The sequence below is a fragment of the Sutcliffiella horikoshii genome (assembly GCF_020524325.1).
GTDB classification, from domain to species: Bacteria; Bacillota; Bacilli; order Bacillales; family Bacillaceae_I; genus Sutcliffiella_A; species Sutcliffiella_A horikoshii_D.
Window position 1 is genome coordinate 1 of sequence record NZ_JAIVKY010000016.1, and the last position, 55,449, is coordinate 55,449.

At 42.4% G+C, this 55,449-nt stretch carries 70 protein-coding genes, 1 rRNA gene and 2 other annotated features (1 of these 73 only partly in view); of the genes, 70 read left to right on the plus strand and 1 reads right to left on the minus strand.

Annotated features, from left to right (window positions below; genetic code table 11):
- The 32 genes from rrf to tuf form a co-directional block, all read left to right on the plus strand.
- Positions 1–111: ribosomal RNA gene (gene rrf, locus LC091_RS19055) — 5S ribosomal RNA — on the plus strand; the annotation flags it as partial.
- Positions 112–539: 428 nt separating this feature from the next.
- On the plus strand, positions 540–1,001 hold the full coding sequence (locus LC091_RS19060) for a CtsR family transcriptional regulator (RefSeq protein WP_010191446.1): 462 nt from the start codon (positions 540–542) through the stop codon (positions 999–1,001).
- 11 nt (positions 1,002–1,012) lie between these two features.
- Positions 1,013–1,561, plus strand: coding sequence for a UvrB/UvrC motif-containing protein (locus LC091_RS19065; RefSeq protein ID WP_226683644.1), 549 nt, complete (start codon positions 1,013–1,015; stop codon positions 1,559–1,561).
- Positions 1,562–2,626, plus strand: coding sequence for a protein arginine kinase (locus LC091_RS19070; RefSeq protein ID WP_226683646.1), 1,065 nt, complete (start codon positions 1,562–1,564; stop codon positions 2,624–2,626). It abuts the gene before it with no gap.
- 22 nt (positions 2,627–2,648) lie between these two features.
- Positions 2,649–5,087, plus strand: a complete 2,439-nt coding sequence (clpC, locus tag LC091_RS19075) for an ATP-dependent protease ATP-binding subunit ClpC (RefSeq protein ID WP_226683648.1) — start codon at positions 2,649–2,651, stop codon at positions 5,085–5,087.
- A gap of 198 nt (positions 5,088–5,285) precedes the next feature.
- On the plus strand, positions 5,286–6,662 hold the full coding sequence (gene radA / locus LC091_RS19080) for a DNA repair protein RadA (RefSeq protein ID WP_226683649.1): 1,377 nt from the start codon (positions 5,286–5,288) through the stop codon (positions 6,660–6,662).
- A 2-nt stretch (positions 6,663–6,664) separates the two neighbouring features.
- Positions 6,665–7,738 carry a DNA integrity scanning diadenylate cyclase DisA gene (gene disA, locus LC091_RS19085; RefSeq protein ID WP_226683651.1) on the plus strand — a complete coding sequence of 358 codons (1,074 nt, stop codon included), beginning with the start codon at positions 6,665–6,667 and terminating at the stop codon, positions 7,736–7,738.
- A 107-nt stretch (positions 7,739–7,845) separates the two neighbouring features.
- Complete coding sequence (locus tag LC091_RS19090) at positions 7,846–8,937, plus strand: PIN/TRAM domain-containing protein (RefSeq protein ID WP_226683652.1); 1,092 nt, start codon at positions 7,846–7,848, stop codon at positions 8,935–8,937.
- Positions 8,938–9,193: 256 nt separating this feature from the next.
- The gene (gene ispD, locus LC091_RS19095; protein ID WP_226683653.1) at positions 9,194–9,871 is read left to right on the plus strand and encodes a 2-C-methyl-D-erythritol 4-phosphate cytidylyltransferase; all 678 of its coding nucleotides are present in this window, start codon (positions 9,194–9,196) and stop codon (positions 9,869–9,871) included.
- A gap of 206 nt (positions 9,872–10,077) precedes the next feature.
- Positions 10,078–10,554 carry a 2-C-methyl-D-erythritol 2,4-cyclodiphosphate synthase gene (gene ispF / locus LC091_RS19100; RefSeq protein ID WP_226683654.1) on the plus strand — a complete coding sequence of 159 codons (477 nt, stop codon included), beginning with the start codon at positions 10,078–10,080 and terminating at the stop codon, positions 10,552–10,554.
- 330 nt (positions 10,555–10,884) lie between these two features.
- Positions 10,885–12,336 carry a glutamate--tRNA ligase gene (gene gltX / locus LC091_RS19105; RefSeq protein WP_226683656.1) on the plus strand — a complete coding sequence of 484 codons (1,452 nt, stop codon included), beginning with the start codon at positions 10,885–10,887 and terminating at the stop codon, positions 12,334–12,336.
- Positions 12,337–12,393: 57 nt separating this feature from the next.
- Positions 12,394–12,631 (plus strand) — a binding site (T-box leader).
- Positions 12,632–12,877: 246 nt separating this feature from the next.
- A complete protein-coding gene (gene cysE, locus LC091_RS19110; RefSeq protein WP_226683658.1) occupies positions 12,878–13,543 on the plus strand; it encodes a serine O-acetyltransferase in 666 nt (221 codons plus the stop codon).
- Positions 13,524–14,924: a cysteine--tRNA ligase gene (gene cysS / locus LC091_RS19115; protein WP_226683659.1), complete on the plus strand. Its 1,401-nt coding sequence runs from the start codon at positions 13,524–13,526 to the stop codon at positions 14,922–14,924. The genes cysE and cysS overlap by 20 nt, the downstream gene beginning before the upstream one ends.
- 8 nt (positions 14,925–14,932) lie before the next feature.
- Entirely contained in the window at positions 14,933–15,343 is a 411-nt protein-coding gene (locus LC091_RS19120) for a Mini-ribonuclease 3 (protein WP_226683697.1), read from the plus strand.
- Positions 15,344–15,345: 2 nt separating this feature from the next.
- Complete coding sequence (rlmB, locus tag LC091_RS19125; RefSeq protein ID WP_226683661.1) at positions 15,346–16,089, plus strand: 23S rRNA (guanosine(2251)-2'-O)-methyltransferase RlmB; 744 nt, start codon at positions 15,346–15,348, stop codon at positions 16,087–16,089.
- Positions 16,090–16,095: 6 nt separating this feature from the next.
- On the plus strand, positions 16,096–16,605 hold the full coding sequence (locus tag LC091_RS19130; protein WP_226683663.1) for an NYN domain-containing protein: 510 nt from the start codon (positions 16,096–16,098) through the stop codon (positions 16,603–16,605).
- Positions 16,606–16,673: 68 nt separating this feature from the next.
- Entirely contained in the window at positions 16,674–17,324 is a 651-nt protein-coding gene (sigH, locus tag LC091_RS19135; protein WP_010191463.1) for an RNA polymerase sporulation sigma factor SigH, read from the plus strand.
- Positions 17,325–17,436: 112 nt separating this feature from the next.
- On the plus strand, positions 17,437–17,586 hold the full coding sequence (gene rpmG / locus LC091_RS19140; RefSeq protein WP_226683664.1) for a 50S ribosomal protein L33: 150 nt from the start codon (positions 17,437–17,439) through the stop codon (positions 17,584–17,586).
- 29 nt (positions 17,587–17,615) lie between these two features.
- The gene (gene secE / locus LC091_RS19145) at positions 17,616–17,798 is read left to right on the plus strand and encodes a preprotein translocase subunit SecE (RefSeq protein ID WP_226683665.1); all 183 of its coding nucleotides are present in this window, start codon (positions 17,616–17,618) and stop codon (positions 17,796–17,798) included.
- 462 nt (positions 17,799–18,260) lie between these two features.
- Positions 18,261–18,794, plus strand: coding sequence for a transcription termination/antitermination protein NusG (gene nusG / locus LC091_RS19150; RefSeq protein ID WP_226683667.1), 534 nt, complete (start codon positions 18,261–18,263; stop codon positions 18,792–18,794).
- A gap of 172 nt (positions 18,795–18,966) precedes the next feature.
- The gene (rplK, locus tag LC091_RS19155) at positions 18,967–19,392 is read left to right on the plus strand and encodes a 50S ribosomal protein L11 (protein WP_148990097.1); all 426 of its coding nucleotides are present in this window, start codon (positions 18,967–18,969) and stop codon (positions 19,390–19,392) included.
- Positions 19,393–19,509: 117 nt separating this feature from the next.
- Positions 19,510–20,214 carry a 50S ribosomal protein L1 gene (gene rplA / locus LC091_RS19160; RefSeq protein WP_148990098.1) on the plus strand — a complete coding sequence of 235 codons (705 nt, stop codon included), beginning with the start codon at positions 19,510–19,512 and terminating at the stop codon, positions 20,212–20,214.
- A gap of 48 nt (positions 20,215–20,262) precedes the next feature.
- Positions 20,263–20,408 (plus strand) — a sequence feature (ribosomal protein L10 leader region).
- A gap of 40 nt (positions 20,409–20,448) precedes the next feature.
- A complete protein-coding gene (gene rplJ, locus LC091_RS19165; protein WP_010191469.1) occupies positions 20,449–20,949 on the plus strand; it encodes a 50S ribosomal protein L10 in 501 nt (166 codons plus the stop codon).
- 64 nt (positions 20,950–21,013) lie between these two features.
- Positions 21,014–21,376, plus strand: coding sequence for a 50S ribosomal protein L7/L12 (gene rplL, locus LC091_RS19170; RefSeq protein ID WP_060666612.1), 363 nt, complete (start codon positions 21,014–21,016; stop codon positions 21,374–21,376).
- 167 nt (positions 21,377–21,543) lie between these two features.
- Positions 21,544–22,146, plus strand: coding sequence for a class I SAM-dependent methyltransferase (locus tag LC091_RS19175; RefSeq protein ID WP_226683669.1), 603 nt, complete (start codon positions 21,544–21,546; stop codon positions 22,144–22,146).
- 288 nt (positions 22,147–22,434) lie between these two features.
- The gene (rpoB, locus tag LC091_RS19180) at positions 22,435–25,992 is read left to right on the plus strand and encodes a DNA-directed RNA polymerase subunit beta (protein WP_060666610.1); all 3,558 of its coding nucleotides are present in this window, start codon (positions 22,435–22,437) and stop codon (positions 25,990–25,992) included.
- A gap of 66 nt (positions 25,993–26,058) precedes the next feature.
- The gene (gene rpoC / locus LC091_RS19185) at positions 26,059–29,655 is read left to right on the plus strand and encodes a DNA-directed RNA polymerase subunit beta' (RefSeq protein WP_226683671.1); all 3,597 of its coding nucleotides are present in this window, start codon (positions 26,059–26,061) and stop codon (positions 29,653–29,655) included.
- Between the two features lie 127 nt (positions 29,656–29,782).
- Complete coding sequence (locus LC091_RS19190; protein WP_010191478.1) at positions 29,783–30,031, plus strand: 50S ribosomal protein L7ae-like protein; 249 nt, start codon at positions 29,783–29,785, stop codon at positions 30,029–30,031.
- Between the two features lie 102 nt (positions 30,032–30,133).
- A complete protein-coding gene (gene rpsL / locus LC091_RS19195; RefSeq protein ID WP_010191479.1) occupies positions 30,134–30,556 on the plus strand; it encodes a 30S ribosomal protein S12 in 423 nt (140 codons plus the stop codon).
- A gap of 49 nt (positions 30,557–30,605) precedes the next feature.
- Entirely contained in the window at positions 30,606–31,076 is a 471-nt protein-coding gene (gene rpsG / locus LC091_RS19200) for a 30S ribosomal protein S7 (protein ID WP_010191480.1), read from the plus strand.
- Positions 31,077–31,165: 89 nt separating this feature from the next.
- Positions 31,166–33,244 carry an elongation factor G gene (fusA, locus tag LC091_RS19205; protein WP_226683672.1) on the plus strand — a complete coding sequence of 693 codons (2,079 nt, stop codon included), beginning with the start codon at positions 31,166–31,168 and terminating at the stop codon, positions 33,242–33,244.
- 111 nt (positions 33,245–33,355) lie between these two features.
- Entirely contained in the window at positions 33,356–34,546 is a 1,191-nt protein-coding gene (tuf, locus tag LC091_RS19210) for an elongation factor Tu (protein WP_168864270.1), read from the plus strand.
- Between the two features lie 225 nt (positions 34,547–34,771).
- Here the strand turns inward: tuf and LC091_RS20465 are convergent, their stop codons facing one another.
- Positions 34,772–34,900: a hypothetical protein gene (locus LC091_RS20465; RefSeq protein ID WP_264179393.1), complete on the minus strand. Its 129-nt coding sequence runs from the start codon at positions 34,898–34,900 to the stop codon at positions 34,772–34,774.
- 268 nt (positions 34,901–35,168) lie between these two features.
- On the opposite strand from LC091_RS20465, the gene rpsJ reads away from it, so the two are divergent.
- From rpsJ to LC091_RS19400, 38 genes are all read left to right on the plus strand, one after another.
- Positions 35,169–35,477: a 30S ribosomal protein S10 gene (rpsJ, locus tag LC091_RS19215; RefSeq protein ID WP_010191483.1), complete on the plus strand. Its 309-nt coding sequence runs from the start codon at positions 35,169–35,171 to the stop codon at positions 35,475–35,477.
- A gap of 37 nt (positions 35,478–35,514) precedes the next feature.
- Positions 35,515–36,135, plus strand: a complete 621-nt coding sequence (gene rplC, locus LC091_RS19220) for a 50S ribosomal protein L3 (RefSeq protein ID WP_168864269.1) — start codon at positions 35,515–35,517, stop codon at positions 36,133–36,135.
- A 25-nt stretch (positions 36,136–36,160) separates the two neighbouring features.
- Entirely contained in the window at positions 36,161–36,784 is a 624-nt protein-coding gene (gene rplD / locus LC091_RS19225) for a 50S ribosomal protein L4 (protein ID WP_226683673.1), read from the plus strand.
- The gene (gene rplW / locus LC091_RS19230; protein ID WP_010191491.1) at positions 36,784–37,071 is read left to right on the plus strand and encodes a 50S ribosomal protein L23; all 288 of its coding nucleotides are present in this window, start codon (positions 36,784–36,786) and stop codon (positions 37,069–37,071) included. Before rplD ends, rplW begins: the two co-directional genes overlap by 1 nt.
- Positions 37,072–37,109: 38 nt before the next feature.
- A complete protein-coding gene (gene rplB / locus LC091_RS19235; RefSeq protein ID WP_148990122.1) occupies positions 37,110–37,940 on the plus strand; it encodes a 50S ribosomal protein L2 in 831 nt (276 codons plus the stop codon).
- Between the two features lie 57 nt (positions 37,941–37,997).
- Positions 37,998–38,276: a 30S ribosomal protein S19 gene (gene rpsS, locus LC091_RS19240; protein WP_088016682.1), complete on the plus strand. Its 279-nt coding sequence runs from the start codon at positions 37,998–38,000 to the stop codon at positions 38,274–38,276.
- Positions 38,277–38,295: 19 nt separating this feature from the next.
- On the plus strand, positions 38,296–38,637 hold the full coding sequence (rplV, locus tag LC091_RS19245) for a 50S ribosomal protein L22 (RefSeq protein ID WP_226683675.1): 342 nt from the start codon (positions 38,296–38,298) through the stop codon (positions 38,635–38,637).
- A gap of 3 nt (positions 38,638–38,640) precedes the next feature.
- The gene (rpsC, locus tag LC091_RS19250) at positions 38,641–39,297 is read left to right on the plus strand and encodes a 30S ribosomal protein S3 (protein WP_060666603.1); all 657 of its coding nucleotides are present in this window, start codon (positions 38,641–38,643) and stop codon (positions 39,295–39,297) included.
- Between the two features lie 2 nt (positions 39,298–39,299).
- Complete coding sequence (gene rplP, locus LC091_RS19255) at positions 39,300–39,734, plus strand: 50S ribosomal protein L16 (RefSeq protein ID WP_010191498.1); 435 nt, start codon at positions 39,300–39,302, stop codon at positions 39,732–39,734.
- On the plus strand, positions 39,724–39,924 hold the full coding sequence (gene rpmC, locus LC091_RS19260) for a 50S ribosomal protein L29 (RefSeq protein WP_010191499.1): 201 nt from the start codon (positions 39,724–39,726) through the stop codon (positions 39,922–39,924). The genes rplP and rpmC overlap by 11 nt, the downstream gene beginning before the upstream one ends.
- Before the next feature lie 20 nt (positions 39,925–39,944).
- Positions 39,945–40,208, plus strand: coding sequence for a 30S ribosomal protein S17 (gene rpsQ / locus LC091_RS19265; RefSeq protein ID WP_060666602.1), 264 nt, complete (start codon positions 39,945–39,947; stop codon positions 40,206–40,208).
- 42 nt (positions 40,209–40,250) lie between these two features.
- Positions 40,251–40,619, plus strand: a complete 369-nt coding sequence (gene rplN, locus LC091_RS19270) for a 50S ribosomal protein L14 (RefSeq protein ID WP_010191501.1) — start codon at positions 40,251–40,253, stop codon at positions 40,617–40,619.
- 37 nt (positions 40,620–40,656) lie between these two features.
- Entirely contained in the window at positions 40,657–40,968 is a 312-nt protein-coding gene (gene rplX, locus LC091_RS19275; RefSeq protein ID WP_010191502.1) for a 50S ribosomal protein L24, read from the plus strand.
- A 26-nt stretch (positions 40,969–40,994) separates the two neighbouring features.
- Complete coding sequence (gene rplE / locus LC091_RS19280; protein ID WP_226683677.1) at positions 40,995–41,534, plus strand: 50S ribosomal protein L5; 540 nt, start codon at positions 40,995–40,997, stop codon at positions 41,532–41,534.
- Positions 41,535–41,564: 30 nt separating this feature from the next.
- Positions 41,565–41,750, plus strand: coding sequence for a type Z 30S ribosomal protein S14 (locus LC091_RS19285; protein WP_060666600.1), 186 nt, complete (start codon positions 41,565–41,567; stop codon positions 41,748–41,750).
- Between the two features lie 30 nt (positions 41,751–41,780).
- Complete coding sequence (gene rpsH / locus LC091_RS19290) at positions 41,781–42,179, plus strand: 30S ribosomal protein S8 (RefSeq protein WP_010191507.1); 399 nt, start codon at positions 41,781–41,783, stop codon at positions 42,177–42,179.
- Between the two features lie 31 nt (positions 42,180–42,210).
- On the plus strand, positions 42,211–42,747 hold the full coding sequence (gene rplF / locus LC091_RS19295) for a 50S ribosomal protein L6 (RefSeq protein WP_010191508.1): 537 nt from the start codon (positions 42,211–42,213) through the stop codon (positions 42,745–42,747).
- 35 nt (positions 42,748–42,782) lie between these two features.
- On the plus strand, positions 42,783–43,142 hold the full coding sequence (gene rplR / locus LC091_RS19300; RefSeq protein ID WP_060666598.1) for a 50S ribosomal protein L18: 360 nt from the start codon (positions 42,783–42,785) through the stop codon (positions 43,140–43,142).
- A gap of 20 nt (positions 43,143–43,162) precedes the next feature.
- Positions 43,163–43,663, plus strand: a complete 501-nt coding sequence (gene rpsE / locus LC091_RS19305; protein WP_060666597.1) for a 30S ribosomal protein S5 — start codon at positions 43,163–43,165, stop codon at positions 43,661–43,663.
- A 13-nt stretch (positions 43,664–43,676) separates the two neighbouring features.
- Positions 43,677–43,859 carry a 50S ribosomal protein L30 gene (gene rpmD, locus LC091_RS19310; RefSeq protein WP_226683679.1) on the plus strand — a complete coding sequence of 61 codons (183 nt, stop codon included), beginning with the start codon at positions 43,677–43,679 and terminating at the stop codon, positions 43,857–43,859.
- Positions 43,860–43,893: 34 nt separating this feature from the next.
- Positions 43,894–44,334 (plus strand): 50S ribosomal protein L15, encoded by a 441-nt coding sequence (gene rplO / locus LC091_RS19315; RefSeq protein WP_148990105.1) that lies wholly within the window; start codon positions 43,894–43,896, stop codon positions 44,332–44,334.
- The gene (secY, locus tag LC091_RS19320) at positions 44,334–45,629 is read left to right on the plus strand and encodes a preprotein translocase subunit SecY (RefSeq protein WP_226683681.1); all 1,296 of its coding nucleotides are present in this window, start codon (positions 44,334–44,336) and stop codon (positions 45,627–45,629) included. The genes rplO and secY overlap by 1 nt, the downstream gene beginning before the upstream one ends.
- 60 nt (positions 45,630–45,689) lie before the next feature.
- Positions 45,690–46,340 carry an adenylate kinase gene (locus LC091_RS19325; RefSeq protein ID WP_226683683.1) on the plus strand — a complete coding sequence of 217 codons (651 nt, stop codon included), beginning with the start codon at positions 45,690–45,692 and terminating at the stop codon, positions 46,338–46,340.
- Entirely contained in the window at positions 46,340–47,086 is a 747-nt protein-coding gene (gene map, locus LC091_RS19330) for a type I methionyl aminopeptidase (RefSeq protein ID WP_010191515.1), read from the plus strand. The genes LC091_RS19325 and map overlap by 1 nt, the downstream gene beginning before the upstream one ends.
- 13 nt (positions 47,087–47,099) lie before the next feature.
- Positions 47,100–47,414 (plus strand): KOW domain-containing RNA-binding protein, encoded by a 315-nt coding sequence (locus tag LC091_RS19335; protein WP_319003688.1) that lies wholly within the window; start codon positions 47,100–47,102, stop codon positions 47,412–47,414.
- The gene (gene infA, locus LC091_RS19340; RefSeq protein ID WP_010191517.1) at positions 47,414–47,632 is read left to right on the plus strand and encodes a translation initiation factor IF-1; all 219 of its coding nucleotides are present in this window, start codon (positions 47,414–47,416) and stop codon (positions 47,630–47,632) included. Before LC091_RS19335 ends, infA begins: the two co-directional genes overlap by 1 nt.
- A 41-nt stretch (positions 47,633–47,673) precedes the next feature.
- On the plus strand, positions 47,674–47,787 hold the full coding sequence (gene rpmJ / locus LC091_RS19345; protein ID WP_003156543.1) for a 50S ribosomal protein L36: 114 nt from the start codon (positions 47,674–47,676) through the stop codon (positions 47,785–47,787).
- A gap of 20 nt (positions 47,788–47,807) precedes the next feature.
- Positions 47,808–48,173 carry a 30S ribosomal protein S13 gene (rpsM, locus tag LC091_RS19350; protein WP_010191536.1) on the plus strand — a complete coding sequence of 122 codons (366 nt, stop codon included), beginning with the start codon at positions 47,808–47,810 and terminating at the stop codon, positions 48,171–48,173.
- Between the two features lie 29 nt (positions 48,174–48,202).
- Positions 48,203–48,592 carry a 30S ribosomal protein S11 gene (rpsK, locus tag LC091_RS19355; RefSeq protein ID WP_010191537.1) on the plus strand — a complete coding sequence of 130 codons (390 nt, stop codon included), beginning with the start codon at positions 48,203–48,205 and terminating at the stop codon, positions 48,590–48,592.
- 172 nt (positions 48,593–48,764) lie between these two features.
- The gene (locus tag LC091_RS19360) at positions 48,765–49,709 is read left to right on the plus strand and encodes a DNA-directed RNA polymerase subunit alpha (RefSeq protein WP_148990109.1); all 945 of its coding nucleotides are present in this window, start codon (positions 48,765–48,767) and stop codon (positions 49,707–49,709) included.
- Between the two features lie 75 nt (positions 49,710–49,784).
- Positions 49,785–50,147 carry a 50S ribosomal protein L17 gene (gene rplQ / locus LC091_RS19365; protein ID WP_010191541.1) on the plus strand — a complete coding sequence of 121 codons (363 nt, stop codon included), beginning with the start codon at positions 49,785–49,787 and terminating at the stop codon, positions 50,145–50,147.
- Positions 50,148–50,772: 625 nt separating this feature from the next.
- Positions 50,773–51,606 carry an energy-coupling factor ABC transporter ATP-binding protein gene (locus tag LC091_RS19370; RefSeq protein ID WP_226683685.1) on the plus strand — a complete coding sequence of 278 codons (834 nt, stop codon included), beginning with the start codon at positions 50,773–50,775 and terminating at the stop codon, positions 51,604–51,606.
- Positions 51,582–52,457 (plus strand): energy-coupling factor ABC transporter ATP-binding protein, encoded by an 876-nt coding sequence (locus tag LC091_RS19375; protein ID WP_226683686.1) that lies wholly within the window; start codon positions 51,582–51,584, stop codon positions 52,455–52,457. Before LC091_RS19370 ends, LC091_RS19375 begins: the two co-directional genes overlap by 25 nt.
- Positions 52,441–53,244, plus strand: a complete 804-nt coding sequence (locus LC091_RS19380) for an energy-coupling factor transporter transmembrane component T family protein (RefSeq protein ID WP_226683687.1) — start codon at positions 52,441–52,443, stop codon at positions 53,242–53,244. The genes LC091_RS19375 and LC091_RS19380 overlap by 17 nt, the downstream gene beginning before the upstream one ends.
- A gap of 11 nt (positions 53,245–53,255) precedes the next feature.
- Positions 53,256–54,005: a tRNA pseudouridine(38-40) synthase TruA gene (gene truA / locus LC091_RS19385; RefSeq protein WP_319003689.1), complete on the plus strand. Its 750-nt coding sequence runs from the start codon at positions 53,256–53,258 to the stop codon at positions 54,003–54,005.
- 164 nt (positions 54,006–54,169) lie between these two features.
- Positions 54,170–54,607, plus strand: coding sequence for a 50S ribosomal protein L13 (gene rplM / locus LC091_RS19390; RefSeq protein WP_010191550.1), 438 nt, complete (start codon positions 54,170–54,172; stop codon positions 54,605–54,607).
- Positions 54,608–54,627: 20 nt separating this feature from the next.
- Positions 54,628–55,020, plus strand: coding sequence for a 30S ribosomal protein S9 (gene rpsI / locus LC091_RS19395; RefSeq protein ID WP_010191551.1), 393 nt, complete (start codon positions 54,628–54,630; stop codon positions 55,018–55,020).
- A gap of 209 nt (positions 55,021–55,229) precedes the next feature.
- Positions 55,230–55,449 carry the beginning of a hypothetical protein gene (locus LC091_RS19400; protein ID WP_226683689.1) on the plus strand. The gene runs 809 nt beyond the window's last position, so 220 of the gene's 1,029 nt are visible here — the first part of the coding sequence; it begins with the start codon at positions 55,230–55,232; its stop codon lies off the right edge, out of view.

Sequence of the window (55,449 nt, forward strand, 5' to 3'; positions counted from 1 at the left end):
AATGATGGCGAAGAGGTCACACCCGTTCCCATACCGAACACGGAAGTTAAGCTCTTCAGCGCCGATGGTAGTTGGGGGATCTCCCCCTGTGAGAGTAGGACGTTGCCAGGCAAATTTATGGGAAACCAGTGCTTAGTGCGCTGGTTTTTTTGTGTTGTTTTTGTATGTTTGTGTCGAATGACGATTATTTCGTCCGACTTAGTGGATAAATCGAAAAGTTCGCGGATAAACAAAAAGTTGGACTGTTATTTTAAAACGAGCCCCCTCAACCTCCCCGGCCCAGCCCCCCTCAAAAACCTCTTTTGAACAATTTTGACCAATTGACGTTTAAACACCTCCCAAAAGTGGAATTCTGTTTGAGAGAGACCCATTCTGAAAGAACCTACATCCAAAGACCATCCCAACATAAATAGACGCACGACAAACCAAACCACACAGAATGACAGTTTTTAGCGAAAGGTTATCTATTGAATTTTTTCAGAAGGTCTTATATATTTTACATATAGTCAAAGATAGTCAAGGTCAGATAGGAGGATAGCATGAGAAACATATCTGATGTCATTGAGCAATATTTGAAACAGGTGTTGGAGGGGAGCAGGGAGAATTCTGCTGAGATCAAACGTAGTGAGATTGCAGATAAGTTTGAATGTGTGCCCTCTCAGATTAATTATGTGATAAATACTAGATTTACGATTGAACGAGGATATTTGGTGGAGAGCAAGCGTGGGGGCGGCGGCTATATCAGGATTATTAAGATCAAGCCGCATGACCATTTGCATTTGATCGACCAGCTTATAGAACTGATAGATGTGAGAGTTTCCCAGGCAAGTGCGGAGGATGTTATCTTTCGGTTGGTGGAAGAGAAGGTGATTTCCGCTAGGGAGGCGAAAATAATGGTTAGTGTCATGGACCGCTCTGTCTTATATTTGGGCTTACCTGAGAGAGATGAGCTGCGGGCAAGGATGTTAACGGCTATGCTGACTACACTGAAGTACCGGTAGGGGGGATGAAAATGGTATGTCAAGAATGTAATGAGCGCCCAGCTGCTTTGCATTTTACAAAGATTATCAATGGTGAAAAATCCGAGATTCATATATGTGAGCAATGTGCTCAAGAAAAAGGCAGTATGTCGATGTTTACTGGTGGATCAGGTTTTTCCATCAATAACCTGATTGCAGGATTGTTGAATACAGAACACACCATACCAAATCCGAAACAGGAAGACATTGCGCCGCAGAAAATTTTACAGTGCGAACGCTGTAAGATGACGTTTCAGCAGTTTACGAAAATTGGGCGTTTTGGTTGTTCGGAATGTTATCATACCTTTTCCGACAAGATGCAGCCAATTTTAAAAAGGTTGCATAGCGGAAACACGGTGCATGCCGGGAAGATTCCGAAACGAATCGGCGGGAGCATGCATGTGAGGAAAGAGATTGATGCGCTTAGAGAAGAATTACAGGAACTTATTTTACAGGAAGAATTCGAGAGTGCGGCGAATACTAGAGATAGAATCAGAGAATTGGAAAGACAACTGAGTGAAAAAAGAGAGGGGGAGCAGTAGATGTCTCTTGAACACTTTTTAAATAATGCGGTCAGTTCCTGGATGAAACAGGAGGGACCGGATTCGGATATTGTCCTTAGCAGCAGAGTAAGGCTTGCCAGAAATCTTGAAAAGATGCAGTTTCCGACAGTGTCGAGCAATGAGGAAGCGCAGCAGATTGTGGATATAATGAAGCAGCATTTTGGAGAAAAAGAGTTTCAGAATCTTGGGGAGCTGGAGTTTCTTCTTATGGAGGAATTGAATGCTTTAGAGAAGCGAGTGTTGGTAGAAAAGCACTTAATCAGTCCACAACTGGCGGAGGATTCGGCATTTGGAGCATGTTTGTTATCACCGAATGAAGAAGTGAGCATTATGATAAATGAGGAGGATCATATCAGGATTCAATGCTTGTTTCCCGGACTGCAGTTGAATGAAGCGTTGCAGGTAGCCAATTCATTGGATGATTGGATAGAAGAAAAGATTGATTATGCGTTTGATGAAAAACGAGGATACTTAACGAGTTGCCCGACAAATGTGGGGACGGGGCTTCGTGCTTCCGTCATGATGCACTTGCCCGCACTGGTGCTGACTCAGCAGATGAACAGAATTGTTCCTGCTATTAACCAATTGGGATTAGTTGTTAGAGGAATTTATGGGGAAGGCAGCGAAGCTTTAGGTAACATCTTTCAAATTTCCAACCAAATGACACTCGGTAAGTCAGAAGAGGATATTGTTCAAGACCTTATGGGTGTGGTACAACAACTTATTTCTCAAGAGCGCTCTGCCAGAGAAGCATTAGTCAAAACTTCGAACATACAATTAGAAGATAGGGTATTTCGCTCATACGGGTTGTTGGCACACAGTCGTATTATGGAAACAAAAGAGGCGGCAAAGTGCTTGTCGAATGTGCGGCTAGGTATAGATTTAGGCTATATCACCGACATTTCTAGATCCATTTTGAATGAATTAATGATTTTAACTCAACCGGGCTTCTTGCAGCAATATGCAGGAGGGCCATTAAAGCCAAATGAAAGAGATGTTCGCAGGGCCAGCTTGATTCGGGAAAGAATGCGATTAAATAGATAAATTATTCGGGAGGCGAATGGATATGATGTTTGGTCGATTTACAGAAAGAGCGCAAAAAGTATTGGCATTGGCACAGGAAGAGGCGTTGCGCCTAAGCCATAATAATATAGGAACAGAGCATATCTTACTTGGATTGGTAAGAGAAGGGGAAGGGATTGCTGCAAAAGCATTGATCGCCCTTGGCTTGGGGCCTGAAAAAATTCAAAAAGAAGTAGAAAACTTGATTGGAAGAGGACAGGACAGTGGGCAATCAATTCCTCACTATACACCAAGGGCGAAGAAGGTAATTGAGCTTTCCATGGATGAAGCGCGTAAGCTTGGTCATTCCTATGTAGGAACAGAGCATGTATTGCTTGGCTTAATTCGTGAGGGAGAAGGGGTTGCGGCACGCGTATTGAACAACTTGGGAGTGAGCTTAAACAAGGCTCGCCAGCAAGTGTTGCAACTGCTTGGAAGTAATGAATCTTCCGGAGGACATTCAGGTGGTGCATCTGCCAATGTGAATACACCTACTCTTGATAGCTTGGCAAGGGACCTAACGGCGGTCGCGCGTGAGGGAAGCTTGGATCCTGTTATCGGACGAAGCAAGGAAATTCAGCGTGTGATTGAGGTGCTTAGCCGCAGAACGAAAAATAATCCAGTATTGATCGGGGAACCTGGTGTAGGTAAAACGGCCATTGCAGAAGGACTTGCACAGCAAATCGTGAGCAATGAAGTTCCGGAGATCCTTCGAGATAAACGCGTTATGACGCTCGACATGGGTACAGTTGTTGCCGGTACGAAATATCGCGGAGAGTTTGAAGACCGCCTGAAAAAGGTGATGGATGAGATCCGTCAAGCCGGTAACATCATCCTTTTCATCGATGAACTTCATACATTGATTGGTGCCGGTGGAGCAGAGGGTGCCATTGACGCATCCAATATCTTAAAACCGTCCTTAGCGCGTGGAGAGCTACAATGTATCGGTGCCACAACGCTAGATGAGTACCGTAAATATATCGAAAAAGATGCAGCACTTGAGCGACGCTTCCAGCCGATTACGGTGGATGAGCCGACAACAGCGGAGTCCATTCAGATTCTGACAGGACTGCGTGACCGTTATGAAGCTCACCATCGTGTATCCATCACTGATGAAGCGATCGAGCAGGCGGTTAAGCTTTCCGACCGTTACATCAGTGACCGCTTCTTGCCAGATAAAGCAATCGACTTAATTGATGAAGCGGGATCAAAAGTACGACTACGTTCTTTTACAACACCTCCGAACTTAAAAGAGTTAGAGGTAAAGCTTGAAACTGTTCGCAACGAAAAGGATGCGGCTGTTCAAAGCCAGGAATTCGAAAAAGCAGCCTCTTTAAGAGATACAGAGCAGCGTCTTCGTGAACAATTAGAAGAAACGAAGAAAACATGGAAAGAAAAGCAAGGTCAGGAGAATTCCGAGGTGACAGTAGAAGATATTGCGATGGTTGTATCTAGCTGGACCGGAATTCCGGTATCAAAACTTGCACAAACAGAAACAGATAAACTGTTAAACATGGAATCTTTATTGCACTCCCGTGTTATTGGGCAGGATGAAGCGGTTAAAGCCGTATCAAAAGCCGTTCGCCGTGCACGTGCAGGCTTGAAAGATCCAAAGCGTCCAATTGGTTCCTTCATATTCCTTGGGCCAACTGGGGTAGGTAAAACGGAACTTGCAAGAGCCCTGGCGGAATCTATCTTTGGTGACGAGGATGCGATGATTCGTATTGATATGTCTGAGTACATGGAGAAGCATTCTACTTCCCGTCTCGTTGGTTCCCCTCCAGGCTATGTTGGGTATGATGAAGGTGGCCAGTTGACGGAGAAAGTTCGCCGCAAGCCGTATTCTGTTATTCTTTTAGATGAAATTGAAAAAGCACATCCTGATGTGTTCAATATTCTATTACAAGTGTTAGAGGATGGCCGTTTGACAGATTCAAAAGGTCGTACAGTGGATTTCCGTAACACGCTTGTCATTATGACATCCAATGTTGGTGCTGACGCATTAAAGCGCAACAAATATGTCGGCTTTAATGTACAAGATGAGAACCAGAACTATAAAGACATGAAAGGGAAAGTGATGGATGAGCTGAAAAAGGCGTTCCGTCCGGAGTTCCTGAACCGAGTTGATGAAATGATTGTGTTCCACTCTTTAGAGAAGACACATTTGAAAGAAATCGTCACATTGCTATCCGAGCAGTTAACGAAGCGCCTGAAAGAACAGGATATCGATTTGGAGCTGACAGACGCTGCAAAAGAAAAGATTTCAGAAGAAGGCTACGATCCGGAATACGGTGCAAGACCGTTACGCCGTGCAATCCAAAAGCATGTGGAAGATAAACTTTCAGAAGAGCTGTTAAAAGGGAATATCGAGAAAGGCAAGAAAATCTCGTTAGATGTTGTAGACGGGGAATTTGTTGTCCGTGATGTGGAAAAAGTAAAATAAGGTTGCTGGTCGTTTGCATGGCTGTATAGAAGTGGAGGTAAGCCCGTTGTATAAGGGCTTTCCTCCTTTCTTATATTTTCCAATGGTTTAGATTAGCGTAAGATATGTGAAATAAGGTATCATGAAAGAAGGAAAACAATGGTATTTTCACAACACTCATTTCATAAAGATTATTGTTAACATAGAGAGGATTTTTGGATGGCAAAGCGTAAGACAAAGTTTATGTGTAAGGAATGCGGGTATGAGTCTCCTAAGTGGATGGGGAAATGCCCAGGGTGCAATGCATGGAATACGATGGTGGAGGAACTGGAAGAGTCCAGGACACCAAGGCGCGGAGGTTTTACGACGTCTTCTTCTACATTGGCAAGAAAAGCAGAATCTATCACAAAAGTGGAAAATATAAAGCAATCCAGGATATATACAGATATGGAAGAGTGCAATAGAGTGCTTGGCGGCGGTTTGGTCCAAGGTTCCCTTGTTTTAATTGGGGGAGACCCTGGTATTGGAAAGTCGACGTTATTGTTGCAGGTGTGCAGTCAATTAGCATTAAAAAAACATCGTGTCTTATACATATCGGGGGAAGAATCTGTTCAGCAAACAAAGCTGCGGGCAGACCGTTTAGGAGTACAGGCAGATGAGTTGTTTGTTTTATCAGAAACGGACTTCGAACTGGTTGCAAAAGCGGTGGATGATGTACAGCCGACCTTACTTGTTGTTGATTCCATTCAAACCGTTTATCATCCGGCTGTTACCTCCGCTCCTGGGAGTGTGTCACAGGTTAGAGAATGTACGGCTGAGTTGATGCGGATTGCAAAGACAAAGAATATTGCTGTCTTCATCGTAGGTCATGTCACAAAAGAAGGGTCTATTGCAGGACCCCGTCTTTTAGAACATATGGTGGACACGGTGTTATATTTCGAAGGAGAAAGACATCATACGTATCGTATTTTGCGTTCAGTGAAAAATAGATTCGGTTCCACGAATGAAATTGGTATTTTTGAAATGAAGGAAGAGGGTTTGACAGAAGTGAAGAACCCTTCAGAAATCTTTTTAGAAGAACGGTCAAAAGGGGCTGCAGGTTCCACAGTTGTAGCATCGATGGAAGGTACAAGGCCTGTATTGGTAGAAATCCAGGCGTTGATCTCTCCCACAGGTTATGGAAATCCAAGAAGAATGGCAACAGGAATCGATCACAACAGGGTATCACTTATTATGGCGGTACTTGAAAAAAGAGTGGGGCTGTTGCTTCAAAACCAGGATGCCTATTTGAAGGTGGCAGGTGGGGTAAAACTCGATGAACCGGCCATCGACCTTGCAGTTGCGGTCAGCATCGCTTCCAGCTTCCGTAACCAAACATCTGAACCAACAGATGTGGTGATTGGGGAAGTAGGGCTGACAGGTGAGATCAGACGGGTGTCCCGCATTGAACAACGTGTCCAAGAAGCTGCGAAGCTTGGATTCAAACGAGTAATCATTCCTGCGAAAAACCTGGGAGGGTGGACCATTCCGAAAGAGGTTAATGTGATAGGTGTCAACACCATCGAACAGGCTCTTCAATATACTCTAGGGGGATAGAGATGGAAGAACAACGGCAGAAAGAAAAAATAATGGCAGATACATTACAGTTTATCGCACCCGGAACACCTATTCGGGAAGGTATTAACAATATACTTCGTTCTCAAACCGGTGGACTTGTGGTCGTGGGATTCAATGACAAAGTGAAAGATATGGTAGACGGAGGATTTTCCATCAATTGTCCATTCAGCCCGGCCTATGTATATGAATTGGCGAAGATGGATGGTGCTATCATCTTGAATGAAAAAGGGACGAAAATCCTCTATGCTAATGCACAATTAACACCTAACTCCACCATCATTTCCACTGAAACAGGAATGAGACATCGAACAGCAGAACGTGTGGCTAAGCAGACTGGCTGCCTTGTTGTAGCCATTTCTCAGCGTCGAAATGTCATTACCTTGTACAAAGGTGATTTCCGTTATGCGCTGCGGGATATTGGGGTTATTTTTACAAAAGCAAACCAGGCGATTCAAACCCTTGAAAAATACAAAACCGTACTAGATCAGGGAATTACCAATCTGGGAGCTTTAGAATTTGAAGAACAGGTATCATTATCGGAACTTTTACAGGTGATACATCGTATAGAAATGGTACTGCGCATTAAAAATGAAATACTAAGTTATATTAATGAGCTTGGAACAGAAGGCAGACTGATTCGACTGCAGATGACGGAACTCCTAGCCCACATTGAAGAAGAAGCGATTCTCCTTATAAAAGATTATTGCGTGGATAAAGAAATGGATGCGTTCATGATTCTAAGGCGTTTGCAGGAGTTGGCAAATACGGATTTATTGGACGATGCCGTTATCTTAAAGATGCTAGGGTATTCTGGTTTTATGAATCCTGACGAAATTGTCCTGCCAAGAGGGTATAGAGTTTTGCATAAGATCCCGCGACTTCCTCCACTCGTCATCGAAAACTTAGTATGTAAGTTCTGGAATCTAAAGCAGATACTTAATGCTACAGTGGAAGAACTAGATGATGTGGATGGAATTGGTGAGGTACGAGCCCGGAAAATCAAAGAGGGATTGAAACGGATTCAAGATCAACTACAGATTGACCGACAAATGTAAGGCGTAAAATCAGGATTGTGACAAAATCCTTACAAAAGTAAATTAAAAGTTTTTTCGACGTTTTATTTAAAGGAAACTGTTTATAATGAATAAAGGGAGGTGAGGCAATGTTAAGGCGTACGGTTCAACTATTCTTTTTAATTCTTGGCGGAACATTGGGGATCTTTTTCATTCCCGAGCTGTTTTCTCTCTTGGATCTAGGGGATATTCCTTTTCTCACAAAGCCTTATACTGTTGCTATTTTAGGAGCAATTATATTTTTTATCCTTACTTTTTGGTTAGTGGATTATGTTGTAGGATTCATTAAATGGATAGAGGAATCTTTAGTGAAAGCGCCAGTTACCGATGTGTTATTTGGTAGTTTAGGACTTATTTTTGGACTGATTGTCGCTTATCTGGCAGTTATTCCTTTAGAGAGAATCCCATTCGTCAGCGCCATATTCCCTATTTTCATTACCATTCTATTAGGATATCTTGGTTTTCAAGTAGGCTTCAAAAAACGAGATGAATTGGTGAGTTTATTTTCTATCTCCTCAAAATTCGGGAAGAAAAAATCAGTAGAAGATGACGAATTAGATTTATCCTCTAAGAAGCTGAAGATCTTAGACACAAGTGTTATTATTGATGGCAGGGTTGCAGATATTTGCCAAACCGGTTTTCTGGAAGGGACAATCGTCATTCCGCGATTTGTTCTGGAAGAACTGCAGCATATCGCTGATTCATCAGATGTGTTAAAACGTAATCGTGGTCGACGTGGTTTAGATATACTAAACAGGATTCAAAAAGAATTAGCGATAAAAGTAGAGATATATGAAGGCAATTTTGAAGACATCCAGGAAGTGGACTCCAAGCTTGTGAAGCTAGCAAAATTGACTTCCGGTGTGGTCGTTACCAATGACTTTAACTTAAACAAAGTATGTGAGCTTCAAAATGTTGATGTGTTAAACATCAACGATTTAGCCAATGCGGTAAAGCCGGTCGTTCTTCCTGGCGAAGAGCTGACTGTACAAGTCATTAAAGACGGTAAAGAACATAATCAAGGTGTCGCGTACCTTGATGACGGAACCATGATTGTAGTAGAAGAAGGCCGTGATTATATCGGCAAACACATCCAAGTTCTTGTCACAAGCGTGCTCCAGACATCTGCCGGACGTATGATCTTTGCCAAGCCTAAACAACTAGAACGGGCAGCGTTATAAGAAAAACCTATGGAATACAAATACCATAGCTGATGATTGGGGCCAAAGGCGAAGACTCCGTAGGGAGGTAGCGCTAGGTGAAGACCCCGCAGGCTTTCCGAGGAGGCTTCAGCAGCGCCCCTCGGAAAGCGAAGCCTGGAGCGGAAATCATCAGCGGAGGTGAAAAGAAAACCTCCAATAACTTATACCCTCTTAAGCTAAGCTTAGAGGGTATAAGTTATTTTGTGAAAAAACAAGACCCACGGGAGAGTAAATAATGAACTATCAAGTAATCGTACTAGCAGCAGGACAGGGGAAGCGGATGAAAGCAGGAAAAAACAAGCAATTCATCGAGCTGGAGGGGAAACCTGTCATCATACATACCCTCTCTGTCTTTGAAGCAGACCCATGGTGCAAAGAAATTAAACTAGTCATCAATGAAAAAGAAAAAGATATATTCAAAGAACTTCTTACCCAATATCCAATACAAAAAATAAAAGAAATGGTCACTGGTGGAGAAGAGCGGCAGGATAGCGTGTATAATGGGCTTACATCGCTTCAATCAGCAGAAATTGTACTTGTTCATGATGGAGCAAGGCCTTTTATTTCTCGCGAAGTCATTCATAATCTAGTGAAAAAAGCGGCCGAAGATGGAGCTGCGATTGTAGGTGTTCCTGTTAAAGACACGATTAAACGTGTCAGTGCGGCCGGAGTGGTAGAACAAACGGTGGAACGATCCAGCTTATGGTCCATCCAAACACCTCAAGCGTTTCGTTATCCGATCCTAAAAGAAGCGCATGAAAAAGCAAAAACAGAGAACTACCTAGGAACCGACGAAGCAAGTCTCGTAGAACGTATCAATGTGCCGGTACACATCGTACAAGGTGAATACGAAAACTTCAAACTCACCACACCCGAAGACCTAATCCTTGCAAAAGCTTTTTTACAAAAATAATATTATGAAAATGTAACAGATCATATCAAACCGTAAACCCCTGTAGATTAGAGTGCAAGGTGTGAGACTTCGGAGGGAGATAGCGGTAGGTTGAGACCCCGAGCGTTGCGAGGAGGCTCAAGCACCGCCCCTTGGAAAGCGAACACCTGGAACGGAAATCTACAGGAGTTAATCAGACTAAATACATATAATTGGAGAGGTGCACTATGTTTCGAATTGGACAAGGTTTTGACGTACATCAGTTTGCAGAAGGCAGACCACTAATCATCGGAGGCATCACCATCCCTTACGAAAAAGGGCTACTCGGACACTCCGATGCTGACGTACTTTTACATACAATCTCCGACGCATGCCTAGGCGCAATTGGAGAAGGAGATATCGGAAAACACTTCCCAGACACAGACCCAGCATATAAAAATGCAGACTCCGCTGTTTTAATGGAACAGGTCTGGGCAATAGTAAAAGAAAAAGGTTACACACTTGGAAATGTGGACTGTACTATTATTGCTCAAAAGCCAAAAATGGCTCCCCACATCGAACCGATGCGCAAAAGAATTGCCGAATTATTAGAAGCGGACGTGGAACAGGTCAACGTAAAAGCCACCACCACCGAAAAACTCGGCTTCACCGGCAGAGAAGAAGGAATCGCCGCCCAAGCAGCAGTCCTCTTGATAAAGAGATAGTTTTTGTAAGACGTGATATCTAGCTGTTGATTGAAGCAAAAGGCGAAGACTCCTCGAAAATGCTACGCATTTACTTCGTGCGATGTTTCGCTGCCGAAGCCTTCCTTGTCCTGAGGGAGATAGCGCTAGGTGGATACCCCGCAGGCGTAAGCCGAAGGAGGCTCACGTCAGCCCCTAGGAAAGCGAAGCCATTTGCGGAAAACAACAGATGCGTTATAACAAAACCATAGAAAGAAATAGATACGAATCCAGCATTTTTATGTTAAAATAATGCTTAGTTTTAAAAACCGTCCGGGCACGAAAACCGACGGAAAATGGAGGTAACAAAACATGACAGTTCGCGTACGATATGCCCCAAGTCCAACAGGGCACTTACATATAGGAAACGCCAGAACCGCACTATTCAACTACCTGTTTGCACGCAGCCAAAACGGTAAATTCATCATCCGCATCGAAGATACAGACAAAAAGCGCAATATCGCAGGCGGAGAAGAAAGCCAGCTGAAATATTTAAAGTGGCTTGGAATGGACTGGGATGAAAGCGTCGATGTAGGTGGCGAATATGGCCCATACCGCCAATCAGAGCGTAATGACATCTACACTAAATATTATAATGAGCTTTTGGAAAAAGGGCTTGCCTATAAATGTTATTGCACGGAAGAGGAGCTGGAAGCGGAGCGCGAAGAACAGATTGCCCGCGGAGAAAACCCTAATTACTCCGGCAAGCACAGCAACTTAACAGAAGAAGAACAAAAAGCCTTTGAAGCAGAAGGAAGAGAACCAAGCATTCGCTTCCGCGTACCAAAAGGAAAAGAAATCAAGTTCCATGACATGGTAAAAGGAGACGTTTCTTTTGAATCCGACGGCATTGGTGACTTTGTTATCGTGAAAAAGGACGGAACACCTACTTACAACTTCGCAGTAGCAGTGGATGATCATCTAATGCAGATTTCCCACGTCCTTCGTGGAGATGATCATATCTCGAACACGCCAAAACAAATCATGATCTTTGAAGCATTAGGCTGGGAAGTTCCTGTGTTCGGTCACATGACATTGATTGTAAACGAAAGCCGCAAAAAATTAAGCAAACGTGATGAGTCCATCATCCAGTTTATTGAGCAATACGAGGAGCTTGGCTATTTACCTGAGGCTTTATTCAACTTTATTGCCTTGCTTGGCTGGTCTCCAGTCGGCGAAGAGGAAGTCTTCTCCAAGGAGCAATTTATCGAAATCTTTGATACGGCACGTCTATCCAAATCACCTGCTGTATTTGATACAAACAAATTAACATGGATGAACAACCAATACATCAAAACAATGGACCTGGATCGACTTGTCGACCTTTCATTGCCACATCTAGTAAAAGCAGGTCGTCTGGAAGAATCTATGACAGATGATCAAAAGGTTTGGGCAAAAGAACTTATCGGGCTTTACCAAGAGCAGATGAGTTTCGGAGCGGAGATTGTAGAGCTAACGGAAATGTTCTTCCAAACGCATATTGAATACGATGAAGAAGCAAAAGCTGTCTTGGCGGAAGAACAAGTACCAGAAGTGATGGTTGCGTTTCATAAAGAGTTGGAAACGATGGAGGACTTCTCCGTAGACAACATCAAAGCTGCAACCAAATCCGTTCAAAAAGCAACAGGTCATAAAGGGAAAAAACTTTTCATGCCAATCCGCGTGGCTACGACTGGCCAAACCCATGGACGTGATCTGCCGCAAACGATTCATCTATTAGGGAAAGAAACAGTCTTAGCGAGATTGTCTAAGCTAATTGGTTAACATTTTCCGTAAAACATAATATGATAGAACTACCATATTTAATAGCGAGATAACCATTAATGAATGTTGAAGAGGAGAGTAGAAAAGGTACATCCTTTCCAGAGAGAATCGCCATGGCTGCAAGCGATTCATGTGATGACTTTTTTGAAATGCACCTCGGAGTCTGTTGCTAAAAGGCCGTAAAGCCGAGTAAGTCACAGCGGCAACCTCCCGTTACGAGGCTTAAGTGGGGATGTGGGTCCTTATTCAAACCCATTTCCAAACAGAGTGGAACCGCGCCATAAGCGTCTCTGTGTCAATGACACGGAGGCGTTTTTATTTTTGAGAAAGTGGTGATCAAAATAGTATCACCTAATCCCCCTGTTGACTGAAGAGCAGGGAGTGAGACTCCGGCGGGAGGTAGCGGTAGGTTGAGACCCCCGAGCGTTGTGAGGAGGCTCAAGCATCGCCCCGCGGAAAGCGAACTCCCGGAGCGAAAGGAAACAGGAAGTTAACCAAATCAATAGTAATATAAACGGGAAAAAGAAAGGAGGTTCACTCCATGTTTCGCAAACTAAAGGAAGACATAGAAGTGGTATTTGAACAAGATCCAGCCGCAAGAAATTATTTTGAAGTAATCCTTACCTACTCAGGTCTCCATGCCGTATGGGCCCACCGGATTGCACACGCTTTTTTTAAACGGAAAATGTTCTTCATCGCAAGAGCCATCTCCCAAGTGAGCCGGTTCTTCACTGGAATCGAAATTCATCCAGGTGCCAAAATCGGCCGCAGATTTTTTATTGACCACGGAATGGGAGTGGTAATAGGAGAAACCTGTGAAATTGGGAATAATGTTACTGTCTTCCAAGGAGTAACCCTCGGCGGTACCGGGAAAGAAAAAGGAAAGCGACACCCAACCATACAGGACAACGCACTGATTGCAACGGGTGCCAAAGTATTGGGTTCCATCACAATCGGTGAAAACTCTAAAGTTGGAGCGGGATCGGTTGTATTAAAAGATGTACCTGCCAACTCCACTGTTGTCGGCATCCCAGGGAAAATCGTCATACAGGATGGAGTGAAGGTGAAAAGGGATTTAAATCATCATGAAATGCCAGATCCGACAGGTGACAGGTTTGTGGAATTGGAAAACCAAATTGTCCGCTTGCAAAATGAACTGCTACTTTTAAAAGAGAGGAAGAAAATAGATGACCATTCATCTTTTTAATACATTAACACGCCAAAAGGAAAAGTTTGTCCCGCTTGAAGAGGGCAAGGTAAAGATGTATGTGTGCGGACCGACCGTATATAACTACATCCATATCGGAAATGCAAGACCGCCAATTGTCTTTGATACGGTAAGAAGATACTTAGAATACCGCGGCTATGAAGTGAACTATGTTTCTAACTTTACAGATGTGGACGACAAGCTAATTAAGGCTGCCAAGGAATTAGGAGAAGATGTTCCGACTATTGCAGAACGTTTTATCGAGGCGTATCACGAAGACGTTTCTGCACTGGGTTGCAAACAAGCAACTGTTCACCCAAGAGTAACGGAAAGCATGGACATCATCATTGAGTTCATTGAAGCATTGATTGAAAAAGGGTATGCCTATGAGTCTGGTGGAGATGTATATTACAGAACTCGCGAGTTTAAGGAGTATGGAAAGCTTTCACATCAACCGATAGAGGACCTTCAGCTTGGTACTCGTATTGAAGTGGGAGATAAGAAACAAGATGCGCTTGACTTTGTCCTTTGGAAAGCGGCAAAAGAAGGAGAAATCTATTGGGAAAGTCCATGGGGGAAAGGTCGTCCAGGCTGGCATATCGAGTGCTCGGCAATGGCTCGTAAATACCTTGGGGACACCATTGATATTCACGCAGGCGGACAGGACTTGTCCTTCCCGCATCATGAAAATGAAATTGCCCAATCCGAGGCTCTGACAGGGAAGACATTTGCTAAGTATTGGTTGCATAATGGGTATATTAATATTGATAACGAAAAGATGTCTAAATCCCTTGGTAACTTCGTGCTGGTTCATGACATCATTAAAAAGCATGACCCGCAATTATTGCGTTTCTTTATGCTTTCCGTTCATTACCGTCATCCAATCAACTATAACGAAGAGTTGCTTCAAAGCACCAAAAATGGTCTCGACCGTATCCGAACTGCATACGAAAACTTAAAGCATCGTTTGGACAATACAGCAGACCTTGCAACAGATGATATGGAATGGCTACAAAAAGTAGAAGAGTTTAAAAACGAATTCATCAAAGTAATGGATGATGATTTTAATACAGCAAATGCTATTTCCGTTTTATTTGATATGGCGAAGCAAGCCAACCTTTACTTAAACGGTAAAAACACTTCTGAAAAAGTGTTAGAGGCGTTCATTGCACAGTTTGAAGAATTATTTTCTGTGATTGGTGTGTCCCTTACTGCAGAGGAAGAACTATTGGATGAGGAAATCGAAAGCTTAATTCAGCAGCGTATTGATGCAAGGAAAAACCGTGATTTTGCAAGAGCGGATGAGATTCGTGACGAATTAAAAGCGAAAAATATCATCCTCGAAGATACTGCACAAGGCACACGATGGAAAAGAGGATAATAGCTGCAATGAGCAATACACAAGTAGATGCAAAGCAATTAAATAGTTTGGCGCTTGCCTATATGGGGGATGCGGTGTATGAAGGATACATCCGCCACCACCTTTTAAAGTCCGGGAAGATACGTCCAAATCAGTTACATCGGGCTGCAACAAACTATGTGTCTGCGAAATCGCAGGCACATCTGCTTCACCAGCTGATGGAGCGTGAATTTTTTACCGAAGAAGAACAAGGTGTAATCAGACGGGGGCGCAATGCGAAGTCCGGTTCGGTACCAAAGAATACGGACGTACAAACATACCGCTACTCCACCGCATTTGAAGCACTCATCGGCTATCATTATTTATGTGAAGACATAGACCGCATGGAAGAAATCGTGTTTACCTGCATAGAACTGGTAGACAGCAAGAGAGGTGAATAGAGATGACAAAAGAATTCATAATGGGAAGAAACCCAGTGCTAGAGGCGCTTAAATCAAATCGTGAAATCAACAAGCTATGGATTGCAGAAGGTGGTCAAAAAGGCTCAATCCAACAGGTTATCGCTATGGCTAAGGAAGCGAATGTACTTGTACAATTCGTTCCCCGCAAAAAGATTGACCAGATGGTGGAGGGAAATCATCAAGGAGTCGTCGCTTCTGTCGCTGCCTATGATTATGCCGAACTTGATGATCTGTATAAGGCTGCAGAACAGCGAAACGAAGATCCATTCTTTCTTATTCTAGATGAAATTGAAGATCCGCATAACTTAGGTTCCATTATGCGTACGGCAGATGCAGTAGGGGCACATGGCATCATCATTCCTAAGCGCAGAGCGGTAGGCTTGACTGCAACTGTAGCAAAATCCTCAACAGGTGCCATTGAGCATATCCCGGTCGTGCGAGTGACCAATCTTGCCAGAACGGTGGACGAGCTAAAAGAGCGCGGACTTTGGATCTTCGGAACAGACGCAAAAGGAACCGTTGATTATACAAAAATGGATGGTTCTTTGCCGCTAGGACTCATTATCGGCAGTGAAGGAAAAGGGATGTCCAGACTTTTAAAAGAAAAATGCGATTTCCTTGTCTCTTTACCGATGGTAGGAAAAGTTACATCATTAAATGCATCTGTAGCAGCAAGTCTATTAATGTATGAGGTTTTCCGCAAAAGATTGTCGGCAGGAGAGTAAGGAAGAATGGATATTCTACTGGTAGATGGATATAACATTATCGGTGCGTGGCCGGAGCTGAGGATCCTGAAAGATCAGGATCTCGCAATGGCCCGTGATATCCTTATTTCTCGAATGGCAGAGTACCAGGCGTATACAGGCTACAAGGTGATTATTGTTTTTGACGCGCATATGTCACAAGGAATAGAGACGAAGTACAAAAATCATCGCGTGGAAGTCATTTATACACGTGAAAACGAAACAGCCGATGAAAGAATCGAAAAACTTGCCATCAGCTTAAGTGACATCCGCACACAAATCCATGTGGCAACTTCTGACTTTACAGAACAATGGGCCATTTTTGGCCAAGGTGCATTGCGAAAATCAGCTCGTGAACTATTAAATGAGTCAGACGCCATTGAAGCAAGAATAAAAAAACGCGTAACAAAATTTACCAACGAAAAGCCGTCAAAACGCATTGAACTCGACAATGAAATTTCAGCAATTTTCGAAAAATGGCGCCGAGGACAGCGATGAGTGGTTGACGGTCAATTTATGACTACTGTATAATATTTCTATCTACTGATTCAGTCGGAGGGATAGGTGTGATAGTGAGCGATCCAAGAAATGCTAACAGGATATTAGAGCTTATGGAAGACGAACAGATGGTAGAACTTGTGCATTTAGGTGATAGTGAAGCGCTGGATTATTTAATCAACAAGTATAAGAACTTCGTTCGCGCGAAGGCTAGATCCTATTTTCTTATTGGTGCAGATCGCGAGGATATTGTGCAAGAAGGAATGATAGGTCTATACAAGGCAATCCGGGACTTTAAAGAGGACAAGTTGACTTCATTTAAGGCATTTGCCGAACTTTGTATCACAAGACAAATCATTACTGCGATAAAAACTGCTACAAGACAGAAGCATATTCCATTGAATTCGTACGTATCATTGGACAAGCCTATCTATGACGAGGAATCAGACCGCACATTAATGGATGTCATTTCGGGTGCTAAGGTAATGGACCCTGAAGAATTAATCATAAATCAAGAGGAATTTGATGATATAGAAGTTAAGATGGGAGAATTGCTTAGTGACCTTGAGAGAAAGGTTCTGGCTCTTTACCTAGACGGACGCTCCTATCAAGAAATTTCAGAAGATTTAAACCGGCATGTAAAGTCCATCGACAACGCATTGCAAAGGGTAAAACGCAAGTTAGAAAGATATTTGGAACTGAGAGAGATTACTTTATAAGTAGTTAATTCTCTTATTCATATGTGAAATGGTTGCGCCTTCAAATCACGTTGACTAATTATTACGCCTATGTTACATTTTTAGGGACATCTATGTTTTGGTGGTGTAACACATGCAAAGTAAGGTAGCACTTGCTTGCGCGACGTGTTCTTCCCGTAATTACTCAACAGTTAAAGGGAAATCACAAAGTGCAGAGCGATTAGAGATAAAGAAGTTTTGTAAGATTTGTAATGCTCACACCGTTCATCGGGAGACAAAATAGATCACTATCTGGGGTTGGAGGTTACATGGATGGGACGTTTGACTAACTTTTTTCGCGATGTAGCTCGCGAAATGAAAAAAGTAAGCTGGCCAAAACGCCAGGAACTAACTCGCTATACAATTACAGTAGTAACTACAGTATTGTTTGTAGCAGTGTTTTTCTGGGTTGTTGACTTAGGTATTTCCGAGTTAATCCGTGCTTTGATTAACTAATTACTAAAGAGCAAACAATAATTTTTTCCTTATTCCTTTTGCTCTTGAATAAGTAATGTTATATCATGGTATAATGTAAATAATACTTTCTGACAAAAAGCCCGTTCAACGGGTTTTTTCATTTGGAAAAAAACACCACGGTGTTTTAATAGTTTTACTGATTATAATAGGCGGTATTCTTGGTGTTAGCCAATTTCCCCTGTTGATTGAAGTGAAGGGTGTGAGACTCCTCGAAAATGCTAACGCATTTTCTTCGTGCGATGAATCGCTGCCGTAGCCTTCCTTGTCCTGAGGAAGATAGCGGTAGCTTGAGACCCCTGAAGCGTAGTGAGGAGGCTTAAGCACCGCCCAAAGGATTAAGCGAACACCCATAACGGAAATCAACAGGGAGTCCAACGGAATCCATTATAGTCTCAAAAATAAAATGCTAGAAAAGGGAGGGACGGACACAAGTCCTAAACAATGGAGAAAAACTGGTACGTTGTTCATACTTATTCCGGATACGAGAATAAAGTAAAAGCAAACTTAGAAAAACGAGTAGAATCAATGGGGATGCAAGACAAGATCTTCCGTGTCGTAGTTCCTGAAGAAGAAGAAACAGACATCAAAAACGGCAAAAAGAAAGTAACCAAGAAAAAAGTGTTCCCAGGATACGTTCTAGTAGAGATCGTCATGACAGACGACTCTTGGTACGTAGTACGTAACACACCTGGAGTAACAGGTTTCGTAGGATCAAGCGGATCCGGATCCAAACCAACACCTCTATTGGATGATGAAATTGCATTCATCCTTAAGAGAATGGGCATGATGGAGAAGCAAGTAGAAGTAGACTTCGAACTAAAAGAATCCGTAAAAGTAACAGAAGGACCATTTGCGAACTTCACCGGACACATCGTAGAGATGGACAAAGACAAGCACAAAGTGAAAGTTCTTGTAAATATGTTCGGCCGCGAAACCCCTGTGGAGCTTGACTTTACACAGATTGAAAAATTATAATGTAAAAAAACTTGAAATAGTTTCGTAAAAATGATATTATTTCAAAGGTCAGTATGTCTCTGAAATAGAGACTATTAATAAAAAAATATTCTTTATTAAATATATAAAGAATGAGTTGAGTGGGAGGGAGAAATCCCAGATACCACATCACGGACTTAAGGAGGTGTGTCTCGTGGCTAAAAAAGTAATTAAAATGGTAAAGCTACAAATTCCAGCAGCGAAAGCTAACCCAGCACCACCAGTTGGACCAGCACTAGGTCAAGCAGGTGTTAACATCATGGGTTTCTGTAAAGAGTTTAACGCTCGTACAGCAGATCAAGCTGGATTGATTATCCCTGTTGAAATCACGGTTTTTGAAGACCGTTCATTTACATTTATTACGAAAACTCCACCTGCTGCAGTTTTACTTAAAAAAGCAGCTGGTATTGAGTCTGGTTCTGGTGAACCAAACCGTAATAAAGTTGCAACAGTTAAGCGTGATAAAGTACGCGAAATTGCGGAGACGAAAATGCCAGATCTAAACGCTGCAAGCGTAGAAGCTGCAATGCGCATGGTTGAAGGTACTGCTCGTAGCATGGGTATCGTCATCGAAGACTAATCCCATTGCTTTTGATTTAACTGCTGTTCAGGGTTGCGGACTTTGGTTTATGGCCAATTCGCAACCTTTATTCGTGGGAGGTTATTCCGCTAAAACCACATAAGGAGGACGTTTAAAATGGCTAAAAGAGGTAAAAAGTACATCGAAGCTGCGAAACTTGTAGACCGTCAAACGGCTTACTCTGTTAACGAAGCTATCGAGTTAGTAAAGAAAACAAACACTGCGAAGTTCGACGCTACTGTGGAAGTTGCATTCCGTCTTGGAGTTGACCCTCGTAAAAATGACCAACAGATCCGTGGAGCAGTAGTGCTTCCTCATGGAACTGGTAAAACTCAAAAAGTCCTAGTTTTCGCTAAAGGCGAAAAAGCGAAAGAAGCAGAAGCTGCTGGAGCTGACTATGTTGGGGATGCTGACATGATCGCGAAAATCAACCAAGGTTGGTTCGATTTCGACGTAATCGTTGCTACACCAGACATGATGGGTGAAGTTGGTAAATTAGGACGCGTGTTAGGACCTAAAGGACTAATGCCAAACCCTAAAACTGGTACAGTTACATTTGATGTAACGAAAGCTGTTAACGAGATCAAAGCTGGTAAAGTTGAATACCGCCTTGACAAATCTGGTAACATCCACGTGCCAGTAGGTAAAATCTCTTTCGAAGATACGAAGCTTGTTGAAAACTTCACAACTATCTATGAGACTTTACTAAAAGCTAAACCGGCTGCTGCAAAAGGTACATTCATGAAGAACGTTGCTGTTACTTCTACAATGGGCCCTGGAGTAAAAGTTGATACTTCTACTTTCGTAGCTACCAAAAACTAACATATTGACACAAGATAACTAGACGGTTATAATAATCGTTGTGTTTATAAAATGATATTGTTTGTACCGTAGACAGTAGGTGCCGTAAGGCTTAATTTCCTACCGAGGTGTGAATTTTTACGATATAAAGCCTTGCGCTTTTAACGATAAAACTTCTGCCTCCACCTGCGTGGAGGCATTCTTTATGTACACCGGTCGGTATAAGTGGTAACCAACTTTTTAGGAGGTGTAACGATGAGCAAAGCAGTTGAAGTAAAAAAACAAGCTGTTGGAGAAATCGCTGACAAGTTTAAAGGTTCTGTATCTACTATCGTAGTTGACTACCGTGGACTTAACGTTGCGGAAGTAACAGAACTTCGTAAACAACTTCGTGAAGCAGGTGTTGAGTTCAAGGTTTACAAAAACTCTTTAACTCGCCGTGCGGCTGAAGCAGCAGACATCAACGGACTTAACGACGCATTAACAGGACCTAACGCTATCGCATTCTCTACTGAAGATGTAGTAGCTCCTGCTAAGATCCTTAATGACTTCGCGAAAAAGCACGAAGCATTAGAAATCAAAGCTGGTGTAATCGAAGGGAATGTTGCAACGGTTGAAGAAGTGAAAGCTCTTGCTGAACTTCCATCCCGTGAAGGTCTTCTTTCCATGTTGCTTAGCGTCCTTCAAGCTCCAATCCGCAACTTGGCTCTTGTTACGAAAGCAGTTGCAGATCAAAAAGAAGAGCAAGGCGCTTAATTTCAATCTAGCAAGTTAAGTAACAAAAACAAAAAACTTATAATATCTAAGGAGGAAATTAACAATGACACACGAACAAATCATTGAAGCGGTTAAAAATATGACTGTTTTAGAATTAAACGACCTAGTAAAAGCAATCGAAGAAGAATTTGGTGTAACTGCTGCTGCTCCTGTAGCTGTAGCTGGTGGCGGAGCTGCTGAAGCTGCTGCTGAGCAAACTGAATTCGACGTAATCCTAGCTAACGCTGGCGGACAAAAAATCAAGGTTATCAAAGTAGTACGTGAAATCACTGGCCTTGGTCTTAAAGAAGCTAAAGAAGTTGTAGACAACGCTCCTAAAGCTCTTAAAGAAGGTATTGCTAAAGAAGAAGCTGAAGAAATCAAAGCTAAACTTGAAGAAGTTGGAGCTTCTGTAGAAGTTAAGTAATTACAGGCTCTTAAAAAGGAAAGCTCGCTACGTGTTAGCGGGCTTTTTTTAAACGGTGCCACACTTGATGTAAGAACCGTTTGGTTACTGTCTTTTTCAAGGGTGCTAATATATGAAGTTGATTTGTTGAAAAGCTAGAGATAGCTATTCAGATAAGGAGACTAAATATGACGAATCATTATTATACAAACAAGCCATCAGTGGAAAGCAACCGTCAACAATGGAAATTTGATTTAAAAGGTAACAACTTTTCTTTCATAACGGATAGCGGTGTTTTTTCGAAAAAAGAAGTGGACTTTGGATCAAGGGTGCTGATAGAGGCTTTTGAAGAACCGGAAGTGGAAGGTCGCATTCTGGATGTTGGCTGTGGATATGGTCCGATTGGATTGTCTCTTGCAAAATATTATCCACATCGTCATGTGGACATGATTGATGTCAATGAAAGAGCTGTTGAGCTAGCCAAAGAAAACGGTTCTATTAACGAAGTGGAGAATATCACCGTTTTTACTAGTGATATCTATCAAAATGTCACTTCCACCGACTATGCGGCAATACTTTCTAATCCGCCGATACGCGCTGGCAAAAAAGTAGTTCATGAAATTTTGGAAAAAGCTTGGACGCACTTGGCGCCAAAAGGTGAACTGTGGATTGTGATCCAAAAGAAACAGGGAGCTCCTTCTGCAATGGAGAAATTGGAGTCATTGTTTGAGGAAGTGGAAGTTGTGACAAAGAAAAAAGGCTACTCCATCATCAAATCAAAAAAGGGTTGACTTGGTTTTTTTGTTATGGTAGCATTGTTTAATGCCAATATGTATTTTTCTGAGCACTAATAATTTTATGTATTTTGCATGTATAAAATTAGTATGCTTGGAAAAGATAGTAAAATCAATAGAGCGATTGTAAAAACGTGGTTTTCTGAATTGAAACCATTTTTTATTTTTCACATGGATTCTTTTAGCAGTATTGTTTCCATGTTGAATGTTTTTTTATGTTTGGCTTTGAGTGGTTTATATTTTTTAAACTACTATTAATAACGCTTGATACGAGGGGTGAATCAGTTGACAGGTCAACTAGTTCAATACGGACGACACCGCCAACGCAGAAGTTATGCTCGCATTAGTGAAGTATTAGATTTACCAAATCTAATAGAGATTCAAACATCTTCTTATCAATGGTTCCTTGATGAGGGATTAAGAGAAATGTTTCATGACATTTCCCCAATTGAAGACTTCACAGGAAATCTATCTTTAGAATTCATCGATTATAGCTTAGGGGAACCTAAATATTCTGTTGAAGAATCAAAGGAAAGAGATGTTACATACTCAGCTCCTTTACGTGTGAAGGTTCGTCTCATTAACAAAGAAACTGGTGAAGTAAAAGACCAGGATGTATTTATGGGTGATTTCCCGTTGATGACGGATACTGGTACGTTCGTTATTAATGGTGCAGAACGTGTTATTGTATCTCAGTTAGTGCGTTCTCCAAGTGTGTATTACAGCGGAAAAGTAGATAAAAATGGTAAAAAAGGCTTTTCGGCTACTGTTATTCCAAACCGTGGTGCATGGTTAGAATACGAGACTGACGCTAAAGATGTTGTATATGTTCGTATAGATCGTACTCGTAAACTACCAGTAACGGTTCTTTTGCGTGCTCTTGGATTCGGTTCCGACCAGGAAATCATTGATCTTCTTGGTGAAAACGAGTACCTTCGCAATACTTTAGATAAGGATAACACAGAAAGCACAGAAAAGGCATTACTAGAAATATATGAGCGTCTACGCCCTGGTGAGCCACCAACGGTTGAAAACGCAAAAAGTTTATTAGAGTCTAGATTTTTCGATCCTAAACGCTATGATTTGGCAAGTGTTGGAAGATACAAGATTAATAAAAAGCTTCATATCAAGAACAGACTTTTCAATCAACGTATCGCTGAAACACTTGTAGACCCTGAAACTGGGGAAATCATTGTAGAAAAAGGTACACTGTTAGATCGTAGAACTTTAGACCGCATTCTACCTAACATTGAAGACGGCATCGGCCTTACTTCTTTCCATCCGCATGGCGGGGTAGTAGAAGATGAAGTGCCAATGCAATCTATTAAGATATATGCACCGAATGATGCAGAAGGTGAAAAAGAAATCGTTGTTTTAGGCAACGGTTTTATAGAAGAAAAAGTAAAGCATATCGCTCCTGCGGACATCATTGCTTCTATCAGTTACTTCTTTGACCTTCTACATGGTGTAGGCGATACAGATGATATCGATCACCTTGGTAACCGTCGTTTACGTTCTGTTGGAGAACTTCTTCAAAACCAGTTCCGTATCGGTCTATCCAGAATGGAGCGTGTGGTTCGTGAAAGAATGTCCATCCAGGACACTAACACCATCACTCCGCAACAATTGATCAATATCAGACCTGTTATTGCATCTATTAAAGAGTTCTTCGGAAGCTCTCAGTTATCTCAGTTCATGGATCAAACGAATCCATTAGCTGAATTAACACATAAACGTAGATTGTCTGCGCTTGGACCTGGTGGTTTGACGCGTGAGCGTGCCGGCTTTGAAGTACGTGACGTTCACTACTCTCACTATGGCCGTATGTGTCCAATCGAGACTCCTGAGGGACCAAACATTGGACTAATCAACTCCCTTTCTTCTTTTGCGAAAGTAAATAAATTTGGTTTCATCGAAACTCCTTACAGAAGAGTTGACCCTGAAACGGGCCGCGTGACAGACCAAATTGATTACTTGACTGCAGATGAAGAAGATAACTATGTAGTAGCCCAAGCAAATGCCCGTCTTGGTGAAGATGGTACTTTCTTGGACCAAAATGTTGTTTCCCGTTTCCGTGGGGAGAACACGGTTGTTGTAAGTGAGAGAATCGACTACATGGACGTTTCTCCTAAGCAGGTTGTATCTGCTGCGACAGCTTGTATTCCTTTCTTGGAAAACGATGACTCCAACCGTGCACTTATGGGAGCGAACATGCAACGTCAAGCTGTACCTCTATTGCAACCGGAATCCCCGATTGTTGGTACTGGGATGGAGCATGTTTCCGCAAAAGACTCCGGTGCTGCTGTTATCTGTAAACACCCTGGTGTTGTAGAACGCGTAGAAGCCCGCGAAGTATGGGTGCGTCGTATGGAAGAAGTCGACGGACAACAAGTAAAAGGCAACCTTGATAAGTACAGAATGCTTAAATTCATTCGTTCTAACCAAGGAACATGCTATAACCAACGTCCAATCGTTTCCGTTGGTGACGTTGTAACAAAAGGAGAAATCCTTGCAGACGGTCCATCCATGGAAAAAGGTGAATTGGCACTTGGCCGTAACGTAATGGTCGGTTTCATGACATGGGACGGTTATAACTATGAGGATGCTATCATCATGAGTGAGCGTCTGGTAAAAGATGATGTGTACACTTCCATTCATATTGAAGAATATGAGTCAGAAGCACGTGACACCAAACTTGGACCGGAAGAAATCACGCGTGATATCCCGAACGTTGGGGAAGAGGCACTTAAAAACCTTGACGACCGCGGAATTATCCGAGTGGGTGCGGAAGTAAAAGACGGAGATCTATTAGTAGGAAAAGTAACACCTAAAGGGGTTACAGAACTTACTGCAGAAGAACGTCTATTACACGCAATCTTCGGTGAGAAAGCAAGAGAAGTACGTGATACATCACTAAGAGTTCCACATGGTGGTGGCGGTATCGTACTTGATGTAAAAGTATTCAACCGTGAAGACGGAGACGAATTGCCACCAGGCGTTAACCAATTGGTTCGTGCATACATCGTTCAGAAACGTAAAATCTCTGAAGGTGACAAAATGGCCGGACGACATGGTAACAAAGGGGTAATCTCTCGTATCTTACCGGAAGAAGATATGCCTTACTTGCCTGATGGAACACCAATTGACATCATGTTAAACCCACTAGGGGTACCTTCTCGTATGAACATCGGGCAGGTATTGGAGCTTCACTTAGGAATGGCAGCAAGAACATTGGGCATCCACGTTGCTTCCGCCGTATTTGATGGCGCGCGTGAAGAAGACGTTTGGAGCACACTTGAAGAGGCTGGCATGGCAAGAGATGCTAAAACAGTATTGTATGACGGAAGAACAGGTGAGCCGTTCGACAGCCGTGTATCTGTAGGGATCATGTATATGATCAAACTTGCGCACATGGTTGATGATAAGCTTCACGCACGTTCCACTGGACCATACTCACTTGTTACGCAACAACCACTTGGCGGTAAAGCGCAATTTGGTGGACAACGTTTCGGTGAGATGGAGGTATGGGCACTTGAGGCTTATGGTGCCGCTTATACACTACAAGAAATCCTTACAGTTAAATCCGATGACGTAGTAGGACGTGTGAAAACGTACGAAGCGATCGTAAAAGGTGAAAATGTACCTGAACCAGGTGTACCTGAATCCTTCAAAGTATTGATCAAAGAACTTCAAAGTTTAGGTATGGATGTAAAAATCCTATCCGGCGATGAAGAAGAGATAGAAATGAGAGATCTTGAGGAAGATGAAGAACAAGCTTCCGAGGGTATTTCCCTTGATTCAGATCAAGTAGAAGAAGTAAAAGAAACTGTCGCTAAAGACTGATGGCCAACAGTACTTTAAAGATAAGCATTTGGGTAGAACCTGTAGATTATAAGGGAGGTAGGCCCCTTGCTAGATGTTAATAATTTTGAATATATGAAAATAGGCCTTGCTTCACCCGACAAGATCAGATCCTGGTCTTTCGGGGAAGTCAAGAAGCCTGAGACAATTAACTATCGTACATTAAAGCCAGAAAAAGATGGGTTATTCTGCGAAAGAATTTTCGGTCCTACAAAGGACTGGGAATGTCACTGTGGTAAATACAAGCGCGTCCGTTATAAGGGTGTTGTCTGTGACCGCTGTGGTGTAGAAGTAACAAGAGCAAAAGTACGTCGTGAACGCATGGGTCACATCGAGCTTGCTGCTCCTGTATCCCATATCTGGTACTTCAAAGGAATCCCAAGCCGCATGGGTCTTGTTCTTGACATGTCCCCACGTGCGTTAGAGGAAGTAATTTACTTCGCATCTTACGTGGTAACAGAAACAGGCGACACTCCTTTGGAGAAGAAGCAACTGCTTTCTGAAAAGGAATTCCGTGCATACCGTGAAAAGTATGGTCAAACATTCCAAGCAGCCATGGGTGCAGAAGCAATCAAGAAACTTCTTTTTGATATCGACTTGGAAAAAGAAGTAGATACACTTAAAGAAGAGCTTAAAACTGCTCAAGGTCAACGCCGTACAAGAGCAATTAAGCGTTTAGAAGTATTGGAATCCTTCAGAGGATCCGGCAATGAACCATCTTGGATGATCCTTGATGTGCTACCGGTTATCCCTCCTGAATTACGTCCAATGGTGCAATTGGATGGTGGTCGTTTTGCGACTTCCGACTTGAATGACTTGTATCGCCGTGTAATCAACCGTAACAACCGTTTAAAACGTCTTCTGGACCTTGGTGCTCCAAGCATCATCGTACAGAACGAAAAACGTATGTTACAAGAAGCTGTTGACGCACTTATCGACAATGGTCGCCGTGGCCGTCCGGTAACAGGACCTGGTAACCGTCCATTGAAATCTCTTTCTCATATGCTGAAAGGGAAGCAAGGTCGTTTCCGTCAGAACTTACTAGGAAAACGTGTTGACTACTCTGGTCGTTCCGTTATCGTAGTAGGACCTAACCTGAAAATGTACCAATGTGGATTACCAAAAGAAATGGCCCTTGAGCTATTCAAGCCTTTCGTCATGAAAGAACTTGTAGAACGCGGGCTTGCACATAACATTAAGAGTGCGAAGCGTAAGATTGAACGCGTACAACCAGAGGTTTGGGACGTATTGGAATCCGTTATCAAGGAACATCCAGTATTACTAAACCGCGCACCAACTCTACACAGACTAGGTATTCAAGCATTTGAACCTACACTTGTAGAAGGCCGTGCTATCCGTCTTCACCCACTTGTATGTACTGCATACAATGCGGACTTTGACGGAGACCAAATGGCTGTTCACGTACCTCTTTCTGCTGAAGCACAGGCTGAAGCACGCATCTTGATGCTTGCTGCACAAAACATCCTTAACCCTAAGGATGGAAAACCTGTAGTAACACCTTCCCAGGATATGGTACTTGGTAACTACTACTTAACACTAGAGCGTGAAAATGCTGTAGGTGAAGGAATGGTATTTAAAGATACGAATGAAGCGCTTATCGCTTATTCAAACGGCTATGTACATCTGCACACTCGTGTAGCGGTATATGCAGGATCTTTAAATAACGAAACATTCACCGAAGAGCAAAAACAAAAGCTTCTAATTACGACAGTAGGGAAGTTGATTTTCAACGAAATCCTGCCGCCGTCATTCCCTTACATTAACGAACCTACAAAGTTCAACTTAGAAGTAAACACTCCTGAGAAGTATTTTGTTGAAAAAGGTGCGAATGTAAAAGAAGCGATACAAGCACAAGAAATAATCGATCCATTTAAGAAGAAAATCCTTGGTAACATCATTGCGGAAGTGTTCAAACGCTTCAAGATCACGCAAACGTCTGAAATGCTTGACCGCATGAAAAACCTTGGATTCCGTTACTCTACTAAAGCTGGTATCACAGTTGGTGTAGCAGATATCGTAGTTCTTAAAGAGAAAGATGAAATCTTAGTGGAAGCACAAACAAAAGTTGATACAGTTCTTAAGCAGTTCCGCCGTGGATTAATCACAGAGGAAGAACGCTATGACCGTGTTATCTCCATCTGGAGTGCTGCTAAAGATAAGATCCAAGGGTTGCTAATGGCGTCCTTGCCACGCTTGAACCACATCTTTATGATGAGTGATTCCGGTGCCCGTGGTAACGCATCTAACTTTACACAATTAGCTGGTATGCGTGGACTGATGGCCAATCCATCTGGACGTATCATTGAATTACCAATCAAATCCAGTTTCCGTGAAGGTCTTACGGTATTGGAATACTTTATCTCTACTCACGGTGCGCGTAAAGGTCTTGCCGATACAGCACTGAAAACTGCCGATTCCGGTTACTTGACTCGTCGTCTTGTAGACGTGGCGCAGGATGTTATCGTTCGTGAGATTGATTGTGGAACAGACCGCGGTCTACACATTACTTCTCTGAAAGATGGCACAGAAGTAGTAGAAAAATTAGAAGAACGTTTAGTCGGCCGTTATGCGAGAAAAGCTGTGAAGCACCCTGAAACTGGGGAAGTTCTTGTTGCATCGAACGATTTAATCACTGAAGACCTTGCAACAACCATTGTAGAAGCAGGTGTGGAAGATGTTTGGATCCGCTCTGTATTCACATGTGACACTCGTCATGGTGTATGTAAAAAATGTTACGGCCGCAACCTTGCGACTGGCTTAGAAGTAGAAGTGGGAGAAGCAGTAGGTATCATCGCTGCCCAATCTATCGGTGAGCCGGGAACTCAGTTGACGATGCGTACATTCCATACAGGTGGGGTAGCAGGAGACGATATCACACAAGGTTTACCGCGTATCCAAGAGATCTTTGAAGCGCGTAATCCTAAAGGTCAAGCGGTCATCTCTGAAATTGATGGTGTTGTTACTTCCATCAACGAAGGTCGCGACCGTCAGCAAGAAATCACTGTCCAAGGTGAAGTGGAAACGAGAAACTACACAGTACCTTACACTGGCCGCCTTAAAGTCGGCGTAAATTCAGAAGTATCCCGTGGTCAAGAACTAACTGAAGGTTCCATCGATCCGAAAGAACTACTGAAAGTGAAAGATATGGTATCTGTACAGGAGTATCTATTGCTTGAAGTTCAAAAAGTATACCGTATGCAAGGGGTAGAAATCGGTGACAAGCACGTAGAGGTTATGGTTCGCCAGATGCTACGTAAAGTACGTGTTATTGATGCTGGTGATACAGATGTACTACCAGGAACACTGCTTGATGTTCACCAATTCACTGATGCAAACGAACGTGTACTTCTTGAAGGCAGAACACCTGCAACTGGACGTCCGGTATTACTAGGTATCACGAAAGCTTCTCTTGAAACGGATTCCTTCCTATCTGCAGCTTCCTTCCAGGAAACAACTAGAGTCCTGACAGACGCTGCAATTAAAGGAAAACGCGACGAGTTACTAGGTCTGAAAGAGAATGTTATCATCGGTAAACTAGTTCCAGCTGGTACAGGTATGAACCGCTACCGCAAATTCGATCTAACGAAAGAAGTCGGCAAGGAAGAGCCTGTAACGGTAGAATAAAAGAAAGATTGTCGGGTATCCCCCGACAATCTTTTCAATGTTATTCGATAAAGTGTTGACATTCAAAAATAGAGATGGTAATATAGCAAAGGTGCTTATATAACCTGTTGCTTTGGAGGATATGTTAATGTCTTATGAAAAAGTGATGCAGGCAAACACCTTCATTGTTGGTACAAAACAAACGGTGAAGGCGCTGAAATCCGGAACAGTAAAAGAGGTTGTCATTGCAGAGGATGCGGATGTGATTGTCACACAGAAAGTAGTCCAAACTGCCAATGAACACAACATACCAGTCTTAAAAGTAGATTCGATGAAAAAACTCGGAAAAGCTTGTGGGATTGAAGTGGGTGCCTCCGCTGTTGCGATCATTCATTAAAAACTGTTTTTGTGAGTGCAGATTCGCAAAGACTTTGTTTTTTACCTAAAAATGAACCACCTGGATATGTGGTCTTAAAACACTAGGAAGGAGGAAATATTAATGCCTACTATTAACCAGTTAGTCCGCAAAGGACGTACAAGTAAAGTTGTAAAGTCAAAATCTCCAGCTTTGAACAAAGGTTATAACAGTTTCAAGAAGGCTCAAACTGATGTGTCTTCACCTCAAAAACGTGGTGTATGTACTCGTGTTGGTACAATGACTCCAAAGAAACCGAACTCCGCATTACGTAAATATGCTCGTGTTCGTTTAACTAACCAAATTGAGGTAACTGCTTATATCCCAGGTATCGGTCACAACCTACAAGAGCACAGCGTAGTATTAATTCGCGGCGGTCGTGTAAAAGACTTACCAGGGGTACGTTATCACATCGTTCGTGGAGCACTTGATACTGCGGGAGTTAACAACCGTATGCAAGGTCGTTCTAAATATGGTACTAAGAGACCAAAAGCACCTAAGAAGTAATAAACTTCAAACTGCTTAACATTAAGTTACCCGAAAGGAGGAAAATAATATGCCACGTAAAGGCCCTGTTGCAAAAAGAGACGTATTACCAGATCCGTTATACAACTCTAAATTAGTAACTCGTCTTGTAAATAAATTAATGATCGATGGTAAGAGAGGAAAATCTCAAGCTATCATCTATAACGCATTCAAATTAGTTGGTGAGCGTTCCGGACAAGAACCTATGGAAGTGTTCGAACAAGCTATGAAAAACATCATGCCTGTTCTTGAAGTTAGAGCACGTCGTGTAGGTGGAGCAAACTACCAAGTACCTGTAGAGGTGCGCCCAGATCGTCGTACAACTCTTGGACTTCGCTATTTAGTTAACTACTCTCGTCTTCGTGGAGAGAAAACGATGGAAGAGCGTTTAGCTAACGAAATCCTTGATGCTGCTAACAACACTGGTGCTTCAGTTAAGAAGCGTGAAGATATGCACAAAATGGCAGAAGCAAACAAAGCATTTGCTCACTACCGCTGGTAAGATCACATACTATCTGGAGCTGTTAAGACAAGTACTTAACAGCTTTAGGTATAAAATAAATCTAGTTACTTAGGAAGGAGAAATACACTATGGCAAGAGAGTTCTCCTTAGATAAAACACGTAATATCGGTATCATGGCTCACATCGATGCTGGTAAAACAACTACAACTGAGCGTGTTTTGTTCTACACAGGACGTATTCACAAAATTGGTGAAACTCACGAAGGTGCTTCTCAAATGGACTGGATGGAGCAGGAGCAAGAGCGTGGAATCACGATCACATCTGCTGCGACAACAGCTCAATGGAAAGGCCACCGCGTAAACATTATCGATACACCAGGTCACGTAGACTTCACTGTTGAAGTAGAACGTTCCCTACGTGTACTTGATGGTGCGGTTGCAGTTCTTGATGCACAATCTGGAGTTGAGCCTCAAACTGAAACAGTTTGGCGCCAAGCTACAACTTATGGTGTTCCACGTATCGTGTTCGTTAACAAAATGGACAAGATCGGTGCAGATTTCATTTACTCTGTAGGAACTATCCATGACCGCCTTCAAGCTAATGCTCATCCAATTCAACTTCCTATCGGAGCTGAAGATGAGTTTGAAGGTATCATCGACCTAGTAGAAATGCAAGCTTACTACTATGCAGATGACTTAGGTACTCGTTCTGAAGCGAAAGAAATTCCGGCTGAGTACAAAGACCAAGCTGACGAATATCGTCAACGCTTAGTTGAAGCAGTAGCAGAATTAGATGAAGAATTAATGATGAAATACCTAGAAGGTGAAGAGCTTACTACTGAAGAGTTGAAAGCTACTATCCGTAAAGGTACTTGTGACGTTAACTTCTACCCTGTAATCTGTGGTTCTGCTTTCAAAAACAAAGGTGTTCAGTTAATGCTTGACGCTGTTATCGATTATCTTCCAGCGCCAACTGACGTACCTGCAATCAAAGGTATCGTTCCTGACACTGAAGAAGAAGTAACTCGTGAATCTGGCGACGAAAACCCATTCGCTGCTCTTGCATTCAAAGTTATGACTGACCCTTATGTAGGTAAATTAACGTTCTTCCGTGTGTACTCTGGTACATTAAACTCCGGTTCATACGTTATCAACTCTACAAAAGGTAAGCGTGAGCGTGTAGGTCGTATCCTGCAAATGCACGCAAACAGCCGTGAAGAGATTCCTGTTGTATATTCCGGAGATATCGCTGCTGCAGTTGGTCTTAAAGACACAACTACTGGTGACACTCTATGTGACGACAAAAACCAAGTTATCTTGGAGTCCATGGAATTCCCAGAGCCGGTTATCCAATTATCTGTTGAGCCTAAATCTAAGGCTGACCAAGATAAGATGACAACTGCTCTTCAAAAGCTACAAGAAGAAGATCCTACTTTCCGTGCACATACAGATCAGGAAACTGGTCAAACAATCATCGCAGGTATGGGTGAGCTTCACCTTGATATCCTAGTTGATCGTATGAAGCGTGAATTCAAAGTAGAAGCAAACGTTGGTGCACCTCAGGTTGCTTACCGTGAAACGTTCCGCGGATCTGCTAAGGTTGAAGGTAAATTTGCTCGTCAATCTGGTGGACGTGGTCAATTCGGACACGTTTGGATCGAATTCGAACCAAACGAAGAAGGAGCAGGCTTCGAATTTGAAAACAAAATCGTAGGTGGGGTAGTACCTCGTGAATACGTACCTGCAGTTCAAGCTGGTCTTGAAGATGCAATGGCGAACGGTGTACTTGCTGGTTACCCTCTAATCGATGTGAAAGCTGCATTGGTTGATGGTTCTTACCATGACGTTGACTCCTCTGAGATGGCGTTTAAAGTAGCTGCATCATTAGCTCTTAAAAATGCAGTATCCAAATGTAACCCTGTAATCCTTGAGCCTGTCATGAAAGTTGAAGTAGTGACACCTGAAGAGTACATGGGAGACATCATGGGTGGTATCACTTCCCGTCGTGGTCGTGTAGAAGGTATGGAAGCTCGCGGTAACGCTCAAGTTGTTCGCGCAATGGTTCCACTATCTGAAATGTTTGGTTATGCAACATCCCTACGTTCTAACACACAAGGACGCGGAGTGTTCACAATGCATTTCGACCACTATGAAGAAGTACCAAAATCGATTTCTGAAGAAATCATCAAAAAAAATAAAGGTGAATAATTGATTTTCACCTAATCTTGTTTTATAAATAGTATGTAGGTTAATAAGTGGAAATCACTTGTTAATAACATATAAAATAAAAATTAATGAAATTCTAAGGAGGATATAACAATGGGTAAAGAGAAATTCGATAGATCCAAGACTCATGCTAATATCGGTACAATCGGTCACGTTGACCACGGTAAAACAACTTTAACAGCTGCAATCACTACTGTTCTTGCTAAGAAGAGCGGTAAAGGTGCTGCAATGGCATACGACATGATCGATGCTGCTCCAGAAGAAAGAGAGCGTGGAATCACAATCTCTACAGCTCACGTTGAGTACGAAACTGATACTCGTCACTATGCACACGTTGACTGCCCAGGACATGCTGACTATGTTAAAAACATGATCACTGGTGCTGCTCAAATGGACGGCGGAATCCTAGTAGTATCTGCTGCTGACGGCCCAATGCCACAAACTCGTGAGCACATCCTTCTTTCTCGTCAAGTAGGTGTACCTTACCTAGTAGTATTCTTAAACAAATGCGACATGGTAGACGACGAAGAATTATTAGAACTAGTTGAAATGGAAGTTCGTGACCTTCTTTCTGAGTACGATTTCCCTGGAGACGATGTTCCTGTAATCAAAGGTTCTGCTCTTAAAGCTCTTGAAGGAGACGCTGAGTGGGAAGAAAGAATCGTTGAGCTTATGGCTGCAGTTGATGACTACATCCCAACACCAGCTCGTGACACTGAAAAGCCATTCATGATGCCAGTTGAGGACGTATTCTCTATCACTGGTCGTGGAACAGTTGCTACTGGACGTGTTGAGCGTGGACAAGTTAAAGTTGGTGACACTATCGAAATCATCGGTTTAACTGAAGAGCCAAAATCTACTACTGTAACTGGAGTAGAAATGTTCCGTAAGCTTCTTGACTATGCTGAAGCTGGAGACAACATCGGTGCACTTCTTCGTGGGGTTGCTCGTGACGACATCCAACGTGGACAAGTATTAGCTAAGCCTGGTACAATCACTCCACACACAAAGTTCAAAGCTGAAGTTTACGTACTATCTAAAGAAGAGGGTGGACGTCACACTCCATTCTTCACAAACTACCGTCCTCAGTTCTACTTCCGTACAACTGATGTAACTGGTATTTGTAACCTACCTGAAGGCATCGAAATGGTTATGCCTGGCGACAACGTTGAGATGACTGTTGAACTTATCTCTCCAATCGCTATCGAAGAAGGAACTAAGTTCTCTATTCGTGAAGGTGGACGTACTGTAGGCGCTGGCGTAGTAGCGACTATCCAAGAGTAATTTTTGGATCTAACATAGATCTTTTTATAAGCCGGCATCCCGATTGAGGGGTGCCGGCTTTTTTGGTTTCGATATAGTGAATGAAGACAATTCTGAGAGAGAAAGCGGACCGAGATTGTCATCATAAGATGAATGAAGACAATTCCGAGAAAGAAAGCAGGCTGAGATTGTCTTCATAAGGTCAATGAAGACAATTCCGATAGAGAAAGCAGCATGAGATTGTCATCATAACTGCATTGAAGATAATTCAGCAGAAATTCCGCACAAGAGAGTCCCCCAAAAAATCACTTCAATCAAAGCAACCTCCACCATCATAAAACGTCTTTCTTCTATATAATTATCCGCCAATTCCAACTGGAAAAAACTGAAACAAACAAATTCCATTCCCACCTGTTGCAATAAACAATACTTCTCGTTATAATATGAAAAGTGCTCAGAGATATTTTTGAAATATAGTTGCATTGTCTATTAACACCATGTATAATAGGTAATGTTGGTCTTTGACTGCGATGATGTGAAAGGTTGCTGGCACACCCGGCCGCTTTGCCATGGCGAGTGTGACAGGTTAATTTTCACGGAGAATGTCTATCAATAATATAGGCGAAAAAAGGAGGGAAAAATAATGGCAAAAGAAAAGATTCGCATTCGTTTAAAAGCTTATGATCACAGAATTCTAGATCAATCTTCTGAGAAGATCGTTGAAACTGCAAAACGTTCAGGTGCAACTGTTTCTGGTCCTATTCCGTTACCAACGGAAAGATCTGTATACACAATCTTACGTGCGGTACACAAATATAAAGATTCTCGTGAGCAATTCGAAATGCGCACTCATAAGCGCTTAATCGACATCATTAATCCAACACCACAAACGGTTGACAGCTTAATGCGTTTAGACCTACCATCTGGTGTAGATATCGAAATCAAGCTTTAATCAATAAATTACTTAATTAATCTAGGAGGTGTGACTGATGACCAAAGGAATCTTAGGAAGAAAAGTTGGTATGACTCAAGTTTTTGCTGAAAACGGCGATCTTATCCCTGTAACAGTAATTGAAGCTACACCAAACGTTGTACTTCAAGTTAAAACTGTTGAAACAGACGGATACGAAGCGGTTCAGATTGGTTTTGCTGACAAACGCGATAAATTAGCGAACAAGCCTTTAAAAGGACACGTTGCTAAAGCGAACACAGCACCTAAGCGCTTCATTCGTGAAATCAGTGGAGCTAACTTAGAAGTTGGTCAAGAAGTCAAAGTTGATATTTTCGCAGAAGGCGATGTAGTAGATGTAACAGGAATCTCAAAGGGTAAAGGTTTCCAAGGCTCCATTAAGCGCCATAACCAATCTCGTGGCCCAATGAGTCACGGTTCCCGTTATCACCGTCGTCCTGGTTCTATGGGACCTGTTGCTCCAAACCGTGTATTCAAAGGTAAACTATTACCTGGACGTATGGGTGGAGAGCGCATTACTATCCAGAACCTTGAGATCGTGAAAGTAGACGTAGAACGTAACCTATTACTTGTTAAAGGTAACGTACCTGGTCCAAAAAAATCTTTAATCACAATTAAAAGTGCTATAAAAGCAAACTAATTGTTTAGGAAAGGAGGAACTACAAATGCCTAAAGTAGCATTATACAACCAAGCTGGCGCAAACGTTGGTGAAGTTGAATTAGCAGATGCTGTATTCGGTATTGAGCCAAATAACAGCGTATTGTTCGATGCGATCATTATGCAAAGAGCATCTCAACGTCAAGGTACTGCAAAAGTAAAAGGACGTTCTGAAGTAGCAGGTGGTGGACGCAAACCATGGCGTCAAAAGGGTACTGGTCGTGCTCGTCAAGGATCTATCCGCTCTCCACAATGGCGTGGTGGTGGTATCGTATTCGGTCCTACACCAAGAAGCTACAGCTACAAACTTCCTAAAAAAGTTCGTCGCTTAGCTATCAAATCTGCATTATCATCTAAGGTATTAGAAAACGAACTATTAGTATTAGAAGGATTAGCTTTTGATGCACCAAAAACAAAAGAAATGACTTCTGTATTAAAAGGTTTAGAAATCAATCGTAAAGCGTTGATCGTAACAGCTGACGCTGACGAAAACGTTGCTTTATCTGCTCGTAACATTCCTGGAGTAACAGTTGTTACAGTAAATGGTGTGAACGTGTTAGACGTTGTTAACCACGATAAAGTAATCTTTACGAAAGACGCTGTTCAAAAATTAGAGGAGGTGCTTGCATAATGAGAGATCATCGTGATGTTCTTAAGCGCCCCGTGATTACTGAGCGTTCTACAGATTTAATGACTGAAAAGAAATATACTTTTGAAGTAGATGTTAGAGCTAATAAGACTGAAGTTAAAGATGCTGTTGAAGCGATCTTTGGCGTAGACGTTGAAAAAGTAAACATCATGAACTACAAAGGTAAATTCCGTCGTGTAGGTCGTCATAGCGGATTAACTAACCGTCGTAGAAAAGCTATCGTAACTTTAAAAGCTGATAGCAAAGAAATCGAATTCTTCGAGGTTTAATACAAAAATAAAAACATCATCGAAAAGGAGGGAACATGATGGCGATTAAAAAATACAAACCAACCTCTAATGGACGTCGTGGCATGACAGTTTCTGATTTTGCTGAGATCACTACAGACAAACCAGAAAAAAGCTTGCTTCAACCGTTACACAGAAAAGGTGGTCGTAATAACCAAGGTAAATTGACTGTACGTCACCAAGGTGGTGGACACAAACGTCAATACCGCGTCATCGACTTTAAACGTGATAAAGATGGTATACCAGGACGCGTTGCTACAATCGAGTACGATCCTAACCGTTCCGCTAATATCGCGTTAATCAATTATGCAGATGGGGAAAAGCGTTACATCCTTGCTCCTAAGAACTTAGAAGTAGGAATGACTGTAATGGCTGGTCCTGAAGCAGATATCAAAGTAGGAAATGCACTACCACTAATCAACATCCCAGTTGGTACTGTAATCCACAACATCGAGTTAAAACCAGGTAAAGGTGGACAATTAGTTCGCTCTGCAGGAACTTCTGCTCAAGTACTTGGTAAAGAAGGCAAATACGTACTTGTACGTTTAACTTCTGGTGAAACTCGTATGATTCTTTCTACTTGCCGCGCTACTGTAGGTCAAGTAGGTAACGAGCAACACGAACTTATCAACATTGGTAAAGCAGGACGTTCTCGTTGGATGGGTATTCGCCCAACTGTACGTGGTTCTGTAATGAACCCTAACGATCACCCGCACGGTGGTGGTGAAGGACGTTCTCCAATCGGACGTAAGTCACCTATGACTCCTTGGGGCAAACCGACTCTTGGATTCAAAACTCGTAAGAAAAAGAACAAGTCTGACAAATTTATCGTTCGTCGTCGTAAAAAATAACGGGGTTGTACTACGGTTCAAAGGAGCCGTAGAGCAATCACGAAGGGAGGTTTCCACATGGGTCGCAGCTTGAAAAAAGGGCCTTTTGTAGATGATCATTTAATGAACAAGATTGAAAAGTTAAATGAAACTGATGGTAAGCAAGTTGTTAAAACTTGGTCTCGTCGTTCTACTATTTTCCCACAATTTATCGGACATACAATCGCTGTATATGATGGCCGTAAACACGTACCTGTATATGTGACAGAAGACATGGTAGGTCACAAGCTTGGAGAATTCGCTCCATCTCGTGCTTACAAAGGTCACGGAAATGATGATAAGAAAACAAAACGCTAATTAGAGAGGAGGCTTTTACATGCAAGCTAAAGCTGTTGCAAGAACAGTTCGTATTGCTCCTCGTAAAGCTCGTCTAGTTATGGATTTAATTCGAGGCAAGCAAGTAGGCGAAGCGGTAGCTATTTTGGCATTAACTCCAAAAGCTGCTTCACCAGTAATCGAAAAGGTTCTAAAGTCCGCTATTGCAAATGCAGAGCACAATTTTGAAATGGACGCAAACTCACTAGTTGTATCTGAGGCATACGTTAACGAAGGTCCTACTTTGAAACGTTTCCGCCCTCGTGCAATGGGTCGTGCGAGCCAAATTAACAAACGTACTAGCCACATTACAATCGTGGTATCAGAAAAGAAGGAGGGATAACCAGTGGGTCAAAAGGTAAATCCGATCGGTCTTCGTGTAGGAGTCATTCGTGACTGGGAGTCCAAATGGTACGCAGGCAAAGATTATGCTAACCTGCTACATGAAGACATCAAAGTTCGCGAATACATCGCAAAACGTCTAAATGACGCATCTGTTTCTAAAGTAGAAATCGAACGTGCTGCAAACCGTCTGAACGTTACTGTTCACACTGCTAAGCCAGGTATGGTTATTGGTAAAGGTGGTACGGAAGTTGAAGCATTACGTAAAGCACTTAACCAATTAACTGGTAAACGTGTACACATCAACATTTTAGAGGTTAAGAGAGCAGATCTTGATGCTAAATTAGTAGCTGAAAACATCGCTCGTCAATTAGAAAACCGTGTATCTTTCCGTCGTGCTCAAAAGCAATCACTTCAACGTGCAATGCGCGCTGGTGCGAAAGGTATTAAAACGATGGTTTCTGGTCGCCTAGGCGGAGCAGATATCGCTCGTTCTGAACATTATAGTGAGGGTACAGTTCCACTTCATACTCTTCGCGCTGATATTGACTATGGTACAGCAGAAGCTGATACAACTTACGGTAAATTAGGTGTGAAAGTATGGATCTACCGTGGAGAGGTCCTTCCTACGAAGAAGAAAACTGAGGAAGGAGGAAAATAATTATGTTATTACCAAAACGCGTAAAATATCGCCGCGAACATCGTGGAAAAATGCGTGGTAAAGCGAAAGGCGGTACAGAAGTACATTTCGGAGAGTTCGGATTACAATCTCTTGAAGCTTCTTGGATCACTAACCGTCAAATCGAAGCTGCGCGTCGTGCGATGACTCGTTACATGAAACGTGGCGGTAAAGTTTGGATTAAAATTTTCCCTTCAAAACCATACACTGCAAAACCTCTAGAGGTCCGAATGGGTTCCGGTAAAGGTGCTCCAGAAGGATGGGTAGCAGTTGTTAAACCTGGAAAGGTTATGTTTGAAATTTCAGGTGTATCTGAAGAAGTAGCTCGTGAAGCATTACGTTTAGCTATGCACAAGTTGCCAGTTAAATGTAAGTTCGTAAAACGTGAAGAAATTGGTGGTGAATCTAATGAAAGCTAATGAACTACGCGACTTAACCACTGCCGAGATTGAACAAAAAGTGAAATCTTTAAAAGAAGAGTTATTTAACCTACGCTTTCAATTAGCGACTGGTCAATTAGAAAACACTGCTCGTATTCGCGAAGTACGTAAGTCAATCGCTCGTATGAAAACAGTAGTTCGCGAGAGAGAGATCGCTTCTAACAAATAATCAAGAGGAGGTTCGCGAAAATGAGTGAACGTAACCAACGTAAAGTTTACACTGGTCGTGTTGTTTCCGATAAAATGGACAAAACAATCACAGTACTAGTTGAAACTTACAAAACTCACCCACTCTACGGCAAACGTGTTAAGTACTCTAAAAAGTACAAAGCGCATGATGAGAATAGCACGGCTAAAACTGGCGACATCGTAAAAATCATGGAGACTCGTCCATTATCTTCTACGAAGCGTTTCCGTTTGCTAGAGGTTGTAGAGAAAGCTGTAATTATCTAATATATAAGTTCGGATATTTAATTCCGAAGGGAGGTACCATGCATGATTCAACAAGAATCTCGTTTGAAAGTTGCTGATAACTCAGGTGCTCGTGAAGTGCTTGCTATTAAAGTACTAGGTGGATCTGGTCGTCGCTACGCTAACATTGGTGATGTTATTGTTTGTACAGTGAAACAAGCAACACCAGGAGGCGTTGTTAAAAAAGGTGACGTAGTGAAAGCTGTTGTAGTACGTACAAAGCGCGGAGTTCGTCGTAATGACGGTTCATACATCCGTTTCGATGAGAACGCATGCGTAATCATCAAGGATGATAAGAGCCCTCGTGGAACTCGTATCTTCGGACCAGTTGCACGTGAACTACGTGATAACAACTACATGAAGATTGTATCTTTAGCTCCAGAAGTTCTGTAATAAATCGAAAAGATGTTTGTCAAGGAGGTGCGAAAGGATGCATGTCAAAAAAGGTGATAAAGTTGTAGTTATCTCTGGTAAGGATAAAGGTAAACAAGGAGTTATTCTTGAATCTTATCCTAAGAAAGACCGTGTTCTTGTAGAAGGTATCAACGTGATCAAAAAGCACGCTAAACCATCTCAAGAAAATCCTCAAGGTGGAATCATCAACCGTGAGGCACCTATTCATGTATCAAACGTTATGCCTTTAGATCCTAAGTCCGGTGAACCGACTCGTGTAGGATACAAGGTAGTAGACGGTAAAAAAGTACGTGTTGCAACAAAATCAGGTGAACAATTAGATAAATAGAACGTTGAAGAAAGGAGGTACTTTTGATGAACCGCCTAAAAGAAAAGTATCAAAGCGAAATTATTCCTGCTCTAATGGGCAAGTTTAACTATCAATCTGTGATGCAAGCTCCAAAGCTTGAGAAAATCGTTATCAACATGGGTGTTGGTGATGCAGTAGCAAACTCTAAGGCTTTAGACACAGCTGTTGAAGAATTAACTTCTATCACTGGTCAAAAACCTGTTGTAACAAGAGCGAAAAAATCTATCGCTGGTTTCCGTCTTCGTGAAGGAATGCCTATCGGTGCGAAAGTTACATTACGCGGCGAGCGTATGTACGAATTCCTAGATAAGTTAGTATCTGTTTCCCTACCACGTGTTCGTGACTTCCGTGGAATCTCCAAGAAGTCTTTCGACGGTCGTGGAAACTACACTCTTGGAGTGAAAGAGCAACTTATCTTCCCTGAAATTGATTACGATAAAGTTAGCAAGGTTCGTGGTATGGATATCGTTATCGTTACTACTGCTAACACTGATGAAGAAGCTCGTGAGCTTTTAACATCATTCGGAATGCCATTCCAAAAATAATACCAGCGTGTGGTAGAGGGAGGCGAAAATGTGGCTAAAAAATCAATGATTGCGAAACAAAAGCGCACACCAAAATATAACGTGCAGGCTTACACTCGTTGCGAACGTTGTGGACGTCCCCACTCTGTAATCCGTAAGTTTAAGCTTTGCCGTATTTGTTTCCGTGAATTAGCTTATAAAGGCCAAATTCCTGGCGTTAAAAAAGCAAGTTGGTAAAACCCGATAATTGGGAAGGAGGTAAATTAAATGGTTATGACAGATCCTATTGCAGATATGCTTACTCGCATCCGCAATGCGAACATGGTACGTCACGAGAAGCTTGAACTTCCTGCTTCTAAAATCAAAAAAGAAGTTGCTGAAATCTTAAAGCGTGAAGGTTTCGTACGTGACGTAGAATTTATCGAAGACAACAAACAAGGTATCATTCGTATTTTCTTAAAATACGGTGCTAACAACGAGCGTGTAATTACTGGTCTTAAGCGTATCAGTAAGCCTGGTCTTCGTGTTTATGCAAAAGCAAATGAAGTACCTCGTGTATTAAACGGTTTAGGTATTGCGATCATCTCTACTTCTCAAGGTGTTATCACTGATAAAGAAGCTCGTCAAAAACAAGCTGGTGGAGAAGTATTAGCATACGTTTGGTAATAAATTTCTTTAAATGAACGGAGGTGTAACTATGTCACGTGTAGGTAAAAAACCTATTGAAATCCCAACAGGGGTTACAATTACAAACGACAACAACACAGTTACCGTAAAAGGTCCTAAAGGTGAATTAACTCGTACATTCAGCCAAGAAATGGCTATTACAGTAGAAGAGAACGTATTAACAGTAGTACGTCCTTCTGATAGCAAAGAACACCGTACAATCCACGGAACAACTCGTGCACTTTTAAACAACATGGTTCAAGGTGTTACAGCTGGTTTCGAAAGAGGATTGGAACTTATCGGGGTAGGTTACCGTGCGTCTAAGCAAGGTAACAAACTAGTTCTTAACGTTGGTTACTCTCATCCAGTTGAAATCACTCCTGAACAGGGGATTGAAGTGGAAGTACCGGCAAACACAAAGATCGTTATTAAAGGTATTGATAAAGAGCGCGTAGGTGCTTTAGCAGCTAACATTCGTGACGTTCGCCCACCAGAGCCTTACAAAGGTAAAGGTATTCGTTATGAAGGTGAACAAGTACGTCGTAAAGAAGGTAAAACTGCTAAGTAATACGGCATAAGCAGATAGAAAGGAGTGACTGCACGATGATTACAAAACCTGATAAGAATTCTACTCGTAAGAAAAGACACACTCGTGTTCGTGCTAAGTTATCAGGAACTGCAACTCGTCCACGTTTAAATGTGTTCCGTTCCAACCAACACATTTACGCTCAAGTGATCGACGATACTAACGCTGTAACAATCGCAAGTGCTTCTACACTTGACAAAGATGTAACAGCAAACGGTAGCAACGTTGAGTCCGCGAAAGCAGTTGGAGAACTTGTTGCAAAGCGCGCAATTGAAAAAGGAATCAAATCAGTAGTATTCGACCGCGGTGGATACTTATATCACGGCCGTGTGAAAGCATTAGCAGATGCTGCACGTGAGGCTGGTCTAGAATTTTAATCGACAAAGGAGGGACACTGATGCGTCGTATTGATCCAAACAAATTAGAACTTGAAGAACGCGTTGTTACGGTTAACCGCGTTGCGAAAGTAGTAAAAGGTGGACGTCGTTTCCGCTTTGCTGCTCTTGTAGTAGTAGGAGATAAAAACGGTAATGTTGGTTTTGGTACTGGTAAAGCTCAAGAGGTACCTGAAGCAATCCGTAAAGCAATTGAAGATGCGAAAAAGAACTTAGTTGCTGTACCTATCGTTGGTACAACAATTCCTCACCAAGTACTTGGAGAGTTCGGTTCTGGAGAAATCCTATTGAAGCCTGCTTCTGAAGGTACTGGGGTTATCGCTGGAGGACCAGTTCGTGCGGTACTTGAGTTAGCGGGTGTTCAAGACATCCTTTCTAAATCTTTAGGATCTAACACACCAATCAACATGATCCGTGCAACACTTAACGGATTAAAGCAATTGAAACGTGCAGAGGACGTTGCTAAATTGCGTGGTAAAACGGTAGAAGAACTGTTAGGATAAGGAGGGAAACAAAATGGCGAACAAATTAGCAATCACCCTCACTCGCAGTGTAATCGGTCGTCCACAAGATCAACGTGCGACTGTTCAAGCCCTTGGTTTGAAAAAGATGCACCAAACAGTTGTCCAAGAGGATAACGCAGCTATCCGTGGAATGATTAACAAGGTAACTCACCTTGTTACTGTGAAAGAGCAATAAATAGAAACGGTTTTTTAAATAAGGAGGTGCCACAATGAAACTTCATGAGTTAAAACCTAACGAAGGATCTCGTAAAGAGCGCAACCGTGTAGGTCGCGGAACTGGTTCTGGTAACGGAAAAACTTCTGGTAAAGGTCATAAAGGTCAAAATGCACGCTCTGGCGGTGGCGTTCGTCCTGGATTCGAAGGTGGTCAAACACCTCTATTCCAACGCTTACCTAAGCGCGGATTCACGAACATCAATCGTAAAGAGTATGCAATCATCAACCTTGATGCTTTAAACCGCTTTGACGAAGGAACTGAAGTTACTCCTGAATTACTTCTTGAAACAGGTTTAGTTAGCAAATTAAACGCTGGTCTTAAAGTATTGGGTAACGGTTCTATCGAGAAAAAGCTTACAGTTCGTGCTCATAAATTCTCCTCAGCAGCTAAGGAAGCTATCGAAGCAGCTGGCGGTTCAGTTGAGGTGATTTAATGTTCCAGACATTCTCCAATTTTATGCGCGTGGGTGATATAAGAAAGAAAATTGTCTTCACCCTATTAATGTTAGTAATTTTCCGTATCGGTACGTTTATCCCAGTACCAGGGGTGAACTCTGACATTTTGAAATTCCAGGATGAACTTAGTGTTTTTGGTATCCTGAATACTTTTGGTGGTGGAGCTCTTCAGAACTTCTCTATTCTAGCCATGGGTGTAATGCCATACATCACAGCGTCCATCATCGTGCAATTATTGCAAATGGATGTTGTTCCGAAATTTACGGAGTGGTCAAAACAAGGAGAAGCTGGACGTCGCAAACTAGCTCAATTCACTAGGTATTTTACCATTGTACTTGGTTTCATCCAGGCAATTGGTATGTCAATCGGGTTCAATACAATGGCCAGCGGTCAATTGATTACGAATCCGACATTCACTACTTATCTGCTTATAGCATTAGTGTTAACAGCAGGAACTGCATTCTTGATGTGGCTTGGTGAGCAAATCACGGCACATGGCGTAGGAAACGGAATCTCCATTCTGATCTTCGCTGGTATCGTATCTGCAATCCCAACCGGCGCAAACCAGATTTACGCATCTTTGATCCAGGATGCTGGTGATCAGTTGTTCATAAATCTTGTTATTGTTGCACTCATCGTTCTTGCAATCTTAGCTGTTATCGTAGGTGTAATCTTCATCCAGCAAGCGTTACGTAAAATTCCAATTCAGTATGCGAAGAAGATGGCAGGTCGCGCTCCTACTGGTGGAGGACATACTACACACTTACCTTTAAAGGTTAATGCAGCAGGGGTAATTCCGGTTATCTTTGCAGTATCCTTTATCATTACACCACCGACAATCGCATCATTCTTTAACGAGAATGCTGTGACAAATTGGATCATTCGTACTTTTGACTATACGAATCCAATCGGTATGGTTGTATATGTAGCTCTTATAATTGCCTTCACTTACTTCTACACATTTGTTCAGTCTAATCCTGAACAAATGGCAGAAAACTTAAAGAAACAAGGCGGATATATTCCAGGAATTCGTCCTGGTTTAAATACACAGGAATATTTGACAAAGATAATTTACCGACTAACTTTTGTGGGTGCATTATTCTTAGCAGCTATTTCTATCCTACCTATTATCTTTATGAGCTTTGCCGGTCTTCCTGCAGCAGTGCAGATTGGCGGTACTAGTCTACTAATCGTCGTAGGTGTTGCACTTGAGACGATGAAACAACTAGAAAGCCAGTTAGTGAAGCGTCATTATAAAGGTTTTATCAAGTAATGAAGTAATTGGGATAAATTTATCCCAATATACTTCACAAGATACTGAGGGGGCAAAAAGATGAATTTAGTTCTAATGGGACTTCCGGGTGCCGGTAAAGGTACTCAAGCAGAACGAATTGTCGAAAAGTACAATATCCCTCATATCTCTACTGGAGATATGTTTCGTGCTGCTATGAAGGAAGAAACTGAACTAGGCATGAAAGCTAAGTCTTTCATGGATCAAGGTCAGCTTGTTCCGGATGAAGTGACGATCGGTATCGTTCGTGAAAGATTAGAAAAAGAAGATTGCAAAGACGGCTTTCTATTAGATGGTTTCCCAAGAACGGTTCCTCAAGCAGATGCTCTTGAGCAAATGTTAGAAGAACTAGGTCGTAAAATTGACTATGTCATCAACGTCAATGTCGACCAAAGCATTCTTATGGAACGTTTAACTGGGCGTCGTATTTGTAAAGATTGCGGATCTACTTACCATTTGGTATTCAACCCGCCTGCAAAGGATGGCGTTTGTGACAAGTGTGGAGGAGAACTTTATCAACGTGCTGATGACAACGAAGAGACAGTGGGTAACCGTCTTGAAGTGAACGTTAAACAATCTAAGCCATTGCTAGACTTCTACGAGTCCAAAGGCTATCTTCGCAATATTAATGGCCAACAAGCGATCGATAAAGTATTCGCTGATATAGAAGAACTTCTTGGAGGTCAGGCGTAATGATCATCTGTAAAACTCCTCGTGAACTTGAAATCATGAGAGAAGCAGGTAGAATTGTCGCTCTTACACACCAAGAATTAAAAAAACATATTGTACCTGGTGTAACAACGAAGCAATTGGATGATATTGCTGAGAAATTCATCCGCAAACATGATGCAATTCCTTCGTTTAAGGGGTATAATGGTTTTCGCGGAAGCATCTGCGCTTCTGTCAATGAAGAACTTGTTCATGGTATTCCCGGCGATCGTGTACTGAAAGACGGAGATATCATTAGCATAGATATTGGTGCTAAGTATAATGGTTACCACGGTGACTCCGCTTGGACGTATGCTGTTGGTAACATATCCGATGAAACAAAGCGATTACTTGAAGTCACGGAACAATCATTGTATGAAGGCATCAAGGAAGTAAAACCGGGCGCTCGTCTCTCTGATGTTTCCCATGCGATTCAAACGTATGCGGAAGCTCACGATTTTTCAATTGTGAGAGAGTATGTAGGGCATGGAATTGGTCAAGACTTACATGAAGACCCACAAATTCCTCATTATGGACCTCCTAACAAAGGTCCACGGTTAAAACCTGGTATGGTTCTTGCAATTGAACCAATGGTCAATGCAGGCACCCGCTACGTAAAAACGCTAGCAGATGACTGGACTGTTGTTACTGTTGACGGTAAAATGTGTGCTCATTTTGAACATACGGTCGCTATTACAGAAACAGGCTACGAGATCTTAACAAAAGCCTAAGAGGTGATATTGCTTGATCGAATCTGATTCGACTTTGCAAGTAGGCCAAATTGTTTCGATTACTCAAGGCAGAGATGCCGGACAGTATGCCGTAATTATTAAAATTCTTGATGAGCGTTTTGTCGTCCTAGCGGATGGAGACAAGCGGAAGTTTGACCGCCCAAAGAAAAAGAACATTCATCATCTTGAATTTTTTGATTACGTGTCTCCAGAAGTTCAGAACAGTATGAAGGAAACAGGCCGTGTGACAAATGGAAAGCTGCGTTTCGCACTGACCAGATTTGTTAATGAGCTTGTTACTGATTTGAAGAAGGGAGAACTTAATTAATGGCGAAAGACGATGTAATTGAAGTAGAAGGTACGGTCATTGAGACTTTACCAAATGCTATGTTTAAAGTAGAATTGGAAAATGGTCATACTGTGTTGGCTCATGTATCTGGGAAAATACGTATGCACTTTATTCGAATCCTACCAGGAGATAAAGTAACGGTGGAGCTTTCTCCATACGATTTAACACGCGGTAGAATTACGTATCGTTTTAAATAAACCTATTTTAGCACTCCGTACTATCAGGGAGGTAATATAAGATGAAAGTGAGACCATCTGTTAAGCCGATCTGCGAAAAATGTAAAGTTATTCGTAGAAAAGGCAAAGTCATGGTTATTTGTGAAAACCCGAAACACAAACAAAAACAAGGATAACTTGAGGGAGGTGCGCATATATGGCACGTATTGCTGGTGTTGATGTTCCTCGCGACAAGCGCGTTGTAATTTCATTAACATATGTTTTCGGTATCGGTCGTTCTACAGCTGAGAAAGTTTTGGCTGAAGCAGGTGTTTCTGAAGACACTCGCGTTCGCGACTTAACGGAAGAAGAATTAGGAAAAATTCGTGATGTTGTAGATAAAATTAAAGTTGAGGGTGACCTTCGTCGTGAAGTATCTCTTAACATTAAACGTCTAATCGAGATCGGTTGCTACCGTGGTCTTCGTCACCGTCGTGGTTTACCGGTTCGCGGTCAAAACACTAAAAACAATGCTCGTACACGTAAAGGACCTCGTCGTACTGTAGCAAACAAAAAGAAATAATTTTAAGTAAGTAAGGAGGTAAGTTAAATATGGCACGCAAAACTAATACACGTAAACGCCGTGTGAAAAAGAATATTGAGCAAGGTATCGCGCATATCCGTTCAACATTCAATAACACAATCGTAACGATTACTGACTCTCACGGAAATGCAATTGGGTGGTCTAGTGCAGGTGCTCTTGGCTTCAGAGGTTCACGTAAATCTACTCCATTCGCAGCGCAAATGGCAGCTGAAACAGCAGCTAAAGCTTGCATGGAGCACGGTTTAAAAACTCTTGAAGTTACAGTTAAAGGCCCTGGAGCTGGTCGTGAAGCAGCAATCCGTGCTTTACAAGCAGCTGGTCTTGAAGTAACTGCTATCAGAGACGTAACCCCAGTACCTCATAACGGTTGCCGTCCACCAAAACGTCGCCGTGTTTAATTTGTCTGTATAGATTTTGTATACATGTCAATAATGGCTGATGATACAGTTTAAAAATATACAGAGATAATTAAATGTTGTTGTTGTGCACAATCGGGACATACCTATGGGGAATTTCGGTAAGACATTCTATGTCTTTCCGGGGTTTCGACGTTTTGAAGGAGGGTTATGAATGTTAGAAATCGAAAAACCAAAAATCGAAACGGTTGAAATCAGCGATGACGCCAACTATGGTAAATTCGTCGTCGAGCCACTTGAGCGTGGATATGGAACAACTTTGGGTAACTCCTTACGTCGTATTCTTTTATCCTCACTTCCTGGTGCCGCTGTAACATCTATCCAAATAGATGGTGTACTGCATGAGTTCTCAACAATTGAAGGCGTCGTTGAAGATGTTACAACAGTTATTTTGAACGTTAAGAAGCTAGCATTAAAAATCTATTCAGATGATGAGAAGACGTTAGAGATCGATGTACAAGGTGAAGGAGCTGTAACAGCTGCTGACATTACTCATGACAGCGATGTTGAAATCCTTAACCCTGACCTTCATATCGCTACGTTAGCGAAGGACGCTCACCTACGTATCCGTTTCACTGCAAAGCGCGGTCGTGGATATGTACCAGCGGACGGAAACAAACGTGAAGACCAACCGATCGGTGTTATTCCGATTGATTCCATTTTCACTCCAGTTTCTCGCGTTTCTTATTATGTTGAAAATACACGTGTAGGCCAAGTCTCTAACTATGACAAGCTTACATTAGATGTATGGACAGATGGTAGTAACGGTCCACAAGAAGCAGTAGCACTTGGGGCAAAGATTTTAACTGAACACTTAAATATATTTGTAGGATTGACAGACGAAGCGCAAAACGCTGAAATCATGGTAGAAAAAGAAGAAGATCAGAAAGAGAAAGTTCTAGAGATGACTATCGAAGAATTAGATCTATCCGTTCGTTCTTACAACTGCCTGAAGCGTGCTGGCATCAACACTGTTCAAGAACTTGCAAATAAGACAGAAGAAGATATGATGAAAGTTCGTAACTTAGGCCGTAAATCTTTAGAAGAAGTCAAGCACAAATTAGAAGAGCTTGGTCTTGGCCTGCGTAAAGATGACTAGTTTTTACTTGGAAAACTAGGCATCTTTATGTGTTTGAACCTTTCATGACTTTCTACAGAAGGAGGGAACATCAACATGGGATACAGAAAATTAGGTCGTACTAGCGCACAACGTAAAGCAATGTTACGTGACTTGACTACTGACTTGATCATCAGTGAGCGCATTGAAACTACAGAAGCACGTGCGAAAGAATTACGTTCTTTAGTAGAAAAAATGATTACTCTTGGTAAGCGTGGTGACTTACACGCTCGTCGTCAAGCAGCTTCTTACGTTCGTCATGAAGTAGCGAACGCAGAAACTGGTCAAGACGCAGTTCAAAAGTTATTCGCTGATATCGCTCCACGTTATGAAGAGCGTCAAGGTGGATACACTCGTATCATGAAACTTGGACCTCGTCGTGGAGACGGAGCTCCAATGGTTATCATTGAACTTGTATAATATATATTAGATGATAGTGGGTTAAAGAGGAGGTAACGAATCTTTTAACTTACTATAGTCAGTCATAAATAAGGGCGGACAGTTGTAATGACTGATCTAAGCCCTTTATTTTTTTGTCTATTTATATTAGAAGACTGTTTGATACACCGCTGGTGATTTCCGCAAAAGGCTGCGCTTTCCGCGGGGCGACCTTGAGCCTCCTCGGGCTGCGCCCTGCGGGGTCTCAACATTGTCGCTACTCCCCCGCAGGAGTCTACGCCTTTTGCTCCAATCACCAGCTGTAAATATCATTCAATATAGATTTGGAGATCTCATAAAAAGGGGTTAAAGTCTCGACTATCTATGAATTTAAACCAGTAACTCCCTGTTGCTTGGAGTGCAAGGTGTGAGACTCCAGCGGGGGAGAAAAGGTTGGTTGAGACCCCGCAACGAAGTGAGGAGGCTCAAGCACCTTCCCGCGGAAAGCGAACACCTGAAACGCAAAGCAACAAGGGTGTATAACCTAACCCATGCTCTTGAGCTATGTTGAGCAGTGGGTTTTTGTACTACCTATTTTCTTTTTTTGAAGGTTAAGTCTATATTAGAGAGAGTTAGTTAAGCGGAGAAGAGAGGAGTTGTATTTTCGATGGCCATCTTAGAAGTGAAGGGTTTGTCCTTCCGCTACGCAAACCAAGAAGAGGATACGTTAAAGAATATTAATCTTAAAGTGGAACAAGGAGAATGGACAGCGATCGTTGGCCATAACGGCTCCGGTAAGTCCACGTTAGCTAGAATCCTGAACGGCTTGCAGCTACCGACAGTTGGGTCTGTAATAGTTCAGGGGATAGAATTAACGGAAGAAACGATTTGGGATATTAGAAGGCAGGTAGGAATGGTCTTTCAAAACCCGGATAATCAATTTGTAGGTTCGACGGTAGAGGACGATGTTGCGTTTGGTTTAGAAAATATTGGCGTCCCCCGCGAAGAGATGATTTCCCGCGTGGCTGAGGGGATTGAAAAAGTAGGGATGGAATCTTTTTTAACCCAAGAGCCACATCAGCTCTCTGGAGGCCAGAAGCAACGTGTGGCCATTGCAGGTTTAATTGCGCTGCGACCATCGATTATTATTTTGGATGAAGCTACAAGTATGCTTGATCCTATTGGACGTAAGGAAGTAATCGACACCATAGAAGAGCTCAGGCAACAGGTGGGAGTAACGGTAATATCCATTACTCATGATTTAGAAGAGGCAGCGAGAGCAGATAAGATTATTGTGTTGAACGGCGGAGAAGTGTTTGGCGAAGGAACTCCGGATGAAGTTTTCCGAATGGGAGATAAGCTTGTGGAGATTGGGCTTGATTTGCCTTTTCCAATTATCTTGGCAAATAAACTGCAAGAGTTGGGTGTGGAGTTTGAAACAGACCCAACCAATAGGGAAAGGCTGATGGATGAGTTATGCAAATTACAATCAAGGATTTAGAGCATCGCTATCAGCTGAATACTCCTTTTGAAAGGGTCGCCCTTTATGATGTAGATATGATGATTCCTGAGAACTCTTACACCGCCATTATTGGTCATACAGGATCAGGGAAGTCTACCTTGCTACAACATCTTAATGGACTGTTACGACCTACAAACGGCACCATTCAAGTTGGCGATATCACGTTACATGCTAATAAGAAGGAAAAGAACATCAAGGCTTTGCGCAAAAAGGTAGGGATTGTTTTTCAATTTCCTGAACATCAGCTGTTTGATGAAACCGTGGAGAAGGATGTTTGCTTTGGTCCGCTAAATTTTGGTGTCCCAGAAGAGGAAGCAAAAAGGCGGGCAAGAGAGGCGCTTAAGCTTGTTGGACTGCCTGATAGGTATCTGGAATCTTCCCCGTTTGATTTAAGTGGGGGTCAGATGCGCCGGGTGGCGATAGCCGGGGTGCTTGCGATGCAGCCGGAGGTTCTAGTACTAGACGAACCGACAGCAGGCCTAGATCCACGAGGACGCAAAGAAATCATGGACCTTTTTTATAAACTGCATAAAGAGCAGAATCTGACCACCATCCTTGTCACCCACAGCATGGAGGATGCGGCAAAATACGCAGATTCTATCATGGTAATGAACAAAGGGACTGTTGGGTTAAAAGGGACACCAAGGGAGATTTTCGGCCAGGCGGAGGAAATTAAGAAGCTTGGATTGGATGTTCCAGAGACGGTCCTGTTTATGAAAGAACTGGGATTGCGTATGAATAAAGAATTCAGCCAAGTGTGTCTGACTGTTGAAGAAGTGGCAGAAGCGATCGCCTCCCGCTTGGAAAAGGGGGATGAGGGATTTGAATAATTTAATCATTGGTCGTTATGTTCCGGGGACCTCTCTTATTCACCGGATGGACCCGAGAGCAAAACTGCTGCTTGTCTTTATTTTCGTCATGGTTGTGTTTCTTGCCAATAATGTTTGGGGCTACGCGTTACTTGCGGCCTTTACGTTGACGATCGTGTTGCTTACTAAAATACCGATACCTTTTATTTTAAAAGGGCTTAAACCGATCATCTGGATTATCATCTTTACGATGCTTTTTCATGTTTTTTTGACGAAGGAAGGGACGTTGCTTTTTGAAGTAGGCTTTATTCAGGTGTACGAAGAAGGCATCATACAAGCTATCTTTATTTCTTTACGCTTTTTATTCTTGATCGCAATCACCACCATCCTTACCTTGACCACTACACCAATTGAGGTGACAGACGGGATGGAGACGTTATTTGGTCCGTTTAAAAAGGTGGGCGTGCCTGTTCATGAACTTGCCCTGATGATGTCCATTTCCTTGCGATTCATCCCGACCTTGATGCAGGAGACAGACAAGATCATGAAGGCACAGAGTGCTAGAGGTGCTGACTTTACCGTAGGGCCTCTGAAGGAGCGTGTAAAGGCGTTGGTTCCTTTGCTTGTCCCATTGTTCATCAGTGCGTTTAAACGCGCAGAGGAGCTTGCTACGGCGATGGAAGCGCGCGGGTATAAAGGCGGCGAGGGAAGAACAAAATTCCGCCTGCTAGAATGGCAGCTAAAAGATACCTTATTGATGGTGACCTTGGCCGTACTAACGTTTATCTTAGTTCTTATCCGAACATAATGGAGTTAGATATGATGAATAGATTAAAATGTATCCTAACCTATGACGGGGCCGGGTTTGAAGGGTATCAGATTCAGAAGGAGAAGCGCACAGTTCAACTGGAGGTCCAGAAGGCATTGTCCCGAATCCATAAGGGGACAGAGATAAAGGTTTCAGCTTCTGGCCGCACTGATGCAGGTGTCCATGCAGTGGGCCAAGTCCTGCACTATGATTCACCTTTAACCATTCCCGATGCAGCCTGGCAGAGGGCGCTGAATGCCCATTTGCCCAAAGATATTTGGGTGAAGAGGGTAGAGTCTGTCTCAGGGGACTTCCACGCGCGTTTTGATGTGGTAAAAAAGGAATACCGTTACAAGGTGAGCCTGGCAAAGGACTTTAATGTTTTTGACCGAGATCAGGTGTTTCATTATCCTTACTCGTTGGATTTGGCAGCTGTAAAGGAAGCGTGTGGATATTTTATTGGCGAACACGACTTTACGAGCTTTTGTTCTGCAAAAACTGAAGTAGAGGATAAGGTGAGAACCATCTACTCACTTGAAGTGGATTTGAAAGGCGAGGACCTGGAATTCCGTATTATCGGCAACGGCTTTTTATATAATATGGTACGTATTATCGTTGGCACCTTACTCGAAATTGGACAAGGTAAAAAATTACCAAGAGATATTTTTTTAATCCTGGAAGCAAGAGATCGGGGAGCGGCTGGAAGAACGGCACCAGCACACGGTTTATACTTATGGAACGTGGTTTATGATGACAACTAATCCTGGTGTAACATCTTCTTGACAATCTCGCAAAAAAGAGATAAGATATCACATGGTATGTATTTTAACCCCACGATCAAGCCCCGGAAGAGTTTCATCGTGATGAATAAAATATATTAAGAAATGAAAAATAAAAGCTTTATTTTTTTTAGGAGGGAAATTTAATGCGTACAACGTTTATGGCGAAAGCTAGCGAAATTAATCGTAAATGGTACGTGGTTGACGCTGAAGGTCAAACTTTAGGTCGTCTTGCAAGTGAAGTTGCATCCATTTTACGTGGTAAACATAAACCAACTTTTACTCCAAACGTAGACACTGGAGATCATGTTATCATTATCAATGCAGAAAAAATCCACTTAACAGGTAACAAGTTGAACGGTAAGATCTACTACCGTCACACAATGCACCCAGGTGGACTTAAACAAAGAACGGCTTTGGAAATGCGTACTAACTATCCTACAAAGATGTTAGAACTAGCAATCAAAGGCATGCTTCCAAAAGGAAGTCTTGGACGTCAGCAAGCTAAAAAATTGAATGTGTATGCTGGAAGCGAGCATCCACACCAAGCACAACAACCTGAAGTTTACGAACTTCGCGGTTAATTAATAAGGAGGGTATAACTTTGGCACAAGTACAATACTACGGCACAGGTCGTCGTAAAAGCTCCGTTGCACGTGTACGTCTAGTTCCTGGTAACGGACAAATCGTGATCAACGATCGTGATATCGAAAACTACATCCCATTCGAAGCTCTACGTAACGTTGTTAAACAACCATTGGCAGTTACTGAAACAGAAGGTAACTACGATGTATTAGTAAACGTTGACGGTGGAGGATACACTGGTCAAGCTGGTGCGATCCGTCACGGAATCGCTCGTGCATTATTGCAAGCTGATCCTGAGTTCCGTGCTACTTTAAAGCGTGCAGGGTTCCTAACTCGTGACGCGCGTATGAAAGAGCGTAAAAAATACGGACTTAAGGGCGCTCGTCGTGCACCTCAGTTCTCAAAACGTTAATTTTCAATTTCGAAAAACCCCTGGCCTATACGGTCAGGGGTTTTTTTATGCTGCTAACCTCCACCTATGCAGTCCTACTTTACATATCCCCATCAGATCATCTTTGTTGAATGAACCGGCCGTTAAGAATTTCTGTATGGTCTATATAGGTATATAACCATAGCATGTCTATATGGTGTGCATACACTGTAAGGAAAGGTGGTGAAATAATGGGACATTGTAGTAAGTGCTTCCAACATTCAGATAAATGCTGCTGTTCCTTCAAAAGCCAGAAGTCGGAGCAAGATCAATGTCAAGTTCAGATTCCTGTTCAAGTTCAGGATAGTGAGGCGACTCCTGTACAAGAAGGACAGGTGGTTATCCAAGATGGTCCAGAGGCTACTCAAAATGCATTTCAAGGTCCTCAAAATCAACTTCAAAGACATGGAA

What these genes read in the sequence shown, in the direction of transcription:
- LC091_RS19060 (WP_010191446.1), top strand. Translation starts at nt 540, where the DNA reads ATGAGAAACATATCTGATGTCATTGAGCAATATTTGAAACAGGTGTTG.
- LC091_RS19065 (WP_226683644.1), top strand. Translation starts at nt 1,013, where the DNA reads ATGGTATGTCAAGAATGTAATGAGCGCCCAGCTGCTTTGCATTTTACA.
- LC091_RS19070 (WP_226683646.1), top strand. Translation starts at nt 1,562, where the DNA reads ATGTCTCTTGAACACTTTTTAAATAATGCGGTCAGTTCCTGGATGAAA.
- clpC (WP_226683648.1), top strand. Translation starts at nt 2,649, where the DNA reads ATGATGTTTGGTCGATTTACAGAAAGAGCGCAAAAAGTATTGGCATTG.
- radA (WP_226683649.1), top strand. Translation starts at nt 5,286, where the DNA reads ATGGCAAAGCGTAAGACAAAGTTTATGTGTAAGGAATGCGGGTATGAG.
- disA (WP_226683651.1), top strand. Translation starts at nt 6,665, where the DNA reads ATGGAAGAACAACGGCAGAAAGAAAAAATAATGGCAGATACATTACAG.
- LC091_RS19090 (WP_226683652.1), top strand. Translation starts at nt 7,846, where the DNA reads ATGTTAAGGCGTACGGTTCAACTATTCTTTTTAATTCTTGGCGGAACA.
- ispD (WP_226683653.1), top strand. Translation starts at nt 9,194, where the DNA reads ATGAACTATCAAGTAATCGTACTAGCAGCAGGACAGGGGAAGCGGATG.
- ispF (WP_226683654.1), top strand. Translation starts at nt 10,078, where the DNA reads ATGTTTCGAATTGGACAAGGTTTTGACGTACATCAGTTTGCAGAAGGC.
- gltX (WP_226683656.1), top strand. Translation starts at nt 10,885, where the DNA reads ATGACAGTTCGCGTACGATATGCCCCAAGTCCAACAGGGCACTTACAT.
- cysE (WP_226683658.1), top strand. Translation starts at nt 12,878, where the DNA reads ATGTTTCGCAAACTAAAGGAAGACATAGAAGTGGTATTTGAACAAGAT.
- cysS (WP_226683659.1), top strand. Translation starts at nt 13,524, where the DNA reads ATGACCATTCATCTTTTTAATACATTAACACGCCAAAAGGAAAAGTTT.
- LC091_RS19120 (WP_226683697.1), top strand. Translation starts at nt 14,933, where the DNA reads ATGAGCAATACACAAGTAGATGCAAAGCAATTAAATAGTTTGGCGCTT.
- rlmB (WP_226683661.1), top strand. Translation starts at nt 15,346, where the DNA reads ATGACAAAAGAATTCATAATGGGAAGAAACCCAGTGCTAGAGGCGCTT.
- LC091_RS19130 (WP_226683663.1), top strand. Translation starts at nt 16,096, where the DNA reads ATGGATATTCTACTGGTAGATGGATATAACATTATCGGTGCGTGGCCG.
- rpmG (WP_226683664.1), top strand. Translation starts at nt 17,437, where the DNA reads ATGCAAAGTAAGGTAGCACTTGCTTGCGCGACGTGTTCTTCCCGTAAT.
- secE (WP_226683665.1), top strand. Translation starts at nt 17,616, where the DNA reads ATGGGACGTTTGACTAACTTTTTTCGCGATGTAGCTCGCGAAATGAAA.
- nusG (WP_226683667.1), top strand. Translation starts at nt 18,261, where the DNA reads ATGGAGAAAAACTGGTACGTTGTTCATACTTATTCCGGATACGAGAAT.
- rplA (WP_148990098.1), top strand. Translation starts at nt 19,510, where the DNA reads ATGGCTAAAAGAGGTAAAAAGTACATCGAAGCTGCGAAACTTGTAGAC.
- rplJ (WP_010191469.1), top strand. Translation starts at nt 20,449, where the DNA reads ATGAGCAAAGCAGTTGAAGTAAAAAAACAAGCTGTTGGAGAAATCGCT.
- rplL (WP_060666612.1), top strand. Translation starts at nt 21,014, where the DNA reads ATGACACACGAACAAATCATTGAAGCGGTTAAAAATATGACTGTTTTA.
- LC091_RS19175 (WP_226683669.1), top strand. Translation starts at nt 21,544, where the DNA reads ATGACGAATCATTATTATACAAACAAGCCATCAGTGGAAAGCAACCGT.
- LC091_RS19190 (WP_010191478.1), top strand. Translation starts at nt 29,783, where the DNA reads ATGTCTTATGAAAAAGTGATGCAGGCAAACACCTTCATTGTTGGTACA.
- rpsL (WP_010191479.1), top strand. Translation starts at nt 30,134, where the DNA reads ATGCCTACTATTAACCAGTTAGTCCGCAAAGGACGTACAAGTAAAGTT.
- rpsG (WP_010191480.1), top strand. Translation starts at nt 30,606, where the DNA reads ATGCCACGTAAAGGCCCTGTTGCAAAAAGAGACGTATTACCAGATCCG.
- fusA (WP_226683672.1), top strand. Translation starts at nt 31,166, where the DNA reads ATGGCAAGAGAGTTCTCCTTAGATAAAACACGTAATATCGGTATCATG.
- tuf (WP_168864270.1), top strand. Translation starts at nt 33,356, where the DNA reads ATGGGTAAAGAGAAATTCGATAGATCCAAGACTCATGCTAATATCGGT.
- rpsJ (WP_010191483.1), top strand. Translation starts at nt 35,169, where the DNA reads ATGGCAAAAGAAAAGATTCGCATTCGTTTAAAAGCTTATGATCACAGA.
- rplC (WP_168864269.1), top strand. Translation starts at nt 35,515, where the DNA reads ATGACCAAAGGAATCTTAGGAAGAAAAGTTGGTATGACTCAAGTTTTT.
- rplD (WP_226683673.1), top strand. Translation starts at nt 36,161, where the DNA reads ATGCCTAAAGTAGCATTATACAACCAAGCTGGCGCAAACGTTGGTGAA.
- rplW (WP_010191491.1), top strand. Translation starts at nt 36,784, where the DNA reads ATGAGAGATCATCGTGATGTTCTTAAGCGCCCCGTGATTACTGAGCGT.
- rplB (WP_148990122.1), top strand. Translation starts at nt 37,110, where the DNA reads ATGGCGATTAAAAAATACAAACCAACCTCTAATGGACGTCGTGGCATG.
- rpsS (WP_088016682.1), top strand. Translation starts at nt 37,998, where the DNA reads ATGGGTCGCAGCTTGAAAAAAGGGCCTTTTGTAGATGATCATTTAATG.
- rplV (WP_226683675.1), top strand. Translation starts at nt 38,296, where the DNA reads ATGCAAGCTAAAGCTGTTGCAAGAACAGTTCGTATTGCTCCTCGTAAA.
- rplP (WP_010191498.1), top strand. Translation starts at nt 39,300, where the DNA reads ATGTTATTACCAAAACGCGTAAAATATCGCCGCGAACATCGTGGAAAA.
- rpmC (WP_010191499.1), top strand. Translation starts at nt 39,724, where the DNA reads ATGAAAGCTAATGAACTACGCGACTTAACCACTGCCGAGATTGAACAA.
- rpsQ (WP_060666602.1), top strand. Translation starts at nt 39,945, where the DNA reads ATGAGTGAACGTAACCAACGTAAAGTTTACACTGGTCGTGTTGTTTCC.
- rplN (WP_010191501.1), top strand. Translation starts at nt 40,251, where the DNA reads ATGATTCAACAAGAATCTCGTTTGAAAGTTGCTGATAACTCAGGTGCT.
- rplX (WP_010191502.1), top strand. Translation starts at nt 40,657, where the DNA reads ATGCATGTCAAAAAAGGTGATAAAGTTGTAGTTATCTCTGGTAAGGAT.
- rplE (WP_226683677.1), top strand. Translation starts at nt 40,995, where the DNA reads ATGAACCGCCTAAAAGAAAAGTATCAAAGCGAAATTATTCCTGCTCTA.
- rpsH (WP_010191507.1), top strand. Translation starts at nt 41,781, where the DNA reads ATGGTTATGACAGATCCTATTGCAGATATGCTTACTCGCATCCGCAAT.
- rplF (WP_010191508.1), top strand. Translation starts at nt 42,211, where the DNA reads ATGTCACGTGTAGGTAAAAAACCTATTGAAATCCCAACAGGGGTTACA.
- rplR (WP_060666598.1), top strand. Translation starts at nt 42,783, where the DNA reads ATGATTACAAAACCTGATAAGAATTCTACTCGTAAGAAAAGACACACT.
- rpsE (WP_060666597.1), top strand. Translation starts at nt 43,163, where the DNA reads ATGCGTCGTATTGATCCAAACAAATTAGAACTTGAAGAACGCGTTGTT.
- rpmD (WP_226683679.1), top strand. Translation starts at nt 43,677, where the DNA reads ATGGCGAACAAATTAGCAATCACCCTCACTCGCAGTGTAATCGGTCGT.
- rplO (WP_148990105.1), top strand. Translation starts at nt 43,894, where the DNA reads ATGAAACTTCATGAGTTAAAACCTAACGAAGGATCTCGTAAAGAGCGC.
- secY (WP_226683681.1), top strand. Translation starts at nt 44,334, where the DNA reads ATGTTCCAGACATTCTCCAATTTTATGCGCGTGGGTGATATAAGAAAG.
- LC091_RS19325 (WP_226683683.1), top strand. Translation starts at nt 45,690, where the DNA reads ATGAATTTAGTTCTAATGGGACTTCCGGGTGCCGGTAAAGGTACTCAA.
- map (WP_010191515.1), top strand. Translation starts at nt 46,340, where the DNA reads ATGATCATCTGTAAAACTCCTCGTGAACTTGAAATCATGAGAGAAGCA.
- infA (WP_010191517.1), top strand. Translation starts at nt 47,414, where the DNA reads ATGGCGAAAGACGATGTAATTGAAGTAGAAGGTACGGTCATTGAGACT.
- rpmJ (WP_003156543.1), top strand. Translation starts at nt 47,674, where the DNA reads ATGAAAGTGAGACCATCTGTTAAGCCGATCTGCGAAAAATGTAAAGTT.
- rpsM (WP_010191536.1), top strand. Translation starts at nt 47,808, where the DNA reads ATGGCACGTATTGCTGGTGTTGATGTTCCTCGCGACAAGCGCGTTGTA.
- rpsK (WP_010191537.1), top strand. Translation starts at nt 48,203, where the DNA reads ATGGCACGCAAAACTAATACACGTAAACGCCGTGTGAAAAAGAATATT.
- LC091_RS19360 (WP_148990109.1), top strand. Translation starts at nt 48,765, where the DNA reads ATGTTAGAAATCGAAAAACCAAAAATCGAAACGGTTGAAATCAGCGAT.
- rplQ (WP_010191541.1), top strand. Translation starts at nt 49,785, where the DNA reads ATGGGATACAGAAAATTAGGTCGTACTAGCGCACAACGTAAAGCAATG.
- LC091_RS19370 (WP_226683685.1), top strand. Translation starts at nt 50,773, where the DNA reads ATGGCCATCTTAGAAGTGAAGGGTTTGTCCTTCCGCTACGCAAACCAA.
- LC091_RS19375 (WP_226683686.1), top strand. Translation starts at nt 51,582, where the DNA reads ATGCAAATTACAATCAAGGATTTAGAGCATCGCTATCAGCTGAATACT.
- LC091_RS19380 (WP_226683687.1), top strand. Translation starts at nt 52,441, where the DNA reads ATGAGGGATTTGAATAATTTAATCATTGGTCGTTATGTTCCGGGGACC.
- truA (WP_319003689.1), top strand. Translation starts at nt 53,256, where the DNA reads ATGATGAATAGATTAAAATGTATCCTAACCTATGACGGGGCCGGGTTT.
- rplM (WP_010191550.1), top strand. Translation starts at nt 54,170, where the DNA reads ATGCGTACAACGTTTATGGCGAAAGCTAGCGAAATTAATCGTAAATGG.